Genomic DNA, 57174 nt, shown 5'->3' with positions numbered 1-57174 from the left:
GACGTCGTCTGCGTCGGCGGCTCGGCGGCGGTTATTCGCGGATGATCCGGCCGCGGTCGAACTCGTGCCCGCCCCACACACCGGACTGGCCGGTGTCGGCGGCGAATTCGGCGCAGGTCGCCCGGATCGGGCAGCTCGCGCAGATGCTCCGCGCGTAGTCGAAGTCCTGCGACGGGTACGGGAACCAGGCCTCGTGGTTCGGGTCGCCGCGGCACGCGGCCCGATGCCACCCTCGGGCGTCCGAGAGCGGGAGCAGGTCGGCGAGCGTGAGCTCGGCACCGGTCGGCGATGTTCGGACGGTCATGGATCCTTACTCCTTTCTCGGTTCTCAGGTGCTCGCCAGCTGCTTCCAGATCTGGCGTTGCCGCTTGGCCAGCGGATCGGGCGCCTTCGGCTGCCACAGCAGCCGCATGCCCGCTTCCTCCGGCGTCCGGTCGGCCTTGAGCGTGTTGCACGGCGCGCACGCCGCGATCAAGTTGCTCCAGGTGTTGGGGCCACCGCGGCTGCGGGGACGGATGTGGTCGACGGTGCGTGCCCAGCCCGCGCAGTAACCGCACCGGTGCGCGTCGCGCCGCAGCACGGCCGCCAGGGTGGCGCGGCTCTCGTCATGCACTCGGGCGGTGTGCTCGATGTAGACGTAGCGCAGCAGTCGAATGGTCTCCGGCAGGGCGATCTCCACGTGCCGCGACCGGATCGGGAAGTGCGGCTCCCGGTCGGCGACGGACTCCGCGGCGCCGCTGATCAGCAGCACGACCGCGCGCTCGGCGGCGACCTCGTCGATCGCCTCGTAGGAGGCGTTCAGCACGAGGACGCCGGTGTGTATCCAGTTGTCGGCGGTCAACGCCGCCGGGTCGGCGGCACGTCGAAACGTCATGGGGCTCACCATGTTTCGTGGAGGAAGTGGAAGATTCGGCGGAGCGCGGCGCCGTCTGCGCGGCAGACTGTCGTCCGGTTCGCGGCGCTCGGTTCGTCTGGTTCGCGGCGCTCTCTCGGGCGGTTCCTCGGGGAACCGGGGAGATCAGCGGTCGGCCTGAAGGTGGCTCGCCGCGATGCTGTCGCGCATGGGCTGTCCGCTTTCGACGGTCGAGAACCGCTGTACGGCTTCGCTGTTCGCCGAATACTTGTTCTTCGGATGCACGGGCCACCTCCTCCTTCCAGGTACTAGCCTGATCGCCCCGCCGGTCGGGGCAATCATCGTGGAATCACATGGTGGCACAGGGAACCCGCGTTTGTCGGGTCATTTTTTCGCGGGTGCGGGACGCCTCAGACAGCGCGCAGGGCGGCCGCGCCGAAGGACACGTTGAACCGATCGCACCAGATCGAGACGCTGGTCAGGGCGGCGAGGTCGGCATCGGCCGGAATGGCGTAGTTCTGGCTGCCCTTGTTGCCCTTGAGTCGTCCCAGATCGACGTGGCGGCCGTCGTCGAAGACGCCCCAGCCGGCCCTGCCTTCCAGCACAGGGGCGTCGGTGAGCCAGACGTGCAGGTCCGGTCCGTCGGAGGTGTCCAGGTCTTCGACCCGCAGCACCCGGCTGCCGTCGGGCAGCCGCAGGACGCTCACCGTGCCCGACGTGCCGTGCTCATGGGAAATGAATGTTCCCGTGGCGATTGTGCGCGGCGGCTGCTCCCCGGTATCGGCCGGCGGCATGCCGCCGGGCGGCCCTGCGGTCGGGACCGCCTCGTTCACGGTGGTGTCGGTGACCAGCCGCCAAGGCTGGAACAGTACGAGCGCCGCGCCGAGAGCGACTACGACGAGCGCCGTGAGTACCCAGGCGATCGGGGATCGAGCGATTTTGCGCACGGACACCATGACTTTCCTTCCCGCGGGCGATTCACGCCGCTGTTCCATCATCACCGAACACGGGCGAAACGTTCACGCGGTTCAGCCGAGCGGGGTGTGTCCGAGCAGAACATGGCCGCTGAAGAGAATCTGCTTGGCGCGCGGCAGCGGATGGAACAGGCAGCCGTGTATATCGCGGTAGCGCATCTCGAGTTCGCTGGAGCGCGAGTAGCCGACGCCGCCGACCGTCTCGATGGCGAGTCGCACGGTCTCGATGAGCGCGTCCGCGGCGACCGTTTTGCGGCTGAGGGTGCGCGCCGCGTAGGCGTCGGTGTTGGCGAACTCGAGGTCGGCCGAGCCGGTGAACATGGCTTCGACCAGATCGGCCGCGGTGGTGTGGGCGTTGGCCAGCTCGCCGACCAACTGCACGATGTGCGGGTCGCCGCGACCGGACACCAAGGCCAACGCGGTGTCGACAGCGCCGTCGGCGATGCCGAGGTAGGCGGCGAGGACGAGCGGCATCGCCGCGCCGATCACCACGTTCAGCAGCGGCGGCCAGACGTCGGCGGGCCGGATCAGCGAGATGGCGGCGTCGGAGACGAACACGTTCTCCAGCACCACCGTGTGCGAACCAGTCGCGCGCAAACCCAAAGTGTCCCAAGTCTTTTCGATACGGACGCCGGGCGCGCTCAGCGGTACCGCGCAGTGCAGCACCTGCGGGCCATCGGGACCTTCCTCGTAGCGGACGCTGGTGACCAGGACGGTGCCGACCTCGCAGCCGCTGGCCGGCGCTTTGCGCGCGTGCACCAGGTAGCCGCCGTCGACCCGCTCGGCGCGGCCGTTGGAGCCGACCCAGTCCGAGGCGCCGGTGCTGACCAGCAGCGCGCCGCCGACCACCTTCTGGAACAGCGGCGTGGCGTCGGCGCCGTGCTTGTGCCGCCAGAGCTGGGTGGCGACCAGGTGCGCGTGCATGGCGAAGGCCACCGCGGTGGACGGGTCGTGGCGGCCGAGTTCGCGCAGCACCTCGCCCATGTCGCGGTGCGTCGCGCCGCCGCCGCCGAACTCGGCGGGTACCAGGGCGGCCGACAGGCCGGTGTCGCGCAACAGGTCGAAGGCGGACGCGGAGATCTCGCCGCTGCGGTCGCGGTCGGCGACCTCGGCGCGCAGGGCCTCGCCGACCGAGCGGGCGCGCTCGATCCAGTCGGTGGTGGTCATTGCGGGGATAGCGGTAGTGGTCATGTTTCGAAGCTACGAAGCCCCGCGATAACCGAATAGTGCAGAAAGTGGACCGACCCGGTCCACGCAATGGACCGCGAGAACGCGAGGTGTGGCGTGACGACAGCGACGGCGAGCTACGGCCAGTACTGCCCGATCTCCCGGGCACTCGACCTGTTGGGTGAGCGATGGTCGCTGCTCATCCTGCGCGACCTGCTGGTCGGAACGACCCGCTTCAACGACTTGGCCCGCGGCCTGCCCGGCCTGTCGCGCACCCTGCTCGCCAAGCGGTTGCGCCAGTTCGAGCGGGCCGGGTTGATCGAGAAGATCGGCGGCCGGTATCTGCTCACCGAGGCAGGTCACGAGCTCGAGCCGATCCTGTTCGGCCTCGGCGCCTGGGGCGCGCGCTGGACCTTCGGCGAACCCGACCCGGACGAGCTCGACGCCGACCTGCTCGTCTGGTGGATGCACACCCGCGTGGACACCTCCTCGTTCCCCGGACTGCGGCAGGTGCTCGCGGTGCGGTTCACCGACGATCCGCGCCGCTACTGGATCGTCGTCGAACGCGGGGCGCCGTCGGTGTGCGTCACCGACCCCGGCTATCCGGTGGACGTCACCATTCGCTCCGACGTCGGCTCGCTCTACCAGGTGTGGTTGGGACGCATCCCGGTCCTGCACGCCCTGCGCACCGGCCGCCTCGAATTCACCGGCCCGCCCGCCCTCACCCGCCGCATGCCGACCGTGCTGCGACTGAGTCCCGTTGCGCCGTATTCGGATTCGCGACCCGAGCTGTCGTCGATATCGGCCTGACCGGTGCCGCCGTCATATCCGTTCGGCGCTGCCGAGTGTCGTGCGGACGTCTCGTCCGAGGAGATGGCGCGAACGGGCACGTGACCGCGTATCACGCCGGGGCGCGGCGGTCCTTCCACAGGCCATAGAGCGCGACGATGGGTTTCAGCGGCATCCACTCGCCGAACCGGTACTCCGCTCCCCGGGCGAGACGCCGCGCCAGCGGCGGGCACTGCCGCGCGAGATAGTGCCGCGCCTTTTCGGCATGGCAGGGGAGAGAGACGATTTTGATCCGATCGACGTCCTCGAGGTACGGGATCGCGAAGGCGATGTTCTCCCAGGTGCTCCGGCTCCGCTCCTCCAGGACGAGCTTGCCGCGGTACCCGCACGATTCGGTGGCGTAGCGAGCCATCAGCTCCGCCTCGGTGTGCGGGCCCGCGCACGCCCCTCCGCACAACACGAGCCTGCTGTCGACCACCGACGGGTCGATGGACCGAAGCCCCGCGCGCACCCGCCACCGGTTCATGGCGTTGGCCCGCGCGCCCGCGTTGCGATAACCCAGCACCACGACCGCCTCGGAGGTTCCCGCAACCGACCCCACGAGTCGGCGAGACGCACGCCAGTTCCGCCACTCGCCCCACAGCATGACGAGCACGAGACCGGCGATAGCGACCTGGAGCCGACTCCACATGGGTCCAGCCAAACACACGCGTCAAGCGGTCGTCGGCCGCACCGTGAGCCGATCTGCCGGGCATCCCAGGACGCCGCTAGGGATTCCGGGCGATATCGATGCGGATGGATTCGCTGTCCTCGATGACGAACACCCGGTCGCGTTTGGCCTGCCATTGCTGCGGCAGCAGGTAATAGCGGTCCGACGCGCGTGCGAGCAGCCACAGTCCGCTGTACGCGTATCGATACTTTCCGTTGGGTTCGGTGAGCTCACCGACTTGTGCTCCCGAGCCCTCGATGCCGAGGCGGTCGACACTGAAGACGACGATGGCTGGGCGATCGACGAACCGCACCGCCTCCTGGTGCGCGGCGTCGTCGTGGCCCTTGCGCTCGGCGAAGGCTGCGACCGCCCAGACGTAGCCGATCATGGCGACGGCGACGAGCGCGATGGTCCTGACCTGCATGACGGTGCGAGACGGCCGCCGCACACCCAGCACGGTCGGGTATCGCCACCGCAGCCAGCTCGCGTAGCCGATCATCGCCGCGCCCGCGATCAGCAGGAATGGCGCCTCGACGGCCAGCGGACCGGCGAATCGCGTCGGCACGAACGCCAAAACGGCCACCACGGCCGCGAGCAGCATGCCCGCCACGGTGAACACGAGAACCCACCGCCGCAATATGGTGCGCGGCCGCCCGCTCCGCAGCGCATGCCAGGCGGGAACCCCCCGTACCGCGAGCAAGGCGAGTATTCCGAACAGGGTGGCCAGCAGCGGCAGGAACATCGCGCCGACGCTGAACAGGACATAGTCCTGCGTCGAGAATCCGAGCGTTCCGGCGGGCACCCCGAAGTGTCCGAAGAACGCGCGGCTGTACGCCCAGCCGAAGTAGTAGAGCACCGCGGTCACGAAGGCCACCTGCGAGGCGATGGCTCCGAGCAAGGGGAGCAGCGCGACCGCGCGCGCGTCGATCGGGCTGCTCACCGGGTTGCCGTGGGGGTCGGCATGGGAGTCGTCTCGGCCGAAGTGGTCGTCGGCGCCCTGAGTGTGGTCGGGACCACGTGCGGCGTCGGGCTGACGGTCGAGGGCGGACCGACCGTGGAAACTGTCGATGTCGGCCGAACGACGGGCGGCGCGGTGTTCGGAAGCAGCCCCGTCCGCGTGGGCGAAGCCGAACCCGGGAGCGACGTCGGCGCGGGCGAGGCCGCCGTCGTCACCGGCGTCGATGACGTCCGCGGTTCTTCGGTGACCGGGTCCGCGCAGCTGGCCGCGCCGATCGCGAGCAGCGCTACAGCGATGCAAAAACCATTACGCACGAACGGAATCCCCTCGTCCGAGCCATTGCGGGCATCGGAATTGTGGCACGGGGACCGCCCAGCTCGGGGTCATTCGCCGGGACCGCTGCCGACGGTCCCGGCGGGCATTCGGCTAGAGATTCCCGACGACGTGCTCGAGTCGCCGCGCGACCAACTCCCGCGCCTGCTCCCGCAACGCGGGCCGGTATCCGCTCGGATACACCGGATCGCCGGGCGCGTAGTTCTTCAAGACCTCCTTGGCGAGGGTGATCTTGTGCACCTCGGTGGGGCCGTCGGCGATCGCCATGACCTCGGCGTAGTTCATCATGTCGACGAACGGCAGGTCCTCGCTGACGCCGAGGGCGCCGTGCAGGTGCATGGCGCGCTGGGCGATGTCGTGCATGACCTTGGGCATGGCCACCTTGATGGCGGCGATGTCCTTGCGCACCTTCAGGTAGTCCTGTTCCTTGTCGATGCGCCACGCGGTGCGCAGCACGAGCAGCCGGAACTGCTCCATCTCGATCCAGCTGTCGGCGATGCGTTCCTGGGTCATCTGTAGGCCACCGAGCGGACCCTTGCGCATCTGCCGCGAGACCGCGCGTTCGCACATCATGTCGAAAGCCTTGCGCACCAACGCGACCGTGCGCATTGCGTGGTGCACCCGGCCGCCGCCGAGCCGGGTCTGCGCGACGACGAAACCCTGGCCTTCCGCGCCGAGCAGGTGATCGGCCGGGACCCGCACGTCGGTGAAGCGCAGGTGACCCTCGTGCTCGCTGAAGCCGTGCACGTGGAAGTTCTTGACGATCTCCAGGCCGGGGGCGTCGGCGGGCACGATGAACATCGACATGCCCTGGTACGGGCTGACATCCGGGTTGGTGACCACCATGACGATGTGGAAGCTGGCGAACTGCGCGTTGGAGTTGAACCACTTCTCGCCGTTGATCACCCAGTAGTCGCCGTCGCGTACCGCGCTGGTGCGGAACAGCGTCGGGTCCGAGCCGCCGGTGGGCTCGGTCATCACGTAGCAGGAGCCGATCTCACCGGCCAGCAGCGGCTTTAGATACTTCGCCTTCTGCTCGGGCGTGCCGTAGTGCGCGAGGATCTCGGCGTTGCCGGAATCCGGTGCCTGACAACCGAATACCGAAGGCGCCCAGACCGAGGTGCCGAGCACCTCGTTGAGCAGCGCCAGCATCCCAAGCCATGATCAGCCTTTCGTGTGGTTGTCGGTCACGACACCGTCGAGGACGGTGGCGGCGAGAATGTCGGCGATCGCGGCGGGGGAGTGGCCGCCGTGCGGGCGGTACCAGAGGGTCACGGTGTTCAGCATGCCGAGCACGCCGTTGGTGACAACGTGGTCGGCGGTGCGCAACACACCCGCGGCGTGTCCCGCGTCGAGCGTCTGCTGCCAGTGCAGCTGGATCCGGTCGCGCAGTTCCTGTAGTTGCTCGGCGCGCTCGCCGGTCAGCGAGCCCACGTCGCGCAGCTGGATGGCGACCTCGCGGCGGTGCTCGACGATCCGGCCGATGTGGCTGTGAATCAGCTTGCGCAGCTTGGTGATCGGATCATCGTCGCCGCCGGTGATGCGTTCGGCGTCGGCGAGCATGAGTTGGGTGTAGTCGCGCAGGATCTGCCAGAGCAGTTCCTCCTTGGACCCGATGTGGTAGTACAGCGCGCCGCGCTGGACATCGGCGCGGTCGCCGATCTCGGCGACGCCCGTGCCGTGAAAACCCTTCTCCGCGAACAGTTCCACGGCGGCACGGACGATGCGCTGGCGCGTGTCGCCCGCCGTCGACTCCGCGGCGGGCGGGCGTCCGCGGCGGCGGGCGGGCGCGATGTCGTTCATTGCCACGGATCCAGCACGACTTTGCAGACCTTGTCGTCGCGCGCGGCGAACATGCGGTAGGCGTCGGGTCCTTCCGACATCGGCATCCGATGCGAGACAACCGCTTCCGGGCGCAGCCTGCCCGCGGCGGTCAGCTTCAGCAGCGCCGGCAGTTCGTACTGGACCGAGCACAGCCCGATGTGGAATTCGAGCTCCTTGACCTGCGCGAGCGGCATGTGGAACGGGTAGGCCCGATTCTGGCTGACCCCGACAACGCTGACCCGACCGCGGTGGCCGACCACGCTGGTCGCCAGCTTGATCGTGGCATCCGCGCCGACCGCCTCGAGCGCCACATCGGCTCCGCCGCCGAGCATTTCGCGCACGGCCGTCTTCGGGTCGTCGGACTCGACCGGTTCCGCACCGAGTTCGGCCGCCCTGGCGCGCCGGTCCGCGACCAGGTCGACGCCGAGTACCCGGGCCGCGCCCATGGCGAACGCGGACTGCACCGCCATCAGCCCGACCGGCCCCAATCCGATCACCACCACCGTGTCGCCCGGCGCGATGCGCGCCCGCCGAGCGCCGTACCAGGCGGTCGGCGCGTTGTCGGTCAGCACGATGGCCGCCTCGTCGCCGATCGCGTCGGGCAGCCGCACCAGATTGCCGCCCGCGTGCGGCACCGCGAGCAACTGCGCCTGCGCCCCGGGCAGCGAACCGCCGAGCCCGTAGCACGCGTCGACCGGCAGCGGCTGCCGCTCGCACGCGGCGACGACGCCCGCCCGGCAGTTGCCGCAACGGTCGCAGCCCGCCGACGCGGCCACGAGCACCCGGTCGCCGACCGAGAGTCCGTTGGCCTGGGGGCCGAGCTCGACGATCTCACCGACCGCCTCGTGCCCGACCCCGTAGCCGGTGCCGGGCGTGAATCCGTGGCCCGCGTAGATGTGCAGATCGCTGCCGCAGATCCCGGCCGCGGTGACCCGCACGATCGCGCCGTCCGGCCCCGGCAGCACCGGGTCGTCCAGCTCGCCGAACGAGATCGCTTGCGGCCCAGCGTAGGTGAGCGCCTTCACGAATACCTCCTGTTGATGGCGGTGGTGCCGCCGTTCATCGCCAACCGCCGTCGAGTGCGAGCGTGGCTCCGGTGCAGAACGACGACGCCACGGCTGCCGCCGGTGACAAGAACAACCTTGTCGGTGAGCGACACACACGCGCCTTCCGTCGAAGAAATGTTCCGATCAGTACATTAAATGCGTCGGGCGCTAGGATCAAGAGGTTGTCCGGCCGACCGCCGACATCGTGAGACGCGCCGATCGATCGACCCCGATCAACGGCGTGGCGAAATACTTTGAGCCCCCGAGGCGTTCACCCGACGCCCCCGGCAGGCGCTGGCCCTCCGCAGGGATTGGGCCTACCGACGGGTAACATGAAACCGTCTTTTCCACCCGGCTTTCTCAGAAGTGAGGCAGTAGATGACAGAGCGGATTCAGGTCGGCGGGCTCCAGGTGGCCAGCGTTCTCCACGAGTTCGTCGAGAACGAGGCGCTTCCCGGTACCGGCGTAGATTCCGCCGCGTTCTGGGCAGGCGCCGAGCAGGTGATCAACGATCTCGCTCCGCGCAACCGCGCCCTGCTGGCCGAGCGCGACGAGATCCAGGGCAAGCTCGACGCCTGGCACGCGGAGAACCCGGGCGCGAACTACGACAAGGCCGCCTACAAGAACTTCCTGACCGAGATCGGCTACCTGCGCCCCGAGCCCGCCGGCTTCCAGATCGAGACCCAGAACGTGGACGCCGAGATCGCGTCGACGGCAGGTCCGCAGCTGGTGGTTCCTGTGATGAACGCGCGCTTCGCGATCAACGCGGCCAACGCGCGCTGGGGCTCGCTCTACGACGCGCTCTACGGCACCGACGCCATCTCCGAGGCCAACGGCGCGGAGAAGGGCACCGGCTACAACAAGGTGCGCGGCGACAAGGTCATCGAGTGGGCGCGCAACTTCCTCGACGACGCCGTCACCCTGATCACCGGTTCGCACATCGGCTCCACCTCGTACAAGATCGTCGACGGTGAGCTCGAGGTCGGTCTCGAGGACGGCACCGAGATCGGTCTGGCCGACCCCTCGCAGCTGGTCGGCTACCTCGGTGACCCGGCCTCGCCCACCTCGGTGCTGCTGAAGCACAACGGCCTGCACATCGAGATCCAGATCGACCCGGAGTCGCCGATCGGCAGCACCGACACCGCGGGTGTCAAGGACGTCGTGCTGGAGTCCGCGGTCACCACGATCATGGACTTCGAGGACTCGGTCGCGGCGGTCGACGCCGAGGACAAGGTGCTCTGCTACCACAACTGGCTCGGCCTGATGAAGGGCACGCTGGCCGAGGAGGTCGCCAAGGGCGGCAAGACCTTCACCCGCACCATGAACCCGGACCGCGTCTACACCGCGCTGGACGGTTCCGAACTGGTGCTGCACGGCCGCTCGCTGCTGTTCGTGCGCAACGTCGGCCACCTGATGACCTCCGACGCCATCCTCGACAAGGACGGCAACGAGGTGCCCGAGGGCATCATGGACGGACTGATCACCTCGCTGATCGCCAAGCACTCGCTCAACGGTGACACCGAGCTGAAGAACAGCCGCACCGGCTCGGTCTACATCGTGAAGCCGAAGATGCACGGCCCCGACGAGGTCGCCTTCACCAACGAGCTGTTCGGTCGTATCGAGGACGTGATCGGCCTCGACCGCAACACGCTCAAGGTCGGCATCATGGACGAGGAGCGCCGCACCACGGTGAACCTGAAGGCCTGCATCCAGGCCGCCAAGGAGCGTGTGGTGTTCATCAACACCGGCTTCCTCGACCGCACCGGCGACGAGATCCACACCTCCATGGAGGCCGGGCCGATGGTCCGCAAGGCCGACATGAAGGCCCAGCAGTGGATCCTGTCCTACGAGGACTGGAACGTCGACACCGGTCTGGACGCGGGCCTGCCCGGCAAGGCGCAGATCGGCAAGGGCATGTGGGCCATGCCGGACCTGATGGCCGACATGCTGGTCCAGAAGGTCGGCCACCCGAAGGCGGGCGCCAACACCGCGTGGGTGCCCTCGCCGACCGCCGCCACCCTGCACGCCACCCACTACCACCTGGTGGACGTGTTCAAGCGGCAGGCCGAGATCGCCAAGGGCGGTCGCCGCGCCACCGTCGACCAGATCCTGGAGATCCCGCTCGCCGCGGCGCCGAACTGGACCGCGGAGGAGAAGCAGCAGGAGCTGGACAACAACTCGCAGTCCATCCTCGGCTACGTCGTGCGCTGGATCGACCAGGGCGTCGGCTGCTCCAAGGTGCCCGACATCAAGGACGTCGCGCTGATGGAAGACCGTGCGACCCTGCGCATCTCGAGCCAGCTGATGGCGAACTGGCTGCGCCACGGCATCGTCACCGCCGACGAGGTGGTGGCCAGCCTGGAGCGGATGGCCCCGGTCGTCGACCGGCAGAACGCGGGCGACCCGAACTACCGCCCGATGGCCGCCGACTTCGCGGGCAGCATCGCTTTCCAGGCCGCCAAGGAACTGATCCTGGAGGGCACCAAGCAGCCCAACGGCTACACCGAGCCGATCCTGCACCGCCGCCGCCGCGAGGCCAAGGCGCTGGCTTGCGTGTAATGCGCTGAGCGACAACGAATCCCCCGGCCGATCGAGTCGACCGGGGGATTCGTCTTTTGGCGGGGTGGCGCGAAATCACGCCTTCGTGTCACGGAATGCGGCGTTCGCCGGGCGGTTGTGCCCTCAGCGAGCGCCGACGCCATGGCGGCGACCGAGTCCCGAGTCGCCCATGTCGCCCATCGGTGCGTCGACGCTGCCCCACGCGGCGGCGAAGGCGTCGTTGACGTTGACCGTGCCCGCGTGCAGCCGGGCGGCGACGGCCCGCATTAGAAGGTGTATGTAAGCGCTGCCAACACTTGTTAGGTTGTAGCCATGGCAACGTCGACCACGTCGTATCACCACGGCGATCTACCCAATGCGCTGGTGCGCGCCGCGGTGGAGCTCCTCGAGGAAGGCGGCGCGACCGAGCTGTCGCTCCGCGCGGCAGCCCGGCGAGCCGGTGTGTCCACCGCGGCGCCATATCGTCACTTCGCCGACCGCAATGCCCTGTTGTCCGCCGTCGCGGCGGTGGGCTACCGCGAGCTGGCCGCGCATCTGGCCGCGGCGCATCCCGAACCGGCCACGAAGGAAGGGCTCGCCGCCACCGCGGTCGCCTACGTTCAGTTCGCGCTGACGCGGCCGGGGCTGTTCCGGGTGATGTTCGCCGAGGGCTGTGATCCGACCAGCTCCGAGCGGGTGGCCGCGGTGGATGCGATCAACGAGTACCTCAAAGCCATTGTGCGGCAAGCATTTCCCACTGCCGATACGGAAGGGATGGCCACGGCGGTGTGGGCGCTTGTGCACGGTCTCGCCTTCCTGCACATGGACGGCAAGTTCGAGGCCGCGCCCGCCGAGGCGGTTGCCGATCGGATCCGCACCGCGGTCTACGCGATACTCGGACCCTGGGTCGGGTAATGGCTACCCGAGGTGCGGCGGATCGGGCGGCGTGCCGGGTCAGGGCTCGCGAACCGTGAGCACCACCTTGCCGACGGTCTCGGCGGAGTCCAGCAACGGGTGCGCCTCGGCGACGTCGGCGATGGGGACTTCGGCGGAAACGACCGGCACGACCTTTCCTTGGGAAATCAACGGCCACACATGCTCGCGCAGTTCGGCGATGATCTCGGCCTTCGATCCGGGACCGCGTTCCGGGCGGCGACGCAAGTTCGTCGCGTGGACGGAGCCGCGTTTGAACAGCAGTAGACCGAGATTCAGTTCCGCGGTTGCCCCGTCCTGCAATCCGATGATCGTCAGGTGGCCGTCCTCGGCCAGGGCCTGCACATTCCGCTCTAGATAGCCGGCGCCCATGATGTCGAGAATGACGTCGGCACCGGAATGCTCGGTGGTCATGACATCCGCGAAATCCTGTTCGCGATAGTTGATCAATGTGGTGGCCCCCAGTTCCCTGGCCCGCTCCAGCTTGAATTGCGATCCCGCCGTCACCGCTACATGAGCGCCGAGCGCTCGGCCGACTTGAATCGCGTGCGTGCCGATTCCGCTGCCGCCGCCGTGAATCAGCAGCGCGTGTCCACTGCGCAGACCCGCGGTCATCACCAGATTCGACCAGACGGTAGCGGCGGCCTCGGGCAGCGCCGCCGCGGTGGTCGTGCTCACGCCCTCGGGTACCGGAAGTAGTTGCGTGGCGGGTACGTTCACCCGTTCGGCGTAGCCGCCGCCTGCCAACAGCGCGCACACGGTGTCGCCGGGCTGCCAATCCGCCACGCCCGCACCGACTTCGGCGACGAAACCGGAAACCTCCAGGCCAAGGATTTCGCTCGCGCCGGGCGGCGGCGGGTAGAGGCCGTAGCGTTGCATGACGTCGGCGCGATTCACCCCCGCGGCCACCACGTCGATGGCCACTTCGCCAGGGCCAGGGGCGGGCAGGTCGTCCACCCGGGCCCATTTCATGACCTCCGGTCCACCGAAGCTGTCGAGCGTCACCGCGTACATCCCAGTTTTCCCTTTCGACGGGCGTAATGTGTGCAGCGCTTACACTACCTTAGTGTAAGCGGCGTCAACATATTGGTTATCGATATCACTGCCCCAGCGGTCGGCGCCGCGAAATCACGGTTGCCGACGGATGCCGTCGAATTACCGTGGCACCTCGGCCCACGTGGAATACTTCGGCTGACTGGCAGCTCCGCGTTCCCCAATCGGTAACCGAATGGAGGACCGATGAGTGATCTCGGTCAAATCTTCTACTGGGTCAAGCCCGACGGACGCTTGCAGTGGGCTCGTCACGACGGAGTATCGGACGGCACGAACGCCTGGACGGGGCTCGGTGGAGGGGTGACCGTCGGTTCCGGCTGGGATGCCTACAGCTCCGCTTTCTGCGGCGGAGCGCGGGGGATTATCTACGCGGTCACGCCGGCGGGGGATATGTACTGGTATAGCCACGAGGGGTTCGAGGACGGTACCGCGACCTGGACGGCGGGGGATGGCGGCCGTCTCGTAGGGAGCGGCTGGAATGCGTATGCCCAGTTGTTCGCTGGTGGTACCCGGGTGGTGGCGGGGCAGCCCAACGGTTTCGTCATCTACGGGATCACGCCCGAGGGTGATCTGCGTTGGCATCGCCACGACGGGTGGACCGACGGGTCGCCGTGGTGGACCGGGGGTGCGGGCGGTCGGCACGTCGGCGCCGGGTGGGGCGTGTATCCGAAAGTGTTCTCGGTCGGCCGCGGCATCATCTACGGGATCACGGCCGACGGTGAGATGGACTGGTACCGCCACGACGGCTGGATCGACGGATCGCCCACCTGGACCGCGAGTGCGGGCGGTCGACGGGTCGGCAGCGGCTGGGATGCGTACCGCAGGGTGTTCGGCTCCTACGACGGCAGCGGCCAGATCTACCGCATCGACGGAAACGACGACCTGGAGTGGTACCGACACGACGGTTGGCAGACGGGGGAGCCGAGCTGGACCGCGGGAGGCGGAGGCGGGAAAGTCGGCGGCGGTTTTCGTGACGCCGTCTTCCCCGGAGCGATGATCGGGCCGTCCTGAGACTTCGTCGCTCCAACCACGAGCCTGTCAGCGGCGGGTGGGATTGGGTGGGGTTGCCGAGGGTATGCGGGCGGTGTGATCCCTGGGGTGATCGACGAATCGTTCTGGATGGATTCCACCGACGCGACCGCGTACCCGCCTCTGGCCGCGGATACGACCGTGGATGTGGCCGTCGTCGGCGGCGGGATCGCCGGGTTGTGCACGGCGTGGGAGTTGGTGCTGACCGGCCGTTCGGTGGCGGTGCTCGAGGCCGACCGCATCGCGGCCGGGGTCACCGGCTACACCACCGCGAAGCTGACGGCCCTGCACACGTTGGTCTACAGCGAGTTCGCCTCGTCGTTCGGCGCGGAGGCGGCGCGGTTGTATGCCGCATCGCAGCAGGACGCCGTCGATCACGTCGAACGGACCGCCGCAACGTTGGGTATCGATTGCCAATACGAGCGGTGCCCGGCTTACACGTATGTCCACAGCGAGGACCTGGTAGACCGGGTCCGCGCCGAGGCCGCGGCCGCCGCGGAGGCCGGACTGCGAGCGTCGGTGGTGACCGAGACCGAGCTGCCGTTCCCGGTCGCGGCGGCGGTTCGGGTGGAGGATCAGGCGCAGTTCCATCCGCGCCGCTACCTGTTGGGGCTGGCCGAGGCGATCACCGCGCGCACCGGCGTGATCTATGAACGCACTCGCATCGTCGATCTTGACGAGGTCCGACCCCACACGCTGACCACCGAGTCCGGTGCCCGCGTTCGCGCGGATTCGGTCGTGGTGGCGACGCACTATCCGGTGTTCGACCGGGCGTTGCTGTTCGCGCGGCTGGTCCCGCAGCGCCATCTCGTCGTCGCCGCGTCGATCCCGGCCGAGCAGGATCCGCACGGCACCTACATCACGCCCGAAGACAACACGCGCTCGGTGCGCACCGCCCCCTTCACGGATGGTCGGCGGTTGCTGATCGTCACCGGCGAGATGTTCACCCCCGGGGCAGGGGAGGTGACCGGACGCTTCGAGACGCTGATGGACTGGGCCGCCGACCGGTTCCCTGCCGCCCAGATCCGCTATCGCTGGGCAGCGCAAGACAATTCGACACCCGACAAGATGCCCTACATCGGGGTGATGCACGCCGGCGCGGAGAGTGTCTACGTGGCCACCGGATTCAACGGGTGGGGAATGAGCAACGGCGTGCTCGCCTCCCGGCTGCTGACCGGCTTGGTCACCGGCGATCCGCCGCCGTGGACCGATCTGTACGACCCGCGGCGGTTGCACCTGATGGCCGAAGCCGGTCCCTTGCTGAAAGCTCAGTCCAAGGTCGCGAAACACTTCATCGGCGACCGGCTTCGCAGCTCACACGTCGACTCGGTAGCGGACATCGCACCCGGGACCGGTGCGGTCGTACGGGTGGCCGGGCAGCGGTGCGCGGTGTTTCGTGACGACGCCGGAACGCCGCACGCGGTCTCGGCGACCTGCACGCATCTCGGTTGCCTCGTCGCGTTCAACGACGCCGAACGGGCCTGGGAGTGCCCGTGCCACGGCTCACGCTTCGGCATCGACGGCACTGTCATCCATGGCCCGGCGACCCGGCCGCTCGAAACTCGCCGCCTGCCCGACCAGCCGGACGAGCATCGGTGAGCCGGTGTCTCGATCCCGCGCCGTTTCCTAACGGATCGGGGTGAAGCCGGCGCCGACGCCACCCTGGGCCGCGAGGTCCGCCAGCACGCCGCTGATTCCGGTGAACTGGATGGGCGCCCAGATACGCATCAGGTTGATCGAGGAGGCGATGCCCACCAGCGCCGAGCCCGCGTAGGCCGGACCACCGGAATCGCCAGGAAAGACCAGCTGCCAGGACCGCACCGCGTTGCCGTCGCGTTCGAGCATGTTGCCGCAGGTGTGCTCGGTGACCTGGCCGTACTTGCACAGCAGCTGTTTGGGATCGAGCTGAGTCGTGATGCGGTCGACGCGCCTGCCCGCCGGGGTGAGGTTGGTGGGCTTGACGATCTTGGGGTCCAGCTGGATCACCGCGTAGTCGAGCTGGGCGTCCTCCAGGAAGGGCGCCGAAGGCCACTTGCTCGACCACGCCGCGAAGTACCCGACGTCTCGGCCGCCGACGCTCACGCGCTGGTTCGGAACGCGCATGCAGTGCCCGGCGGTCAGCGCGACCAGGTTGCCGTGGCGGTCGTTGCCGACGGAGGCGATGGTGCAGAGCCCGATGGAGGTTCCAGGGCCGACGATGACGCGATCGTCGGCGTGGGCCTCGACAGCGGGGAGGATGGCAAGGCCGAGCGCGCAGAGTGCAGCGGAGACGGTGGTCTCGAGCTTCACGAATATCCCCTTTCTCGACAATGCTCAGAGTGTGGTGTCGGCCCGGCACCCAGGTCGGTGGCCTGGATCCGCAGGGTCATCTGGGGAGGCTTGTCCGGTCGTCGAGCAAACCGGTATCGACCAGCGCGAACGTCAGCGACTGCCGCGGACGGCTGGAACTCACCCGCACATCCCAACACGGCCGACCGCGCAGACGATCGACGACACGCTCGGAGAAATTCTGCCGGACTCGAGGCCCTCGGTGGCGGGGAACGGGTAATCGCGTGATTCGCCGTTGACCGGCTGCGATGCGGCTCAGCCGGGGAACCCATGCAGGCACCGCACCGGTCGCCCCCCGCTTGCCTGGACTGCGGATCGCGTGGTCCGCCGATCCTAGGAGACGATCCTCGGCGAGGCGGCGGCTGGCGCAGCGTGGGTGGCGGCCTCGGCGGCTTTGTAGAAGTGACCGCCGCGATGAATCGAGAAGATTCGCGCACCGGCAAGTTGCGGTCGACCGGCCGGTGGCACGGGGCCCGCGCCACCTGCTCGGTCGATGGGTCAGCGCACCAGCTTCGCTCGAAGTTCGGTTATCGTGTCCGCGCCGAGTCCCCGGCCGTCGGCGAGATAGTTCTCGACCGAGCCGCAGCGCAGTGCCGATAGCCTGCGCGCTGGTCTGCAAGTTGCGGCGAACCGTACCAAGCCGTGGCCACCCTCAGCGGTGGTCTTACACAGCGACGGCGTAGACCTGACCGTCACCGCCGTAAACGTAGGCGGTGCGGTCGACGATCGTCACTGTGCTCTCGACGGAGCCGATCTCGCATTGCCCGCGGAGTGCGCCGGTGGCGGCGTCGAGCGCTTGCAGCATTCTTGCCGATACCACGTACACCTGCCCGTCCGCGACCACCGGGGGCGCTGGCGTAGCCGAGCACTTCCATCGGGTGCGCCCGGTGCGTCGATCGAGGGCGTGCACGGCGGTGGGGGAGCCGACGACGCCGCTGCGTTTGGAGTTGCCGCCGAGGAAGACCGAGTCCCCCGTTGCTGTCGCGAAGTCGCCTTGGATGTCGTCGCGTGCCCAGAGCCGGGCGCCGGTGGCGAGATCGAACGCCTCGGCGTCGCTGTAGCCGAGCGCGATGACGAGATCGCCGCAGACGTGCACGTTCAGCGGGACTGCCTTGGTCTCGGCGCGCCATCGCGGGGTCCCGGTCACCGCATCGACCACTACTAGCGCGCGTGCTTCGATCGCCGCCACGACCCCGGCGCCGGCGGCGAAAGCCTCGGCGCGCAACGGGACCGTCCACCGCACGGAGCCGGTGGCGGCATCGAGGGCAGCGAGATGATCCGACAGCCCTCGTGCGGTGTAAACGGTCGCCGGTTCGGCGGTGACAGCCAGGCCCGCGAGCCCCGAGATGTCGTCGGTGTGCCAGCGCGGTGTCCCGGTTGTGCTGTCGAAGGCGGTGAGATGGCGGCCGAGACCGATGACGTTGTCGCCGACGACCAAGGGCCCCAGTGGTCTCAGCGTCGGGCCGAGTTCTTCGAGCGGCGCGCTCCACACCTGCGCACCGCTCGCGGCGTCCAGCGCGCGAAGCCGGTCATCGGATCCGGTGACGAACACACGCCCACCCGCGACTGCCAGCGGGCTCCAGTACCTATCGCTGCGCGCAAAGGCGGAGGCCGTCCAGATCACCTTCCACGAACCCTTTTCGCGGGACCAGCCACCCCCGACACCGGATCCTCGCGCACCAGACCGGGTATCGTGAACGCGCCGACCGAGGTCAGCGCACCCACACCGATCCCGCCAAGTCCCGCCGCGATCAGGATTCGACGGCGCGTTCGGCGCGGTGACAGCGGGCCACCGCCTTGCGCAGGTGCGGCATGCCCGCTGTGGCCATCGACGCCGGACTGCTCCTGATCCATCCCATATCCTCCCCGCTGGGCGACCTGTGAAGCCCAATGTGCTCTGCGGATCGTATGTGCTGGCCTCTCGTCGCGGCATCGGTTGTGGCCGAGCACATCTGGTCGTCTTCGTGGGAGACGACCATCGGCGGATCGCCGGTCGTCGAGCCGAAGATGGCGCTGGCGCGTGATGTTGTGGTGAACGTGTCGCTGGAATCAGTGAGCCAACGATCAGGTCAGTCGACTGAGGCAGCGACTTGCGACAAACGACAACGCTCTCGCGAGCGGGAATAGGTGATCGCAGTGGCTGCGAAGGAATATCGGGACACGGTGTAGGCGATCACGGCAGTGGAAGCCAGCCGCGACCGTGAAACCGCGCAGTTGCGGGAGCAAATCGAACGTGTGCAAGCCAGTGCTGCGGAACGGATCGGCGAAATCGCGCAGATCAGGCTGCGGCGATCGTGCTGATCCGCCAGCACGAACCCGACGACAACGCGATCGCAGAACTTCTCGAAACGACGCCGCGGTGGTTGCGGCAACTCGTCGCGACGGTTGCCAAGGAGCGCACTCAGGGATCGAAAAGTTGCCCGGCTCAGCCTCGGTCGACAGTCCGACCGAGCACGGCACCGGGCAACAACCCGATCGTGGGAACCAGATCAACAATGACCGTTGAGGGTGGCTGGTGCTCGCTGACGGCCCGTCGCTGTTCGGCATGATGGCGGCGGCCTCATGGCTACGGTGCGAGTACCCGTCCTGTCGCGAACACTGCGTCGTCAGTAATACCGCAGCTCCGCGTTGAACAGCGCTGAGGTCCTAGCGCATCGCTAGGAAACCGGACAGGCTTGGGCAGCTCAGCGGATAGAGTCGAGTCTCACCCCCAACGACCGAGGAAGTAGATGTCCAGCATCGCGTTGCGCAAGGGCGAGAACACTGCACTCACGGGACAACATGTGACCTTCTCCGTCAAGTCGGATGGCACTCCCATCGATGTATCGGCTTTGCTACTTGACTCCAGCGGGAAGGTGCGCAGCGACAGCGATCTCGTCTTCTACAACAACCCGACGCGTGACGGTGTCGAGATTGCAGGGACCACGGTTTCGGTCGACTTCAGGCGGGTTCCAAGTGACATCGCCAGGATCGTTGTGGTCGCCAGTATCGACCCTTTGAGCCCGGGCACGGTCTTCAGTCGCGCGCCCCAGCTGGTGGTCACTCAGAACGCCGGGCAGTCAATCGAATTCACCGCCCCCGACTTCGCCAATCGGGAGACGGTCATCGTGATCAGCGAAGCCTACCGTCGTAACGATTCTTGGAAGTTGCGTGGGGTGGGACAAGGCTACGCCTCCGGTCTTGGGGGCCTTGCCATCGATTATGGAGTCGACGTCGAGACCGATGAGCCCGCGGGGCAGGTCGGTTCGGTTTCGACAACAGGCCTGGGTGCGCCGACTGACCTCGCCAAGGTCGGCGACTTGGCGCCTGCTCTCTTGCCGGTCGCGACCGAAGCAAGCAGGGCCCTGGTAGGTGCTGGCATCGGAACGCGCCGCGCTGCAGTCTATTTGGTTCTCGACCATAGCTACGATATGCGGGATCTGTACGAGTCCTTCACCGTTCAGGCATTTGCCGAGCGGATTCTCGCTCTCTCGGTGAACCTCGATGACGACGGTACGGTGCCTGTGGTTTTCTCAGGCCGGAGGGAGCCATTTGTCGAGGATCTCAGTCTGGAGAACTATCGCTGCAGGATAGGGCAATTGCACACCCAGGTTGACTGGGGCTGGTCGCAGGTGGACGAAGCGATGCGTTGCGTGATCAATCACTACCAGGAGTCCGGCGCAGTCGACCCCGCATTGGTCGTAGTCCAAGTCGGCGACGAGCCGGACGACAAATCAGCGGTTCGAACGCTGCTGCAGAACTCCGCAACACTCGGTGTCTTCTGGATCTTTGTCGGTTTCGGTCGCGGCAAGATGGCGTTCTACAAGAACTTGAATTCCTCCAACACCGCGACATTCAGCAATGTCGCCTTCTACAACGTCGGTAAGAACCCAGGCGCGGTGCCCGGTGAACAGTTCTACACCGAGCTGGTCCGCGGGTTCAGTACCTGGTCTCACACCCCCCGGTGATCGGCCACCGGCACGATGCTGGTCGATGTGCTGACTGCGATGCCACCGAGGCCAAGTCGGCGGGCACCCGCCGTGTCGGCAACTAGACGGCGTTGGAGGCTATCGAAGACCGGCTGGGACTCTGGACCCCGCAGCTGGTGCGGTGCGTGAGTATGCGCGTAACAAGGGGAATCACGGACCGAGGCGCGGGCGAGTGCTGACGGATGTCGTGGCGGCTTACGGGTAAGGCCGCGTCGGTACGAGAAGGGTGATGGGTAGTAGGACCGTCCTTCTCGATGTAAGGACAGGCCTAGCACCGCACGGTTGTCGGGCACGGTCTCGGGAGCGTCGTTGTGCCCGGATTCCGCGTAAGCGCTGAGTACTGCAGTCGGCTGCCGTCGGCTCGTCGCGGGTCGAGCGATCTCGGTGGCAGAGGTCGCCATCGATCCGAGGCGTGAGTCGGGAATCGACACCGGTCGCGTCGAGCGCCGACGCGACAGGGGAGGGGGCGGCTTCCCGTGCGTTGGCGCACTGTTGGCACACTGGCAGTGCTCGGCGCTCAGCGTGGAGCGTGAAAACTGCTTCTGACCTGGCTCGAAAGATCCAGGCAGCAAGTGTTTACTTATGTGAGAGGTAAGGAAAGTATGGGAAGCACCGTTCTCGACATTGTCGCCCTGATCACCAACCGTGCGGCGGCCTTCTGGAATTGGCTGGCCACGGGTTCGGCGGGTTTTCCTCCGCTGTGATTTCGCGCTGATCGAGCACGCGGACCCCTGGCCTGACGGCCGGGGGTTCTTCCTTTTCCGGCGCCGTCCAGCCCGGTGGGCGCGCGGCTCGATCGCCTACAGCTCGCGCGGCTCGATCCAGAGCGCCTCGGAGACCGCGCACAGCTCGCCCGCCGCGGTCGACAGGGCGACGCCAACGGTGTACTTGCGACCGTCCTGTGCGATCGGCCAGGCGTGCGCGATGTGCGGCTCGCCCGCCCGGATCGGCCGCAGCAGGGTCGCGGTGAGGGCGGCGGTGACCGCGCCTCGGCGCATGCCGGAGAGCAGGAATGCGGCGTGGCCGCCTGGGCAGTCGAGCGCCGACCACACGTTTTCGATGGCGACGGCGCCGTCCGCCGCGCCGAGCGCCGGGTCCGGCACCCATGCGGCGGCGGCGAGATCACGGCCGGGCAGCACCCCGGGGAACAGGCGCAGCCCACGGCCCGGCTCGCACGCCGAGCCACAGCCGTAACAGTGGGTGACGGGACGTTCGCCCGACGCGAGGACGCTCGTCGTGAGAGCCTCGGCCTCGGACCAGCTCGGCGCGGGCGGAATATCGAGGGACAAAGTCGCGCTGCCGATCTCGGCGAGAACTTTGCCCTCGGCGTCGGTGAGCGCGGTGCGGTTCACGGCGGTGGAAGTCAGCGCCAGCGGTGTGCCGACCGGCACCTTGGCGCGGAAGTCGACGCGCGCGGTCGGCGCCGGGCAGCGGGTCGCGAGCACACCGGCGACGAAACCGCCGAAGGCGACGTCCGGATATCCGTGGATGTGTTCGGGAATGGTGATCTCGTCCACCTGAATCATCTACCCGCACCAACCCTCTCCCGGCCGCGGCCGTCCATCGGCACCGACGATACCGAGGGGTTCCGGCAGTGCCGACAGCGGCCGGGAGTCACCGGGGGAGCAGCTCGCCGCCGAGCTGGGTCAGCAACAGGCTCATCACCCCCACCTCTTGGCCTTGGGACTGGATCATCGCGCGGGCCGCCTCCTTGACCGGCCCGTCGGTCAGCTGCCGGTCCGCCGCCTGCGCCATCGCGATGCCGCCTTGGTGGTGGCGAATCATGAGTCGCAGGAACAGGACTTCCGCGTCGCGCCCGCGCGCCGCGGCGAGCGCGTCGAGTTCGGCCGTTGTGGCCATGCCGGGCATCGGCGCATCCGGTTCATGCGTTGAATGCCGGTGCGACGCAGCGACATCGGTCATCCACGCCATCGGTCGCGGCGACAGCGGCGACGCGTCGGCGAGACGCAGCCAGCCGAGCATGGTGCCGATCTCGACTTGCTGGGTGTCGGCGAGTTGCTCGGCGACGCGGCGGACGGTCGGCGCCGACGCCGGATCGAGGCGCTGGGTCATGAGCAGCGCTTGCTGGTGGTGCGCGGTCATGTCCTGTGCGAAGCCGATCTCGATGGTGTCGAGTATCGGTGCGGCCGTGTGCCTTTCGGGTAGCGCCAGCGGTCGCAGTGCGGCCCCGAGCGCCAGCAGGAGCAGCGCGACCGAGGCGAACGCGGCGATCCGAACCCCGCGCGGCATCGTCACGACTCCACCTCCCAGCGGCTCGGCTCCGTCGCCGTCGTTCACGAGCCGACGATCGAACGCTGGTCGGCGGGCGGGCTGTACACCGCCTCGTCGAGCCGCAACACCATGAACCCGTTGTCCGAGCACGCGACATACAAGTCGTTGCCGCGCCATTCGGGCGGGGAGAAGCACCAGTCGGTGGAGACGTCGCCGAAGGCGAGCCGTCCGGTGCGGGGTGTGAGGGCGTCGGCCGGGTTGAACTGCCCCTCCAGCACGGCGCGCGCGGCGGGCGGTGCGCTCATCAGCGGGACGCCGATGATCGAGGCCAAGGCGTGCGGGGAGTTCCACAACTCGAGATTGCGTCCGGTGCGCGCGGGCGGGTTGAAGTAGGCGATCTCGCGCACCGCGAACGGATCGCGCACGTCGAAGACCCGGATTCCGGAGGAGATCCACCCGCAGGCCAGCGCCGTCGGATTCTCCTGGCGGTCGGCGGCGCAGTAGTGCGATTCGTAGGCGAACGCCGAACCGCCCATGGAGGAGCCGATATTGGCGTCGAGATGCTGCGGCAGGTTGATCTCGAGCTTCAGTTTGTTGGCGACCTTGGGCGCGGTGTCGTCGGAGACATCGATGAGTTTCACACCGCCGGAACCCCCTTCGTCGACGGTGAACAGATAGGGCTTGCCGTCATAGCTGACGGGGATGCTGTGCTGGGTCGCCCAGCCGTCGGTCCAGAACGTGCGGCCGATGTGGTGCACCTGCGGGTTCGGGTCACGCCGCTGCACGGCGCTGATGTCGAGCACGGTGAAACCGCCCAGCGCGGACAGATACATGCGGTTGCCGTCGGGGCTGATGCCGAAGCCATGCGCTTCGATGCCGGTCAAGCCCTGCCAGATGACGCGCGGGTTGGCCGGATCGGTGAGATCGACGGCGCTGACGAAGCCGGGCGCGATGCCGGAGGCCCAGTAGGTGCGTCCGTCGGGGGAGAAGCCGCCCTCGTGGGTCGTAATCGGCAGGGGCATCGCCAGATTGGTGCCGGGGCCGGGATTGAGCAGGCGTGGGTGCGCGCAATCGGAGATGTCGTAGACAGACAGATAGCCGACGCCGATGCCGACCGGGACGCCGGTTCCCACCAGCAGTTTGCGCTCGGCATTGACCTTCAGGCTCTCCCAGGTGCCCGCCAGCATGGCGGGTTCGGTGAGCGTGACCGTCGGGCGCGGGTCGGCCGGATCCGAGACGTCGAGCACCTGGACGCCGCGGCCTTCGCTGATCAGATCACCGGGAAAGAACGAGCCCATATAGGCGCAGTGTTCGAAGCTGGTGGAGGTGATACCCGCTCCGCGCCCGGCGAATTGGCCGACCATCGACATGTTGCACCGATAGCCCAGCGTGCTGCGCCCGCTGTCGCGATCGGCGGCGGGCACGTCGCCCTGGAGACCGGGTTCGGGCATCGAATCCGGTCCGCAGTCCGCGCGCGGCACCGACTTTCGGCCGACATCGAGGAATTCCTGGACGGCCGTGGCGATGTCGGACTGCAGATCGGCCGAGGCGCTGCCGGGCACCGTCATCGCGGCGATCACCGCCGCGGTGACCAGGGCGAGCGGTCTGATTCGGCGCATGCGCACCAGAGAGTGCATCGTCGCAACCCCCTACTTCCTTGTTCGCGGTCGTGCCGCACCATCTGGCTGGGACAGTGGCGCGATCTGACTGCATGGTAGTAACGGGCAGTAACTTCTGGAACCGGTTCGGGAGAAGTCCCAAATGTTCGGTTTGTTGCTCGCGTGTGGGTGTTGTGGGTTATGTGGCTGATTCCCAGGACGGTTCGTGCCGGGAAGCATGCCGGGCTTGTGCGGTGATCGGCCGAGTTTCCGACGCTCTAGAACATGTTCGAGGAGTCAGAACGTACTGAACGACAGTTCGCACGGTCGGCGTCGGCTCCTGGTCTGGAAGCTGTGACCGTCACCAGTTGGCGCGTCGACGGGGACAGGTCCAGCGTTCAGGGGTCTATCGCTTTGATCGCTTCGACGCGGGAGGGGACGGTGTTCTTGTCGGTGGGAACAAGATCCGTTGCCGAACTCGCGGCACGACCCGAGTGACTTCGCTTGTTCTGCACGGAAGGGCCCGCCGGGGGTGGTCCTTTCTACCCCGGCGGGCGCTTGACGAGATGACACCGCGAACAGAAGACCTGCCCGATGTGGCCTAGTTGTCGCTCCACACCAGACTTATGGGCTGGTCACCTCCGTGGCGTGCAGGTTGCGCAGTGTGCCGTCGCCGGCCTCGTGCTGGGTCGGATAGAGGACCTGCACGGCCACAGTCAGGGGCGTGCCGGGCTCGATGGTGTGGGTGTCGTCGGGCGTTGCGATGACGACGGATCCGTCGGTGCCGTCCTTGACCACCTTGTACCACTGACTCTGCTGGGGATTGATGCGGGTTCGTGCCGGTACGTCGAAGCGGATCTCCCACCACACCACCCGCTGCTCGCGAGCGGCCAGAGCGAGTTCGTAGCTGATGACCCATCCCTTCGCGTCCTCGGGCCACGTCTGGGCCCACTGCCCGACAATCTTGGGAGTGACCGTCACGGGAGGCTGCTCGACGTCGGTGGTGACCGAGCCGGAATGCTGCTTGGCGGTGTTCGCGCGTGTCGGCGAGGTGATCATGCTTGTGCAGGTGAGGCGGCCCTCGTACTGCGGGTCGATGGTGCCGGACAGGCTGACGGTCGCCTTGCTGCCTTTGGGGAGATCGATCGGCAGGTGCAAGCCGTTCCGGACCGAACCGGTGCCGCAGACGGCTCCGTTCTCGGCGTGGCAGGTGAGCTCCAGGTCGGTCAGTTCCGTCGGAATCGCACCTTCCAGCACGGCGTCAGGGCTGTCGTTGGGGCCGAGATTCTGCACGTCGATGGTGTAGGTGATCCGGTGTCCCGACTCCGCCTGCTGCGGCCCGCTCATCTCCAGCGGCATGTCCGCGGGCAGGGTAACCGTGAGGTTCCTGATCCGGTGGGACGCAGTCGCGGCGCCCGTTCCTGCGGCCAAACCCAGCTTGAAGGTCTCAGGCACCGGTGCCCTGCCGTTGGTGCTGGCGAGATCGAAGTTGTCGATCAGCAGGGTGCCGTTCGGGTTGGCTTTGTCAGCGTGACGCACGGTCAATCGGCCGCCGATGATGGAGATCTGGATGTGCGCACCGCGCTCCCATGCCGCGCGAAATCCGCCCGGCACTTGCACGCCTGTCAGCCAGCGGAACCCCTCTCGCAGACTGCCGGGTCCGCGTACCCCGACGGTGTTTGGCCGTTGTGCGCCGCCTCCTGTACCGGCGAGCGGCGTAGCGAAGTTTCCGTAATTGTCGAAGCCGACGCCCACGAATCCGGCTGTGACTCCCGGCGCGACGATTTGTTCTTGCGACGATTTCGTGACGGAGTAGCCAAGTGCGGCGCCGATGCCGCCGGGCTGCGTTGTGTGCTCACCGTCGATCACGTAGACGCTGAAGCCGTCGCCGAGCGTGGACCCTCCCTCGCACGAGTAGTCGAAGTCGATGGTGACGCCGAGCTTGGACGAGAACGCCTGATCGAGAAACGCCGTCCCGGCCTGGGAATTGGCGTTGGGCGTGAGCTCGAGGCTGCCGCCGTTGAGCCGAGCGCTGCCGAGCAGTTGCCAGTGCGGGTTGGTCACAGTGTCCTGGGTGAACGATTCAACGATCGGGAACTGCGCCTGCTGGATGGTGACTGGTGCGAACGTCGTCATAGTCGAATCCTCCTCGGGCCGGATGTGCCATGAGATGAGAGATTGCGCCATGTGGATCTTGACCAGTACTCCGCAAACAAAGATAGCGCATCCGATCTCACCGGAACTACGGTCCGTGGCCACAATGGCAAAGCACTGGCGACGTTTCGCGCCAGGTGTCTAATTCGCGACAGGACTTGTCGTCGCGTATCGGGGAGCCATCGGCCTGCACGGGTTCGGGAGTGCCGACAGCGTGGCGAGGTCGCAGATGCCGCCGGTCAGCATCTGGAAGGGGGTGACGCCGAGGAGGACGATGATTCCGATGATGTCGCCGTGCTGGAGGAAGTCCACGGCCGAGCGGGCCGCCGCCGATCCGGAGTCGACGGCCGACGAGCCGGTTCCGGGTTGGGGGGCCGCGACCGGCGATGGGCTGGGTTCGGCTGTCGCGGCGGTCGCGGTGCCGACGAGGCTCGCCGCCGCGACCGAGGCGGCGGCAAGGCGAAGGGTAGTACGCATTATCGCGCTCCTTGAATAGGTGAGGGCACACCCTGCTGGGAATGCGTTGTGGCACAAGGTGATAGACGACCATTTCGGCGGACCAGCAGGAAACGGGCGCCGAAGGTCCCGCCATGGGACCGTGTGTCGTTCGATCACGGGTTCGAGGCGATGTCATCGGCTAGCGAGGACACCGCGGCAAGGATTTGAGCAACCAGTTCCGGCGGCACTCCCGCGGCGATCAGCGCATCGGTGAGATGGCCTGCCACGAGGGCGAAATGATGCCGGGTGATGCCGCGGCCTTGGTGTACCTGTTTCATCGGGGGGCCGATGTAGGGATCGGGTCCGCCGAGGGTGGCGGCGAAGAACTCGACCTGTCGACCTTTCATGCGGGACATGTTGGTGCCGGCGAAGAATGGGCGCAGTTCCTCGTCGGCGAGGACGCGCGCGTAGAAGTCTTCGACGACCGTCTCCAGGGCTTGGCGGCCGCCGATCCGTTCGAAGATCGGCGCGGCCTCGCCCGGTAGCGACGTGGGCTCGAAAGAGAAAGCAGCAGACATCGTTTCAACACCCGACCGTGATTCAGCGCGGTGGCACGCTCATGTCGCGGTTCATCATCGGGAGTTCGATGCTGATCGGCATGCGCAGTTCGGCCAGATAGACCAGGACGGCTTTGCGGAGGAATTCGTCGAGGAGCCAGTAGGCGTCCGCCGCGGGCGGGACGGCGGTGAGCAGGCCCTCGCGCACGGCGATGAAAGGGCCCCAGCTGAATCGGAGCAGCGGGTCCCAGACCGGTTCCCTCGGGATGGACAGCCCGTCGGCGATCTTGTCGCCGAGCAGGAAGCGGGTGAACGACCCGAGGACCGGCTTGCTCAGGATCGCGAAGTCGAGATTGGCGCCAAGTCCCAAGAGTCGGTCGGCCAGCCTCGCGCCCTCGGGCGTCGCCGCGATGATGGGATCGAGGACCTGCGCCGCTTGGGAATTGGCTTCGGCCCACGAATTGGGGATGTATTCGTCGCGGACGCCGAGCATGTGCGCGGCCACCTGCCAGGAGTGCAGGAATGCCTCGGATTCGTGCGGCGGGATCGGCACTTTCCAGGCGGTCAGGTGCCTCATGACGGTCGTCGGCAGGCTGTGCCAGGTGACCATGATGTCGTTCTGGCTGATCGGAATGTCTTCCTCGGCGGAGTGCACCCAGTGCGGTGACTGCGGCAGCAGATGCCGCACCGCCGCGTGGACCAGCCGGGTTTTCACGCAGGTGACGACCATTTCCCCGTCGGGGCCGTAGGCATTGTTGCTGCCGATGTCGTACCCGAGTTTGGCGGTTTTGGAGATGCGGTCCTTGAGGTCTTGCCCGCCTTTGGAGTAGTAGACCGCACGCGCCTCCTTGGGAATGACGGTGCTCATCATGCCGCTGGCGAAACCATAGAGCACGCCGAGATAGAGTCCGCGCTTCTTGTTGAACTCGATCGCGGTGCCCAGCTTTGCCCGATCGGTCCACTGCGGCAGCTGACGCGCGTACTCCATGAAATCGCGCAACTCCGAAGGCAAACCGTCCGGCAGGGGTTGGCCGTTCCTGGTCCAGGTCCGCAACAACTCGTTGACCCGGGGGACTTCGCCCCTTTCGATCAACCTGGCGACCAACTCGTCGGCCTCGGGATCCCACACCGTCATCGGGTCGGCGCCGGATCCGGATCCGGCCACCGAGCCCTGCGGTGACCAGGTCCACGGCTCCGCCCGCGCGGGCGAAACGATCGCCAGAGCGCCGAGCGCCCCGAGAATCCCGCTGGCCTTCAACGCATCACGTCTGTTGAGTCCATCCATGACGTCACTCCTCATTGAGTACGAGCAGACCCCGACCCTGCGGCGACAGGCCATGCCTGTCGCCGAGCGGTCGAGGAATTGCTATTAACTTAGCAGCTCGTTGGAGGGCTGTCCGCGTTTTGCTCGATGTGAGGTTCCGGCGTTCTCCGCGACTTTGCGGTGGGTTGCGTCGTCGTGCTCGGTCGGCTGTTGTTCGATGGTTTGGCGCATCTTTCATGACTTGGCTGCGCCTCGCAGCGGCGCAAGGGTGTCGTGAGTCGACGAACTGGCGAGGGTGCGCCCTAGGGGACGCCATTGGATAATCTCTGGTAACTTAGGGTGCGGTAGCCGCAGGGGAGGGTGTGCGGCAGTCGGCTCGCGGCGTCGTGGCCTCGCGCATGCGGTATTGCGCTGGCCCGCAAAGCAATTCGCTAGTTGCAGCGTCGGCGTCTTGTGTAGGTCCCCGGTAGCCTGCGGGCGACCGGCTGGTGGCCGGAGTTCGCGCCAGGTGGGCATCGCCGATGCCCCGATTGCAGTTGCCGTACGGCGCTTCCCTGCCCGAGCAGCGGGCGCGCGCCGCTCGGGCAGAATCGCGGCGGTTGTCGTCAGACGGTGATGACGACTTTCGCGCGCGCGTGCTCGGTTTCCAGATAGTGGATGGCCGAGGCGGCCTCGCTCAGCGGGTAGGTCCGCTCGATCACCGGTGTGAGCTTCCCGGCTTCGGCAAGCTCGGCGAGCGCCTTCAGATTGGCGGCGCGCTGCTCTGCCTGGAGAACGTCCACCCAGCGGGCGAAGCGCGCCAACACCATGCCCTTCACCATGAGCGCCATCGGCCCGACGATCGAGCCGCCGCGGTACACGCCGCCGCCGGACAGGACGAGCTTTCCGGTGGATGTCAGCACTCGCCGGGATTCGGTCAGCGAGCGGTTGCCGACGAGATCGAAGATCAGGTCGTATCGCGTTGTGCCGGTGGTGAAGTCGTCGCTCGTGTAGTCGACGACGCGGTCCGCCCCGAGCGCCAGCGTCTGGTCGACGTTCCTGGTGCTGCACACGCCGGTCACGTCCGCGCCGAAGGCTTTGGCGATCTGCACGGCGAATGTGCCGACGCCGCCGGAGGCGCCATTGATCAGAACTCGATGACCCGGCTGGACCTGCCCGAGATCCCGCAGTCCCATGAGTGCGGTGTTGCCCGCCAAGGGAATCGCGGCCGCCTGCTCGAAGGTCAGGCGAGCGGGTTTGTGCGCCACGACGCCTTCCGGCGCGGCCAGGTACTCGGCGAAGGCGCCATCGGCCTCGCCGAACACCTCGTCGCCGGCCTTCAGTCGCGTCACGTTTCGCCCAACGGATTCGACCCGGCCCGCGAAATCGCGGCCGCGGATCTTCGCCCTCGGCCCACGCAGTCCCATCATCGGTCGGGCCAGATACGGATCTCCGCGCATCACATGCCAGTCCAGGGCGTTGACCGCGGCGGCGTGCACCCGGACGAGCACCTCGTCGTCGCCGGGCGCAGGTGGGTCGACGTCCCCGAACTCGAGGGCCTCCGGTGCTCCGTACCGATCCTGCATGATCGCCTTCATCGGGTTCTCCATTCGCGCTACCCGTTATCACCGAAACCGTAGATCGGTGCGCGGGGCACGGACATCGGGGAAGCCCCTGAAAGCGGCACTGATTCGGGTGTCGCGGGTAGACCCTCCGGTCGGCGTACTGGGTCTACCGAGGCCGGCCCACGTTCTCGGGGAACTGACCGAGAACGTTCCCCGCTGGGGTATAGCGGGCAACGATGAACATGGTTGGTTGCGGAAGGATGGTGCCTGCCGCGCAGACGACGGCGGCCGCGCCGACTTGCTTCGTGGACATCCACACCACCTGGGTGAAGTGGCCGGTCGCGGCGGAGAAATTCGGCCGGTTGTAGTCGTACATCGATGATTCGGCCATCCACGCCGCGACCGCGTCTTCGATGCCTGCGTTCAAATCTGTGCTCACATACAGGTTCTCGCCATAGTTGCCTTGGGCGTCCGAATGCCGGAACTCGCAGCGTTGGGCGTACTCCATCGCGGCCGAATACGTGTCGGTACTCCACGAAAGCGGTGGCGCACCGAACTTCGCCCGCGCCGCGTCGTGCTCGGCCAGAACCTGATTGCTCCACGTATCCGACTGTGCCGGAACGGCATTCACAGCCGAACCGCCCACGGTGGCGGCCGCGATCAGAGCGACTACGGCGCACGATTTGCTCGACATCGAAATTCCTTGTCGGTAGAGACCACGGGCGCCCAGTCGCACCCGTGTGGGATGTGTGGTGCTCGCGTCGACCGAACCCGATGCGGGTGTCGTCGAGCGTTTTCCCGGCACCGGCCGCGGAGTTGTCGAGGACGCAGCCGCCCCGCAGTTTCCGCACCAGTGCGCGGCCTGCCTCGGTCAGGTAGGGGTCAAGGTTCGGCTCGGGGTAGGCCGCATCGTGGCCGATCGCTACCATCAGCGCCGCGGCGGAGTTGCCTTCGTTGCCCTGCTTGTCGAGTGCGTCCTTCAGCGCGTCGGCGGGCACGCCACCGCTTGTGGGCCCCTCCATCTGCAGCTCGGGAGCATATTCGGGCGCCAGCTCGGCTGCCCACGCGCTTGTCTGGCCCCGTTGGGAGTAGCCGACGACGAAGGCCACCTGCACCACGTGGGAGCGCACTTGGTCGGCGTCGGCAGGCCGCCGAGCACCGTGAACGCGTACTGCTGGGCGCTGACCAGATCACCGCGAGCGCCACCGGAGGGCGGTTCCTCGGCGTCGACCACGCCTGCTCCGGCGGCCGGGCTCGCTGCCGGGGCGACAACGGCGGTGACCATCGCCAGCCGACGGGCGAGCGAAGGCTGTGATCGGCGGCAAGTGCGATTCATCAGTGCGTCCTCGAAATGTCGATGTGCGTGCGGGCCCACGTTCTCGTCGCCGACCCCGGACGCGTGCCGTGTCGCCGTGCGGAAGATTCGACCGCCCTGGAGACATGAAACAGTTCACTCGTTCGTTTCGCAATACTTGACTATTGATGATCCGACGCGTAAAAGCGCTCGATCGCCGACTGCGCGGTCTTGACTCGCCGGGGATGCGCGGCTATAGATTGTGAAGTTGACGTCAGATTCATATCGACTCGGGCATCCTGACGTGGGTTCTTCGACCGTGCCCGAGTGCCAGCACGTTTCGAACCGAAGGGACCTCGCATGAAGGTCAACGGCAAAACCGCCATCGTCACCGGAGCGGGTCGCGGAATCGGCGCTGCGATCAGTCAACGCTTGGTGCGGGACGGCGCGCGAGTCGTCGTCGCCGACCGTGACGGTGAGGCCGCCGAGGGCGTCGCGCATTCGCTCCGGGCCACGCATCCGGCTGCCGCGGTCGCCCTGGCGGGCGACGTCACCGATGAAGCGTATCTACGCAGGCTGATCGCCACGGCAAAGGACGAGTTCGGTGGTGTGGACTTGTATTTCGCCAACGCGGGCGTTCCGGGTACGCCCGGTCTGGGAATGCGCGACGACTGGATCACCGCCTTCGAGATCCATGTTCACGCACACGTCCGCGCCGCCCGGCTGCTGGTGGACGAATGGGTCGAGCGGGGCGAAGGGTACTTCGTCTCCACCGCCTCGGCGGCCGGCTTGTTGACCCAGATCGGTACCGCCGACTACTCGGTGACCAAACACGCCGCTGTCGCGTTCGCCGAGTGGCTCAGTGTGACATACGGCGACAAGGGGATTCGGGTGAGCTGCCTGTGCCCGATGGGGGTGGAAACCGCGATGTTGCAGGCGGGAGTCGAAGCCGACGACAGCTGGGCCGCCGCCGCGGCGCGGGCGGTCACTGCCGCCGGAGCCGTTCTGCCACCCGAACAAGTCGCCGACGAGGTGCTCGCCGCCATCGATGACGAACGGTTCCTTATCCTTCCGCACCGCGAAGTCGCGAAGCTGCACCGGCAGAAGACCGCCGACTACGACCGGTGGCTGCGCGGTATGCGCCGCTATCAAGCGGCCCTCTTGGCCGTGGAGGGTCAGGTCGAGGCGCTGTGATCGCCCATGATCAGGCGGTGTGAAACAGATTCCAAATTAGTTTCAGATTTCTATCGCAATAGCGGTCCTTCGGGGTATAAGCTCCTGCACATCCCGTAAGCCCGTGGCGCGAACCGGCCCTCGCGTCTCCGGGTAGTTGAACATGGCGTCAGGCTCAGGTTTGTGCGAAGGCTCGACCGGACAAGTCCGTCTCCTCGTACCCGCCGACCACGTCGCCGTCTTCCTCTCCACCTCAACCACATTCGGCTTTCGGCCGGAACCTCGAAGAAAGAACACAAGCTATGCGCGCCATGAGGAATGCCCTGATCGTCTCCGTCACGGCCGCGGCTGTCGGTGTCGCCGCTGCCACCGCCTCCGCGGACACCGGAACGGGGAGCGGAACCGAACCGTTGAGTGTCGCTCTCGCCCCGCGCGTCGACTACACCGCGTCGGTGGACGGCAATGCCGCGGTGATCACCGTCGACGACGCCGGGAGGCTGGCTGTCGACAACGGGCGCTTCGAGATCCGTTCGGCCGACGGTCGGATCCTCGCGGGAGTGCCGCTGGAATTCAACGTCGACGACATCGCCTTCCCGATCGATGCCGAGATCGCGGGGAACACCGCACGGCTCGTCCCGGTGCTGGATCCCGCTCGGGCGCAGTACAAGCCGGCCGCGCTGCCGTTCCAGGAGCACGCGCCATGGAAGACGCCCTACGAGCGCGAGCAGGCCGCCTTCTCTCGCCTGGCCGCCACGGTCACGATGGGCGTCGGCGCGCCGGTCGCCACGGCCGCCTTCATCCAATACTTCTCGACCATCAACGAACCGATGCCGGCCCGCTGAGGTCCGCTCGGAATCTGGAAGCGGTTGGTTGTCCCGATGACCCCCAAGGATTTTCGGCTTCCGCGAGAAGTCGCACGGCGCAGGGCGATCCTCGTCGACTTCGGCGGCGTGCTCACCACGAGCGTGTTCGCCGGCTTCCGAGCCTTCGGCAGAAGCATCGGCGTGGATCCGGATCTGCCGATCTGCCTCATCGCCTCCGACGCCGTGGTCAATTCCGCCTTCGTCGAATTCGAAGCGGGCCGACGCAGCGACGAACACTTCGAAGAGGTGCTCGCCGAGGCGCTGACCGAACACGGTGGCACCGTCGAAGCGGACGGCCTGCTGCGCCGTCTACGGTCCGAGATCGGACCAGACCCCGAGATGATCGAGTTGATCGCGGGCGTGCGAGCCGCGGGGCATCCGGTCGCGCTGGTGTCCAATTCCTTGGGCCGCGACTGCTACGACGACGTCGACATCGCCGCCCTTGTCGATGTCGCCGTGGTGTCGGCCGAGGTCGGGCTGCGCAAACCGGATCGGGCGATCTACGAATTGGCCTGCGCCCGACTGGAAGTCGAGCCCGGCGAAGCCGTCATGATCGATGACCTGACGCACAACGTCGACGGCGCGCGGCGCGCGGGTATCGACGGCATCGTGCATGGCAACGCGAGTACGACAGCCGAGGAGCTCGCCGTCCGATTCGGCGTGTTTCCGCTGCTACCGCCCACTCCCGTGGAGACGAACAGGTGCTGGCGAAGCCCGGGCTCGCGCTCCTGGCTGCACTGACGAACCGAAGAGGCGCGCCGTCGCGCCGATCTCGACCGATCGATCTGTCCCCCAACGTAATAGAAGGAAATCACCGAATGACCAACCCTTCCACGCCCACCGCGATCGTCACCGGCGCCGCCCGAGGGATCGGCGCCGCCACGGCGATCAGGCTGGCCGCCGACGGCATGGCTGTCGCCGTGCTCGACCTCGATGCGGACACCTGCGCCTCGACGGTGGACACGATCAACGCCGCCGGAGGTCGCGCCGCGGCCTTCGAAGCCGACGTCACCGACGCCGAGCAGGTGGACAAGGTCGTCCAACGCGTCTCCGATCAGCTCGGCGCGCCGACCGTGCTGGTGAACAATGCCGGCGTCACGCGAGACAACCTGCTGTTCAAGATGACCGACGACGACTGGGACACGGTCGTGAACGTGCATCTGCGTGGCGCGTTCCTGATGTCGCGAGCGGTGCAGGCTCATATCACGGCCGTGGGCTGGGGCCGGATCGTCAACCTGTCGAGCACCTCGGCGCTTGGCAACCGCGGCCAAGCCAACTACGCCGCGGCCAAAGCCGGTCTGCAAGGGTTCACCAAAACACTCGCCATCGAACTCGGCCGATTCGGCGCGACCGTCAACGCCGTCGCACCGGGATTCACCGTCACCGACATGACCGCGGCTGCGGCGGCTCGCGCGGGCGTCGACTTCGACGAACTCAAATCGACGATGGCCGCGCAGATCGCGGTCAGGCGTGTTGGCAAACCCGAGGACATCGCCAACGTCATCGCCTTCCTCGCCAGCAACGGCGCCGCTTTCGTCTCCGGTCAGGTGCTCTACGTCGCGGGCGGACCGGCGGCATGAACTATCCCGCCACCGCACAGCATCTCGAGGACGGCAAGCGATGACAGCCACCGACCACCGTTCGACCGGCAGCGACGAACACACCGGCGCGGCCGAACAACTCGACGACCGTGTCCGGCGATTCCTCGCCGAGCACGACCCGCGCGACACCGAACCGCTGACCTTCCTGCGAGCGAGATTCGACGCCGGACTCGCGTGGATCGACTACCCGCCCGGCTTGGGCGGCCTCGGCGCTCCCCGGTCGCTGCAGCCGCGGGTCGACGCGCTGTTCTCGGCGGCTCAGGCGCCGACTCACGATCTCGGACGCATCGGCGTCGGCGTCGGGATGGCGGCTCCCACGATCCTCGCCCACGGCACAGACGAGCAGCAGAAGCGATGGTTGCGTCCGCTGTGGACCGGCGAAGAGGTGTGGTGCCAGCTGTTCAGCGAGCCCGGCGCGGGCTCGGATCTGGCGGCGGTGTCGACCCGGGCGGTCCGTGATGGCGACAGCTGGGTCGTCAACGGACAGAAGGTCTGGACGTCCATGGCGCACGTGGCACGCTGGGCGATCCTCGTCGCCAGGACCGATCCGGCCGCCACCAAACACCGAGGGCTGACCTACTTCGCCTGCGACATGTCCCAGCCGGGCGTCGATGTGCGTCCGCTGCGGCAGGCGACCGGAGAAGCCGAGTTCAACGAAGTCTTCCTCACCGATGTGCGGATTCCGGACGCGGACCGAATCGGTGACCTCGGCGCAGGCTGGAGCGTGGCGATGACCACGCTGCAGAACGAACGGGTCTTCATCGGAGGCGCCGCGCCGCGGGAGGACGGATTGATCGGCATCGTCGCCGATCTCTGGCGCCGCAGGCCAGAATTGCGGACCGCGGGGCTGCGGGAGCGCCTCATCACACTGTGGATCGACGCCGAGGCGGCTCGATTGGCGGGGGAGCGGGCACGAGCCCTGCAAGCGACCGGCCGGCCCGGTAACGAGGGCGCGGGAGCGAAGATCGCTTACGCGCGCCTGAACCAAGCGGCGTCCTCGCTCGAGCTGGATCTGCTCGGCGAGGAGGGGTTGCACTACGAGCACTGGGCGATGCGCAGGCCCGAGTCGGTCGACTTCCGGGTACGGAGCGCGGGCTACCGGTTCCTGCGCGCCAAAGGCAACTCGATCGAGGGCGGGACCACGGAGATCTTACGCAACATCATCGCCGAACGGGTCCTCGGCCTACCGCCGGAAGCACGCAACGACACCTCGGTCGCTTGGAAGGACCTGCCTCGATGAGCACTCTCACCACGTCCGCCGAGCACCTGCTCTACAGCGCGGACGAAGACGATCTGCGGCCCGCGGTGCGCGAATTCCTCACCGCCGCCGTGCCGGTGCCCGCGATTCTGGCACGGATCGAAACCGAAGAGCCTTACGACATTTCGGCGTGGTCGACACTGGCCTACGAGATCGGCGCCGCGGGCCTGCCCATCGCGGAGACCTGGTCCGGAGCGGGTGCGAGCTGGCGCGAAGCCGGCGTCGTCGCCGAAGAGATCGGCCGCGCCGCAGCGCCCTTGCCTTACCTCGGCTCCGCCGTACTCGCCACCGCGGCGCTGCTCGCGCTGACCAATCATCGCGCGGTCCCGCAACTGCTCACCGACCTCGCCGTGGGACGGCTCACCGCGACGCTGGCCGTCCCCGTGTCCACAGCGCCCGCTTCGCTCGAAGCCGTCACGGTGACGGCGCGCCGCCTGGAGCTGACGGGCAACATCACGTCCGTCGCCGATCTCCTCACCGCCGACCTGATCCTCGTGCCGAGCACGGAGATCGACGGAACTCTCAGTCTCTACGCCGTCGACTCGAGCGCCGCCGGGGTGGTCGTCACCCGGGGAAGCTCCCTCGATCTCACCAGGCCGCTGAGCAGTCTGCGGTTGGACTCCGCGCCGGGCACACTCGTCGCGCACGGCCACGATGTGCAATCCGCGCTCGACCGGGCCCTCACCGTCGCCGCCGCGATGCTGGCCTGCGAGCAAGTGGGAATCACCGAGTATTGCTTGGAATCCACTGTCTCCTATGCGAAGACGCGCTACCAGTTCGGTCGGCAGATCGGCTCCTACCAGGCGATCAAGCATCGTCTGGCCGACATGCACCTTGATCTCGTCCAGGCGCGAGCTGTCGCGCGATACGCCACCTCGTGTGTGGCGGTCGAGGACCCGGATACCGCGATCGCGGTGTCGGTCGCGCAAGCGTTCTGCTCCCGAGTCGCGCTGCGCGCCGCGGAGGAGGCACTGCAACTACACGGCGGAATCGGTTTCACCTGGGAGCATCCCGCCCACCTGTATCTCAAGCGTGCCAAAGCCGACCAGCTCGCGCTGGGCACTGTCGACGCCCACCAGAGCAGGCTGGCCGACCTGGTGGGTTTGTCGTCCACCGCCTGACCCGCGCCGGCATCACGAGCCGGAGATGAGGAGTTCCAGATGAGTTTCAACCTCGCCACGATCCTGCGCGAGTCGCGCGATGCGGCTCCGCACGCACCGTGTCTGATCTCGCGTGACCGAAGGCTGAGCTATGCCGAGGTCGATGAAGAGTCGAGCCGCTTCGCGCGCGGGCTGCGCGCCAACGGTCTCGGCGCCGGGGACGTGCTCGCGGTGTCGCTGCCGAACAGCGCCGAGTTCGTCATCGCCTACTTCGGGGCTCTCAAAGCAGGCGCTATTTTCATGCCGCTCAACCCGATGCTCAAGGCACGGGAAGTCACTCACTGTCTCGCCGACTCCGGAGCACGGACGATCCTCGCCCACCACGATTCGGTCGACGAGATCCGGCATGCGACTCGTTCGGTCGACGGTGCGAATCTGTTCGTCGTCGACGCCGGTGCACCGATTCCGTTTGGGGCGCGGCACTATTCGGATCTGCTGATCGCGGATGCGGACGAGATCGAGCAGCCGAGCGACGACATCGCACACACGGCCGCCACGGATACCGCCGTGCTGCTCTACACCAGCGGAACGACGGGAAGTCCGAAAGGCGTGCCGCTGAACCACTTTCAGCTCTACATGAACTGCACCGTCTCGGCCGAAGCCGTCGGGGTACGCGGCGACGACGTCGCCTTGGCGGCATTACCGATGTTCCACGTCTTCGGACTGTCGGCGATGCTGAACGTCGCGATCCGGGCGGGGGCGTCGCTGTCGGTCATGGAAAGGTTCGACGCCGACGCGGCGCTGGCAGCGATGGAACGCGACGGCGTGAGCATCGTGCTCGGAGTCCCGACGATGTACTTCGCGCTGCTGGCCGCCGACGCCTCCGGTCGCGACCTGCGCCGGTTGCGGATCGCCTGCTCCGGTGGTGCGTCACTGCCCGCGGAGATCCTCACCGAGTTCGAAAAGCGTTTCGGTGTCACGGTCGTCGAAGGGTACGGGCTGTCGGAGACCGCCAGCTCGGCCACGGCCAACAAGCCGGGTGATCGCCGGTTCGGCTCGGTCGGCAAACCGATTTGGGGAGTTCGGCTGCGGATCGTCGACGACCGAGACAGGCCACTGCCCGCCGGGCCGGACCACATCGGCGAGATCCTGCTCGCAGGCCACAACGTCATCGACGGCTACTACCGGCAGCCGGCCGCGACGCGGGCCGCCTTCAGCGACGGCTGGTTCCGCACCGGCGACCTCGGCTACCGCGATGCCGACGGTTTCGTCTTCATCGTGGACCGCAAGAAGGACCTGGTCATTCGCGGCGGCTACAACGTCTATCCGCGCGAAGTCGAAGAAGTGCTCTACACGCATCCGGCGATCGCCGAGGCCGCGGTCGTGGGCGTCCCCGACGAGCGCTTGGGGGAGGAGGTGCACGCGGTGGTCGCCTTGAAGATCGGCGGCAAGGCCGAACCGCAGGAGATCATCGACTTCTGCAAGCAGCGGCTGGCGGCCTACAAATACCCACGAGCGGTCAGGATCGTGGACGAACTTCCCAAAGGGCCGTCCGGAAAGATCCTCAAACGAGAATTGCGGTCGCTATGAGCGGCCGGACCGTGCCCAGCGCGCTCGGCGAGATCAGCACCGCCGATCTCGGCATCACTCTGATGCACGAACATCTCTTCGTCCTCAGCCCCGACAGCCGGACCAACTGGGTACGCGACTGGGACGAACGACAGCAGATCGAGGACGCGGTGACGCGCCTGAAACGGTTGTACGCCAGCGGGGTTCGCACGATCGTCGATCCCACCGTCGACGGGCTCGGCCGCGACATCCACCGCACGCTGACCGTCGCCGAACAGGTGCCGGAGCTCAACATCCTGGTCGCCACCGGCGTCTACACCTACACCGACGTCCCGTCGTACTTCTCCTACCGCGGTCCGACACCGTACGGGGACCACCCCGAACCGATGATCGACCTGTTCGTCCGCGACATCCGGGAAGGCATTCAGGGCACAGACGTCAAGGCGTGCCTGCTCAAATGCGCGATCGACCGGCCCGGTATGACCGCGGGCGTCGAACGCGTGCTGCGCGCCGTCGCGGCGGCGCACCGCGAGACCGGGACACCGATCATGGTGCACACGCATCCGGAGACCCGTTCCGGATCGGCGGTGCAGCGCGTCCTCGACAGCGAGGGTGTGCCACCGGCGGCGGTGCAGCTCGCCCACAGTGGCGACACCACCGACGTCGATCATCTCAGCGCACTCGCCGACGCCGGATACCTGCTTGGCATGGACCGTTTCGGAGTCGACGTGATTCTCGGCTTCGACGACCGCGTCGCCACCGTCGCCGAGATGTGCCGTCGCGGCTATGCCCGCAGCATGGTGCTGTCCCAGGACGCGGCGTGCCACATCGACTGGATCGCACCGGAATTGCTCGAGCTCCTGCCGAACTGGCATTACCAACATGTTCTCGACGACGTCGTCCCCGCGCTCGAACAGCAGGGAGTCGAGCGAGGCGATATCACCGCCATGCTGGTCGACAACCCACGCCGGTGGTTCGAGCGATCCTGAGCCCACCCGCAGCCGGTCATCCGCACAGACATCGGCACACGCCTCCGCGAACGCCCGCCGAGGCGCGCGGTCTCCGGTGGCCGGGCATGCTCTCTGAATTTCCCTTCGCGACAAGAAAGTACAGATCCACATGAGAGAAGCAGTAATCGTTTCCACCGCCCGCACGCCGATCGCCAAGGCGTATCGCGGCGCGTTCAACGACACTCAGGCGCAGGAGTTGGCCGCGCACGTCGTCACGCATGCCGTGCGACGGGCGGGGGTGGACGGCGCGGAAATCGACGACGTGGTGCTCGGATGCGCACTGCAGCAGGGTTCTTCCGCACCGAACATCGCCCGGCAGGCCGTGCTGCGCGCCGGATTGCCCGACAGCGTGGCGGGAATGACGATCGACCGGCAGTGTTCTTCGGGACTGATGGCCATCGCGACCGCGGCCAAACAGATCATCGGCGACGGTATGCGGGTCACCGTGGCGGGCGGGGTGGAATCCATCTCGCTGGTGCAGAACGACCACCTCAACTTGCATCGGGCCGCGGACCCCTGGCTCGTCGAACACCAACCGGCCATCTACATGCCGATGCTGCATACGGCCGAGATCGTCGCCGAGCGGTACGGCGTCAGCCGCGAGGCCCAGGACGAGTTCGCCCTGGTCTCGCAACAGCGAACCGCGGCGGCACAGGCGGCAGGGCGCTTCGACGCCGAGATCGTGCCCCTTCCCACGGTGAAGTCGGTTGTCGATCGGGAAACCGGTGCTGTCACAGCACATCCGGTCACGCTGACCCAGGATGAAGGCAATAGGCCCGCCACGACCATCGCCGATCTCACCGGCCTGCGCACTGTCCTCGAGGACGGGAAGGTCACCGACCGAGCGACCGTGACCGCCGGGAATTCCTCGCAGCTCTCCGATGGGGCATCGGCGTGTGTCCTGATGGAACGCGGCGAATGCGAACGCCGCGACCTCACCCCGCTGGGTGTCTACCGTGGCATCGCGGTGACCGGATGCGCCCCCGACGAAATGGGCATCGGCCCGGTGCTGGCGATCCCCAAGCTGCTTCAGCAGCACCACCTTTCGGTCGATGACATCGGACTGTGGGAGCTCAACGAGGCTTTCGCATCGCAAGCCGTCTACTGCCGCGACAAGCTCGGCATCGATCCCGATCGGCTCAACGTCGACGGCGGCGCGATCGCCGTCGGCCACCCCTACGGGATGACGGGCGCGCGGTTGGTCGGCCACGCGCTGATCGAAGGCAAGCGGCGCGGTGTGCGCTACGTCGTCGTCACGATGTGCGTCGGCGGCGGAATGGGCGCGGCAGGCCTCTTCGAGGTCGTCTGAGCGCGACGATTCGGGCGGGTTCCTCCGGGTAGACGAGCGGCCGCCGTCCGCTCGGTTCGGGCGAATTGCCAGTAGCGAGTTGGGGGAGGGCCGAGCTTGTCGAGTGCACCGGCGAGTCACATCGGTGCACTGCGACGGCCGCGAATGCCGTGCGCTTACGGTAGGGACTATGCCGGTGGAAAGCGAAGACATCATCCGTTGCGCGGCGGCCGCGATCGTGGAGGGCAGGCGCCTCGACCTCGGTGCGCTGGCAAGCGAATTGCACATCTCGCGGGTGACGTTGTTCCGGCGGGCGGGCAACCGTGATCAGCTCCTGAGCGAGGCGCTGTGGTGGTTGAGCCGACGTAACCTGGACTACTCCATCCGTCGCTGGCAGCGTGCGAACGGCAACGTCGTGCGCAACAAAAGCGGAGCATTGCGCAGCATGTGGATCGTCACCGATCACGGCGTGCGGACCGGCCGTGACATCGGCTTCCAGAAACTGTTGGAGGAGGAGCCGATTCCGGCGATCAGGGCTTTGACCGATCCGGCGGGCGCGGTCCAACCCCGGATGATCGCCGCCATCCGGGACCTGCTGGAACGCGACGTCCGAGAGGGCGGCCTGCGACCTTCGGTGGACCTGGACACCGTCGCCTTCGCCGTGGTGCGACTCGGTGAATCCATCTTGTACGCCGACCGTTTGACGGGTCGGCAATCGAGCGTCGCCACGGCGTCGACACTCGTCACCGCCTTGGTCGAAGGGGTGCTTCAGGCGGAGTGAGCGCGCGGAGCGTGCTTCTCGCCTCCTGAACGACGGGCAAGGTTCGCCGGCACGGGTAAGTCAGGGCCGAATACTTGAAGTTGACGTCAGATTCATATACAAACGAAGGGCGGCCCCTGCGCAGCGCAGGTTCTGGGTCCGCTTTCTCTAGGAGTCTTCATGCAGCTCTTCGAAATGTCCGAGCGTGCCGAGCGGTACCGGGCGGATCTGCTCGCGTTCATGGACGAACACGTCTATCCGGCGGAATCCGTCTACGAGGAACAGATGCACAAGTCCGGTGATCCGCACTTCCAGCCGCCGATCATCGATGAACTCAAAACCGAAGCGCGCCGCCGCGGATTGTGGAATCTGTTCCACCCGCACCCCGAATGGGGACCTGGGCTGACCAACCTCGAATACGCGCCGCTGGCCGAGATCATGGGCCGCAGCCTGCATCTCGCGTCGGAAGCGACCAACTGCGCGGCGCCGGACACCGGCAACATGGAGGTCCTCACTCTCTTCGGTACCGAAGCCCACAAGGAGAAGTACCTCCGGCCACTGCTGGACGGCACGATTCGCTCGGCCTTCGCGATGACCGAACCCGCGGTCGCCAGCTCGGACGCCACCAACATCGAGCTCAGCATGACCCGCGATGGCGACGACTACGTGTTGAACGGCCGAAAGTGGTTCGCCTCCAACGCCATGCACAAGAACTGCACGGTGCTGATCGTGATGGGCAAGACCGATCCGAGCGCGCCGGCGCACCGCCAGCAGTCGATGATGGTCGTGCCGATCGACGCGCCGGGCATCACCATCCTGCGTAGCCTGCCGGTCTTCGGCTACATGGATCGCGAGGGCCACGCCGAAATCGACTTCGACAACGTGCGAGTGCCCGCGGCCGACGTCCTCGCCGGCGAAGGGGAGGGGTTCGCGATCAGTCAGGCTCGGCTGGGGCCGGGCCGAATCCACCACTGCATGCGCGCGATCGGCGTCGCCGAGCGGGCACTGGAGCTGCTGTGCCGTCGCGCCGAATCCCGCACCACCTTCGGGTCGCCGCTCAGTGAGCGGGCCAATATCCAGGACTGGATCGCCGAGGCGCGAATCGAGATCGAACAAACCCGGCTGCTCACCTTGAAGGCCGCGTGGATGATGGACACCGTCGGCAACAAGGCCGCGCGCACGGAGATCGCCGCCATCAAGGTGGCCGCGCCGACTATGGCGCTGAAGGTTCTCGATCGAGCCATCCAGGTGCACGGCGGCGCCGGTGTCACCGACGATTTCCCGCTGGCCCGTGCGTGGGCCGACGTTCGAACCCTGCGCCTCGCGGACGGACCGGACGAAGTCCACAAGCGCGCCATCGCCCAGCAGGAACTGCGCAAGTATCGCTGAACCGCGCCGAACTGAATTACCTTGCGCAGCAATGCCTCTGAACCGATGAAAGGAATCCGATGATCGAGCGGAGCCCGGCGGCCGAGTGCCGAGAGCCGGTCCTCGCCGAGCGGCGCGGTCCGGTCCTGGTACTCACGTTGAACCGACCCGAACGCCTCAACGCCTGGACCGACGAACTCGAGCGGCGATACTTCGAGCTCCTGGACGAGGCCGAGGCCGATCCCGACGTGCGGGCCATCGTCGTCACCGGCGCCGGGCGCGGCTTCTGTGCCGGAGCCGACATGGACGACCTGCACGAGGCCAGCACCGCCGACGATCTGCGGCCGGTGCAACGGCCGCGGCCCCGCGCCTTCCCGCTGACGGTGCGCAAACCGATGATCGCCGCCATCAACGGCGCCGCGGCTGGACTCGGTCTGGTCGAGGCGCTGTACTGCGACCTCAGATTCAGCACCCCCGAGGCCAAGCTCACCACGGCTTTCGTCCGGCGCGGGTTGATCGCCGAATACGGCATCGCGTGGTTGCTACCACGGCTCATCGGTCCGAGCCGCGCCCTCGACCTCCTGCTCTCCGGGCGCGTGATCACCGGCGAAGAAGCGCAGCGGATCGGTCTGGTCGACCGTGTCGTCGATTCAGCGAACCTGCTGACGGCGGCGATCGACTATGCCACCGAGCTGGCGCAGTTCAGTTCGCCCACCTCGATGAGCGTCATCAAGGAGCAGGTGTACCAGGGGCTGGACATCGACTTCGACACCGCCGTCCGCGTCGCCGACCGGCTGATGGTCGAATCCTTCCGCCACCCCGACGCGGCCGAAGGGGTGCGCAGCTACCTGGAGAAGCGCGCTCCGGCCTTCCAGGCATTGGACGTCAAGTGATTCGCCGACGAGCTCAGAGGAGCTTGCCCGGGATCGCGGCGACCAAGCCGCCGTCGATGACCAGATCCTGGCCGTTGACGTAGGACGCCTCCGCGGAGGCGAGGAACGCGACGGCGTCGGCGACGTCCTCGGCGGTGCCGATCCGTCCGGCGACCACCTCGCCGACGACGGCGGTCCGCGCCTCCGCCGACACTTCGGCGTGGAACATCGGGGTCTCGATGTAGCCGGGGCTCACCGAGTTGACGCGGATGCGCCGCGGGCCGAGTTCCGCGGCGAGGGTGTGCGCGAGGTTGTGGACCGCCGCCTTGGTCGCCGCGTAGAGCGAGGCGCCCGGCATGCCGCGGTGCAGGGTCCACGAGGCGTTGACGACGATCGCCGCGCCGTCGGACAGCAGCGGCAGCGTCTTCTGCAGCGTGAAGAACACGCCCTTGAAGTTGATGTCGACCACGCGGTCGAACTCGGCCTCGGTCACGTCGGCGTGCGGCTGGAAGGAGGCGACACCGGCATTGGCGAAGACCACGTCGAGGCGGCCGAAGCGTTCCCGGATCGCGTCGGTCAGCGCGTCGAGATCGGTGAGGCTGGACGCGTCACCGGGCATCGCGAGGAGGCGGTCGCCGCCGCCGAGTTCCTGGACCGCGGCATCGAGCCGGGCCTTGTCCCGGCCGGTGATCACCACGGCGGCGCCCTCGGCGAGCAGTCGCCGCGCGGTCGCCAGACCCATCCCGCTGGATCCGCCGGTGACGAGGGCGATCTTGTCCTGGAATCGGAAGGTGCCGGAAGTGTTGTGCGTCATGGCATTCAGCCTGCCGAGCCCGGCGCGTGGCAAACAGTGTGTGATCAACGTGGGTCTGGCAACACCACCCTGATCAGACCGACGCGGCCACCGGGGCGCGCAAGAGCTGGGCGATCCGCTCCTCGGTCGCGGTCCCCGGCCGCGGGTGGTACAGCTCCAGGTGCAGATCGGGGCGGTCGGCGACCACCAAGGTCGTCACATCGAAGAACAGCTCGCCTGCCTCCGGATGGCGCACCGCCTTCACGCCCTGCCCGGGGACGCCGACGTCGTGGCGGGTCCACAGCTCGGCGAATTCGCTACTGGCCGAGGTGAGTTCGTCGATGACGCGGCGGAACTCCGGATCGTCGGGGGCTTGGTCGGCATCGGCGCGGAAGGCGGCGACGACCGCGGGCGCGATGGACGCCCACGGGTCGTGCATGCCGCGGTAGCGGGCATTGGTGAAGAACGAGACGATGCAGTTGCGGTCGGCGTCGTCGTAGCCGAACACGGCGCGCGTCGCCTCGTTGATCGCGAGCAGGTTCCAATAACGGTCGCGCAGGATCGCCGGACGCGGCGCCCACGCGTCGACCACCTGCCGAAGCTGTGGCGAGACCTCGGTGTCGCGCGCCGCGCCCGTACGGGGCGGATTGAGACCGGCGAGCACATAGAGGTGCGCGCGTTCGGGCTCGGTCAGGCGTAGCGCGCGGCCGACCGCGTCGAGGACCTCCGCCGACACCTTGATGCCGCGCCCCTGCTCGAGCCACGTGTACCAGGAGACGCCGACCCCGGCCAGCATCGCGACCTCCTCCCTGCGCAGCCCCGGCGTGCGCCGCTTGCCCGCCGCGATCAGGCCGACGTCACCGGGGGTGAGCCGGGCGCGGCGGGTGCGCAGGAAATCGCGGAGCTGCTCGCGGCGCAGGGTCGCCGCCACGGGGGATTCGCTGGGCATAGTCCACGCTAACAATTCGGCGTGCGGCTGCGGTGTGTCGTCCTGGCGAATCGCGATTCTGTGCTGTCGGGTCGGTGCCGGGCGACGCGTCGTGCGCTGAGCCGTCGCGCTCCTACCTGCGGCGTGTTCCGGACGGGGACGACTTGCGGGTGATCGAACGCACCATCCGCGGGACTGAAACTGATGTTGAAAGTGCTTCGTGCCGAACAGGATTCGTTGACTGGCGCGCAAGCTCTCGCTTCGCTGGCCGATATCGGGTGCACGCCGGATGAATTGCGTAGGGCGTGGGAGCGAATAGAACGACATGAGGCCGTCGATGTCCTTCGATCGTTGCGCCTCTGCACGGTCCTCCAGAAACGCCCTGATCTGGGATTCAATCGAGGTCATGTTGTCTCCGTTCGACTTTCTGGGCCGCGATCCGCTACCCGGCGGCCCACTCTGCGCTTCGAGAACTCCGACGACGCAGCAACAGCAAATGTGAGGTGCATGCGACATCGCCTGCGAATCTGGTTGTTGTCCTGGTCAGCCTTCGACGACACCCGTCAAGCGTGCCGTCAGGATTCACCGACCAGCGATGTGTTCGAAGAAGCTCTGTGGTCAGAGACCAGTAGCGGTCAATCCCGCGCGGACCGTCGGCAGCGGTTCCACCACTGCCTAACCGATCCATCCGGATTCGTGCTCTCGCCGCGCCGAATCACGGGGCTGTTGGGGAGGTGACATCGTCGTCTCCCTTGCGCAAGCGGCCGTTAGAGGAGTGCGTAACCAACATGTCACCAGCTGACGTGTCCATCACAATCTCCCTGTGCTGCGGTGTTGCGACGATCCTTAAACCCAAGGGGACTGACGCCGGGGGTTTGGGTTGCCGCGTTCATGGCGAGGGTCGGGTGTGCGGGAAGTCCTTTCCAGGTTGTTTATCAGTGGGCTACGGCCATGACGAGATCGCGGTAGGGCAGGCCGACGACCGGGTAATCGGCTATGCCGAGTTCGGTTTCGACCTCTTCGAGATGGATGGTTGCAGCGTAGGTGTCTGGGGCGGTGACCTCGGTTTCGACGAAGGTTCCGGCATGGGTGACGGCGTCGATAGCGACGATGACGTCGTCGTGTTCGGGATGCTCGTAGATGGTGCGAGCCTTCTCAACGCGAACGAGTTCGACCATGCCGATTGCGGCGAGTAGTTGGTTGGCCGCTGAGGCTTGGTCGGGACTACTGAGAGCCACGTTGGTTTCGCGTTTGGCGATCACGTCGGCGTCGCTGTGGGTGCTGGCATTCGACGGTGGCTTGTAAGTGATTTCGGCGAACCCGTCTCGCTGCCGAATGCGGAGGCACTCAACAGTTTTCATGTAGTCGACATCGGGGCGGCTGTAGTAGGTGTCGACCTCAGTGAGGTGTCCGGCCTCGCGGTATCCGAGTTCGGTGAGCCGCTGGCGGAGGGAACTGGGGTCGGGGAGTTCGCGTTTACGCTCGACCTCGATCAGGTGCATGGGTTGAATCATCCTCTCGTGTGGATGGCGGTGTGAACGCGGGCAAGGCTGGGTTTGGAGCAATGTTGGCGGATCGTTCCGAGTGCCTGCTGTAGGGCATCGGAGTCGGTGACAGGGATGTTCTGGAACAACACCATCTGCTTGGCGTCGCTGAGTGGGTTGGCGAGATTCTTGCCGAGGAACCGGTTGTAGTAATGCCGTTCTCGGACGAAGACATCGGCGGGTCGTACCGGCATGAGGACAGACGGAATACCCGTGTCGGTCTCGGCGGAGTGCACGGCGAATGCCGTCAGTAGCTCGTCGGCGGTGAGGTAGGCGTAGGTTTCTCGGCCTTCGCGCTCGAGCCAGCTACTCCAGATCTGTCCGCAGTCGTCGTTACCGCGTTCGATGGCTGCGAGGAACAGGTTCAGCGCGACATCGGTGACGGCGTCGAAGATGTCACCGTCGATCACGTGATGGTCGCCGTAGGTTTCGCTGACTGCCTGGATGTTGGCGCGGTCGTTGGTCGACATCCACGCGCTATCGGTGAAGGCGAAGTGCACGCGCTTGTGACCGGTGCGGAAATCTATCCAGTCCCCCGAGAGTTGCCCGTCGAGGATCGGCGTGAATCCCAGTATGCCCGAACGCCATACGTGATCACGCAGAGTGATGTAGTGGCGTTGCGCTTCGCGGAACAGTCCGATCGGGGCGTGGATGAGGGCGCAAATGTGCGGGTCGAGTTCCGGGGCGGCGACGATGCGGGAGTTCTGGCGGATGATGACCTCGTCGTCGTGGTGGTGGTAGGGGTGGGTGCCGTGGTGTAGGTAGTGCGGCAGGAACAGACGCAGGAACTGCAACCATGACGGGGCACTGTAGGACTGGACGGCGGGCTCGTGCAGCGATGGCGCGTCGACGGCGTACACGTCGCGGTATACGAAGAAACCATAGGGTTTCAGCACACTCGGGAAGGTCCGGATCATCGTGTGTAGACCGCTGTAGGCACCGCCGTAGGAGTAGACCTCATGCAGCAGAGCCGACGCGCTGATGACATCGACGGGTTCGCTGACCAACGTCGCGATGTCTTGCGCCCACCCGCGTACCAGCGCGCACGTACCTACCGTATTGAAACGGTCAATGGCCTGGGTGAGAGTGTGGGACGTTATGCCAGGTGCCTCGATGAGGGTGAGACGAACATCGCGGGGCTCGGCCTCCAGTTGGGATGCCAGGAACACGACGGCGGCGCCGCCACCGGGGCCGATCTCGACGATGTGCGGGTCGGCATCGGCAACCCGCGCAAGGGCACGTTGAACGAGTAGCCCCTTCTCCTGGCCGTGGTCGTTGGCGGCCACGTCGAGGTAGGTTGCCTCGGATTTCTGATGGTGGGCAAAGGAGTTCGATGTACCGATCATCGCGCGCCGCTGGCCTTTGGTCGGGGAGTGTGGTCGGTCGAGGTGAAGGCGGCTACGGCTCGAGATAGAGGCGTCATTGGGCAACCTAGTTATTCAGCGGTTTCGCCGGGGATGACCTGCACCGCATCTGGGTAGTGGTGGGCGCGGAAGTCCTGAATGAACAGAAGTGCGGCGGTGAGGCAGGCGGCGAAGTCGAACCGTGCACCATGCAGGTACACGCTCAAATGAACGTCCGGCTCGTCCGGCAGCGGGGAAGCCTGTTCACTCATGACGTCTCCCGTAATCGGTCGGTGCTGGTACAGGCCACGAATTTGGTTGGCGTGATCAGGTCACACGCCAGAGCGATGGCCCGGACGCGGCAGCTGAAGTGGGCGATGCCGGGCGCGATGACCGCTGCTGCTCCCTTGCCGCGTGCCGTCCCGACAATGAGGGTTGTCGGCATGAACGTGTCGTCACCGATGGTGACCAATCCAGCCAGGGTGTAGCCGCGTCGCTGTGCCAACTCGGCAATCACTCGTTCGTCCCGCAACAGGTGCGGGCCACTGACTTCAAGCGATAAAACACCAATTGCTCTGGGAGCGAGAGTATTTGCGTTCATGGCTGCTGCTCCCGAATCGGCGGCGCGCACCTACGCTCACACATGAGCCGTCCGCCTCCGCACGGGCCGGTACCGACCTGAGCAAGCACGTATCGTGTCGACCACCGCAGGTCCGGATGGCCGAAACGTGCAGCAGGGCGGTTCGATCCAGCGCCGGAACTGCGCGCCTTTGTCGGCTGGCGACGGCAAAGCGACGGTGCCACCGGTTCGCACTACCGAGACGTCGAGGCGATACATCTCGGCGAACAGTCGGTCGTCATCGGGGATGTCCGGCCGTATCAAGAATGTCCACCTGTTCCGGCGCGGATGAGATACCACCGGGCCGAGGTTCGAACCCTGCTGCTGCCTACGGACTTTCACGGATTGGCCAAGGTGTGCGGGCATGGTCAACGCCCCGACATGTTCGACCTTCATTACGATTTGGCCGAGTTGAGGTGGGTCGATGTTCGCGGGCAGATCGCACACCCGCCGGTAGAAGTGACAGCGGGACAACGGGGTGTCCCCGAACGGTATGTGCTCCATTGAGTTCAATCCCTCGAGTCGCGTTGCTGCGTGGAGGTTGGCTCGGTGGGTGTCCACCCGCGTAGGGCGTTCCTGCAGCGCTCGATCACATCGGCACGGCGGTCAACCGGCCATGGGATAGGCGGACCAACGAACCGTGTCCGGTCCGGCAGATCTGGGTTCGACATCGTGCCCCCTCAGTGCTGCGAATGTTGTAGGTAGGAGTCGGAATCGGCCCGCATCGGACGCAGGTTCAGTCTGTGACCAGCCGCACGGAGGTCGGTATATGTTTGATGCGGACAGAAAATCTGTCCGCATCCGAGGCTGCACCGAAACCGGTCCCAAACGACCAGGTCAAAGAGGATGAAGCGATGGCCCAACCACCGCGCGAGCTGGCCGCTATGGAGTCGGCGCAACAGTTCTTCGGCGCGGAACTGCGGCACTGGCGACTGTTACGGAAGATGTCGCTGAACCGGCTCGGCGCTATCAGTCACGACAGTGGTTCGCTGATCTGCAAGATAGAGAAGGCTCAACGGCGTCCAACACGAGATTTCGCACAGCGAATGGACGAAGCGCTGGAGACCGGCGGTGTCCTCGAACGCATGTGGGTCGACATTAATTCACAAGCGCCACAAAAGGATTCGACCATTTCGTTGGTAGCGGACGAGCCTAACGCGCCATGGGTCGGCTGTGACGTGTTCGATCCTGTGCGCGAATGGTTGGACGAGACTGTTCCGGTCTTTGCCACAGGCGAAAGCCATCGGCGTGTTGGCACCGCCGACATCGAGGTCATGTGGTCGATGTGCGACGTGTTCTCCAGTGCGGACCACCACCTCGGCGGGGGCTACGCACGCGCGACTCTTGCGCGGTTTGTCGATGACGTAGTCGGACCGGCGCTGCGTGGCTCTTACGACAGTCGTACCGCGTCCGAGCTGTATGCAGTCGCGGCGCGGCTGTGCGACCTGAGCGGCTTTATGTGTTTCGATTCAGCTCGACAGGGGTTGGGGCAGAAGTACTTTCGGCAGGCTCTGCGGCTTGCGAAAGCAGGCGGCAATGCCGCGCTGGGGGCGCATATCCTCACGGACATGTCGATGCAGGCGCACTACCTTAGCCATAGGAAGGAGGCGCTGTGGTTCGGCGCGGCGGCTGTACGCGCGGCAGAGCAATCGGGTTCGCCGAGCAGTACCGCGCGGTGCAATGCAGTGTTAGCGCGTGCGCATGCGCTGAATGGCGATATGACCGCTGGCGCACAAGCGATGCTGGAGGCAGAGCGGCGGTTGAACCGTGCACGTCCGGATGACGAGCCGGATTGGATCCGGTTCTTCACTGACCGGCAGTTGTCGGCCGAGTTCATGTATGTGGCGCACGATGGGCGACGTGCTGTGGATGTACAGCGACGCGCACCTGTGGTTCTGGCGGATTCTGCGGGGATGGAACGTCGGCAAGTGTTAGCAGCGGCGACGCTGGCGGCGTCGTACGTACCCGATTCCGGCGAGGCCGCAACAGGCCAAAGTGTGGAGGTCGAGCAAGCGTGTCGGGTGCTCCTGGACGCAATGCGTGTTGCTCGCGGCCTGACCAGCGCTCGCGGTATCGAGTTGATCAACATTGTCCGTCGTCGTCTGGCACCGTACGCTGATCTGGCTATCGTTCAGCAGGTCGAAGACGAGTTTCGATCCACAGTCGCACTAGTCGGGTAGGGCTGGCATGTCGTTGGAGGAGTACGCGGCGCTATCCGCCGCGTGCCAAGTCTCCGGGCTCGATCCCGCCGGGGCGGAGCTGATCCACCATTCGAGCAACGCTGTCTATGTCCTGCCACGTCACGGAGTTGTTGCCCGGGTCGGCGCCAACGAGGCGGACCTTGACAGGCCGAGACGGATCTACGCAGTAACCGAATGGTTGACCGCGCAGCACCAATTCGGCGCGACGGCTCCGCTCTCCGGCGTCGAACCGGTGCGAGTCAACGGGTACACGGTTGGATTCTGGCAGTACTACCGACAAGTGGCCGATACCCCGGAACTGACCTCGAGGGAGCTTGGCCGTCTTCTCCGATCGCTGCATGACTTGCCCACGCCGACAATCGAACTTCAACCGTGGACGCCGTTGGAATCGTTGCACGGAGCGCTTCTCGTGGACAGCACGGTGAGCGTCATCATCGAGGACGAGCGTGCATGGTTACTGAGGCGAATCGACCAGGTTCGCACGCAACTGACCGAACTAGATTGGCCATTAGGCGTCGGACTGATCCATGGCGACGCCTGGGCAGGAAACCTTCTGTGGGACAACAGAATCAATCCACCTCGGCCGATCCTCGGAGATTGGGACTGGGTCAGCATCGGCCCACGAGAAGTGGACTTGATTCCGACATGGCATGCCGCGGTGCGGTACGGACGTGACGAGACTTGGGTTCGGAACTTCATCGAGGAGTACGGGTACGACTTGTCGCAGTGGTCTGGGTACCAGGTGCTGCTGGACATGCGTGACCTTGTTCAGGTAACCGGCCCACTCCGACGAGCGACAACTTCGGTTGAGCACGCCCACCGGTTGCGGCAACGAATCGATGACCTCCGTGCAGGCAACCGGCAATCGTCGTGGAGCCATTACATTCCGGGCAGACTTTAGACCAGCGCAACTGTGTTAGCGGTCTTGTTGCTACGAGGGTGGGGTGTTGGTTTCGGGTCGTGGTCAATACGTGGGGAAATACGTGGGGTCATCAAAAGGCCCCACTCTATCCAGGGATATCCGCGATCGGAGATGCATTCGAGGTCATGTTGTCTCCGTTCGACCTTCTGGGCCGCGATCCGCTACCCGGCGGCCCACCCCGCGCTTCCAGTACTCCGACGACGCAGCAACAGCAAATGTGAGGTGCATCCGACATCGCCAGCGAATCTGGTTGCTGTGTCCTGGTCAGTCTTCGACGACACCCGTCGAGCGTGCCGTCAGGATTCACCGATCAGCGACGCCGCGGTTCACCGATGTAGCCAACAGCACCCGAACATGGTGTGGGCCAACGACTTCCAGTTCGACTCCACCACCGACGGTCGGCCACCCCTTCACCGGTACCCACTAATCGGCTCTCAGGCGTCTGGTGTCGTATGCCCACATCGCGATCTCGACGCGGTTGCGGGCGCCGAGCTTGGTCATCAACGATGCGACGTGGGTCTTGACCGTGCTCAGGCCGACGAAGAGCTCGGTGGCGATCTCGGCGTTGGTCCGGCCCCGTGCCACCAGCGCGAGCACCTCCTTCTCGCGCTCGGTGAGCGGGTCGATGGGCTGGACCGGTACCGCCGGCGCCTGGTCGGCGAAGGTCGCCAGCAGCCGGCGGGTGACGTTGGGGGCGATCAGCGCGTCCCCGTTGGCCGCCGCGTGGACAGCTTGCACGAGGAGCTCCGGCCCGGCGTCCTTGAGCAGGAAGCCGCGGGCGCCTGCGCGTAGGGCGCCGAGGACGTACTCATCGAGGTCGAAGGTGGTGATCACGACGACCGCCATCGGGTCCGCCACGTTCGGCCCGGCCAGGCGCCGCGTCACCTCGACGCCGTCGAGCCCGGGCATCCGGATGTCGACGAGGAGGACGTCGGGACGCAGCCGGGTCGCCAGGTCGAGCGCTGCGAGCCCGTCTGCTGCCTCGCCCACGACCTCGAGGTCGGGTTGCGCGCCGAGGATCATCACCAGCCCGGTCCGGACCAAGTCCTGGTCGTCGGCTACGACAACACGGATGCTCACGCCATCGCCTCCACCGGCAGCACGGCTTCGACCACCCAGCCACCCTCGGGCCCCGGCCCCGCGGAGAGCGATCCGCCGAGGAGCTGGGCGCGTTCGGCCATGCCCAGCAGGCCGAACCCAGGCTCCGGGGCCGGCCCCGGCTCGGTCTGTCCATCGTCGATGACACGCAGTCTGACGGCGTCGCCCTCCCGGCGTACGTCGATCCCGACGCGGGTCGCGCTCCTGGCATGCCGTACGGCGTTGGTCAGCGACTCCTGCGCGAGCCGGTAGAGCGCGGCATCCACGGGTCGTGCCAGCCGGGTCAACGAACCGGCCAGCGAGACCTCGACGGTGGGCGTCGCGTCGGCGCGCGCCAGAGCAGGCAGGTCCGCGACACCCAGTTGCGGTGAGTAGGCGACGGTTTCCTCCTCACGCAGCACCCGCACCATTGCTCTCATCTCCGCCAGGGTTCGCGACGCTTCGGACTCGATCGCGGCCAGGATCTCGGCAGCCTTCTCAGGCTCGATGCCGGCAACCACGCCACCGGCCTGCGCCTGCACCGCGATGGCCGAGACGTGGTGGGCCACGGTGTCGTGCAGCTCGCGAGCCAGTCTCACCCGCTCCTGATTGCGGATCTCGCGCTGTTGGCGATGCCAGAGGTCCGCGCGGTAGCGGAACATCGCCGCGAGGGCGACGAACAACAGCAAGAGGACGCTCCCGCCGAAGACGTCGGCCCAGCCCGCGGAGGAGACGTACATCCCCAGCGCGACGACGACCGTCACGAACGCCGTCCCCAAGACCATCTCCCGGCCCGAGCCCCACCGCACCAGGGAGTAGAGCAGGATGAGGACGGCCATCATGGAGTAGAGGCCGAGGTCCCCGGCGTGCGCAGTCAGCTGGAGGACCGAGAGCAGCCCGGCGACGCCCCACCCGACCAGGGCGGCCATCAGGGGGCGACCCCGCCGCCAGAGCAGGGCAGGTATCAGCGCCAGGGCGAGCGCCGTCACAAGGGGTCGCAAGGCCAAGCCCGGCCGAGCGATGCCCTCGACCAAGGCGGCAGCCGCGAACACGCCCACCAGCAGCCAGTCGAGCCGACCGATGGGTGGGGCGTCAGCAGGCCGCGGCTCATGCCAGATGGAGCGCCGGACAGTGACCACGGCTCCAGCCTAGGGGTCGGCGCGCCTCGGGGTACCCGCCGAAAGTACGAGAGAGAGACCATGCCATCGGCCAAGCGAACCCCAGCCTCCGGGCCGAGGCGCCCGCCGCCGGGCTCAGCGATCGTGGATCTACCGATCCTCACCACAACAACGGAGTCCATGATGAGAACAGGTCAAACCACCACCGCCACACTGGAAGACCAGCCGATCCCGGTGAGAGCCAAGCTCGCCGCGACGTGGACAAGCTTCATGTTCCTCTACGCCTACGTGGACATTCTCAACTTCTTCACGCCCGGCGTCATCGAAGAAATCCTCGACGGCAAGGTCTTCGAGTTCGACGTCTCCCAGACCTTTTCGACCACGGCCCTGACCCTCATGGCCATCCCGATCCTCATGGTCCTGCTGTCGATGACGCTGCCCGCCCGGGCGAACCGCATCACGAACCTCATCGTGGCCTCGCTCTACGTCCCCGTCACGGTATTCAACGCGGTGGGCGAGTCCTGGCTGTACTTCTACGGCCTCGGCATCGTGCTGGAATTGATCCTTCTCGCCGTCATCGTGCGGTACGCCTGGACCTGGCCCCGCACCGCACCGTCGGCGACCAGCCAGGACCGTGAAACCGTTCGCGCCCAACAGCAAGCGTGAACCCGAGAGCAGTCCCCGTCCTGCTCGGAGCCATCTGCCTCGGTGCCGCGGTGTGGGCCTCCTGGCGGCTACGTCATCTGCCGTCTGACGAGGACTCTCCGGTGGAGAATCCCGCGTTGCTCATGTCCGGGGCGTGCATCCGACCTTGGACGTCGCAGTCCTAGAAGTGGAACCACCAGACCTATCGTCGCCGCAGAGGGTCGGGTGATCGGCCTCATGGTGGAAGACTCGGCTGACTCGGCCTCGACCGAGGGCGCGCCGAGTTCAGCGCCGTTCTTCCGCGGTCTCTCATCCTCGGAAGTTCTGCGCGCGTCGAACGATCTCGGTTTCGGCGACCTGGCCGAGTTCGAGCTACCGCTATACAGCGACGACGACGGACCTGAGCGCCGACCGAATCGCTTGACGCAAAACGCCTTACACTGATTACTCAGCGCTTCTAGGCATGTGAAGCCCGAACGCTGGAAGCGAGGGTTTGTGAACACCATTCTGGAAGCCATCATCATTGTCATGATGCTTGCCGGGGCGGTCGTTTTCGTCGCGGCGGGGGTCTCCGCCGGAAAAAGGGATGGGGGTCGAGCATTCGTGCGTAGTATGGCTCGGCCCGTCCTGGTCTCTGTGAGCGTTTCTATTGTGTTGGCGGTTCTCCTGGCTGTAGGAGTGGGCTTCTCCCTACCTCTGATCTTTCTCCTTTAGTGGAATCGCTTGACACAAAACGTCTGCACGAAGCTGTGCTGTCGGGTCGGTGCACAGCGTCGCGTCGTGCGCTGAGCCGTCGCGCTCCTACCTGGCGGCGTATTCCGCGCTCGCTGCGAGCAGGTTCTCGCAGGCGTCGAGGAGAGCGGTGCGCAGGGTGGCGGACCGCTCGGCGATCTCGGCCTGGCGGCGGACGTACTCCGCGCGCCCGGACGGTGTTTCGATGCGGATCGGCGCGTAGCCGTAGTCCGTGAGGTCGTAGGGGCTGGCGCGCATGTCGAGTTCGCGTGCGTCGCAGGCCAATTCGAAGCAGTCCAAGACCAGCTGGGAGGCGACAAGCGGGACGAGCTTGAAACTCCACTTGTAGAGATCCATGTTGGCGTGCAGACAGCCGGGTTGTTCGCGCGCCACCTGATCGGCGCGGGTGAGCGGCTGCGCGTTGCGGCCGACGGCCTCGGGGGTGAAGAAGCGGAACGCGTCGAAGTGGGTGCAGCGCAACGACATCGCTTCGACCACCGCGTCGGTGCCCTCGGACCCCAGCCGCAGTGGCACCTGCCGGTGGCGGACGTCGTCGGTGCGGTAGACCATCGCCCACTCGTGCAGCCCGAAACAGGACAGCTGGGCGGGCCGGGATGCGGTGGCGCGCAACAGGTTCGCGACGAATTCGAGGGTGTCGCGGCGGCGTGCGAGATAGGCGGGATCCGCCGTGAACACCACCGCCGCCGCCCGCTCTCGGCCAGCCGCCCGCTCTGGACCGGCCGCGCCCTCGCCGGTCGACTCGTGCGCCACGGCCCGGTCAGGTCGGCCCTTCGTCGCGGTCGAGCT

General features: G+C 66.7%; 50 protein-coding genes and 3 pseudogenes. 21 read left to right on the top strand and 32 right to left on the bottom strand.

Annotation, left to right across the window (positions count from 1 at the left end; all coding sequences use genetic code 11):
- Positions 1–31: 31 nt before the first annotated feature.
- The 4 genes from NAM01S_RS02495 to NAM01S_RS02480 form a co-directional block, all read right to left on the bottom strand.
- On the bottom strand, positions 32–304 hold the full coding sequence (locus tag NAM01S_RS02495) for a WhiB family transcriptional regulator (protein WP_067778548.1): 273 nt from the start codon (positions 302–304) through the stop codon (positions 32–34).
- 24 nt (positions 305–328) lie between these two features.
- Positions 329–874, bottom strand: a complete 546-nt coding sequence (locus NAM01S_RS02490) for an HNH endonuclease (protein WP_067778547.1) — start codon at positions 872–874, stop codon at positions 329–331.
- A gap of 389 nt (positions 875–1263) precedes the next feature.
- Positions 1264–1809, bottom strand: coding sequence for a DM13 domain-containing protein (locus NAM01S_RS02485; protein ID WP_067778545.1), 546 nt, complete (start codon positions 1807–1809; stop codon positions 1264–1266).
- A gap of 72 nt (positions 1810–1881) precedes the next feature.
- Positions 1882–3018, bottom strand: a complete 1137-nt coding sequence (locus tag NAM01S_RS02480) for an acyl-CoA dehydrogenase family protein (protein WP_067778542.1) — start codon at positions 3016–3018, stop codon at positions 1882–1884.
- 93 nt (positions 3019–3111) lie between these two features.
- Here NAM01S_RS02480 and NAM01S_RS02475 point away from each other — a divergent pair, with 93 nt between their 5' ends.
- Positions 3112–3804, top strand: coding sequence for a winged helix-turn-helix transcriptional regulator (locus tag NAM01S_RS02475; RefSeq protein ID WP_218018321.1), 693 nt, complete (start codon positions 3112–3114; stop codon positions 3802–3804).
- A gap of 91 nt (positions 3805–3895) precedes the next feature.
- Here the strand turns inward: NAM01S_RS02475 and NAM01S_RS02470 are convergent, their stop codons facing one another.
- The 5 genes and pseudogenes from NAM01S_RS02470 to NAM01S_RS02450 form a co-directional block, all read right to left on the bottom strand.
- Complete coding sequence (locus NAM01S_RS02470; protein ID WP_067778536.1) at positions 3896–4474, bottom strand: YdcF family protein; 579 nt, start codon at positions 4472–4474, stop codon at positions 3896–3898.
- A 76-nt stretch (positions 4475–4550) separates the two neighbouring features.
- Positions 4551–5750: a hypothetical protein gene (locus NAM01S_RS02465; RefSeq protein ID WP_067778534.1), complete on the bottom strand. Its 1200-nt coding sequence runs from the start codon at positions 5748–5750 to the stop codon at positions 4551–4553.
- A gap of 126 nt (positions 5751–5876) precedes the next feature.
- Positions 5877–6932 (bottom strand): annotated as a pseudogene (locus NAM01S_RS02460) (acyl-CoA dehydrogenase family protein); the annotation flags it as partial.
- Between the two features lie 15 nt (positions 6933–6947).
- A complete protein-coding gene (locus tag NAM01S_RS02455; protein WP_067778532.1) occupies positions 6948–7586 on the bottom strand; it encodes a TetR/AcrR family transcriptional regulator in 639 nt (212 codons plus the stop codon).
- Complete coding sequence (locus NAM01S_RS02450) at positions 7583–8632, bottom strand: zinc-binding dehydrogenase (protein WP_067778531.1); 1050 nt, start codon at positions 8630–8632, stop codon at positions 7583–7585. Before NAM01S_RS02450 ends, NAM01S_RS02455 begins: the two co-directional genes overlap by 4 nt.
- Before the next feature lie 399 nt (positions 8633–9031).
- Here NAM01S_RS02450 and NAM01S_RS02445 point away from each other — a divergent pair, with 399 nt between their 5' ends.
- A complete protein-coding gene (locus tag NAM01S_RS02445; protein WP_067778529.1) occupies positions 9032–11212 on the top strand; it encodes a malate synthase G in 2181 nt (726 codons plus the stop codon).
- Here NAM01S_RS02445 and NAM01S_RS37135 read toward each other — a convergent pair.
- Positions 11152–11473: pseudogene (locus NAM01S_RS37135) on the bottom strand (hypothetical protein); the annotation flags it as partial. The gene NAM01S_RS02445 and the pseudogene NAM01S_RS37135 sit on opposite strands and share 61 nt — an antisense overlap.
- 51 nt (positions 11474–11524) lie before the next feature.
- Here NAM01S_RS37135 and NAM01S_RS02440 point away from each other — a divergent pair.
- A complete protein-coding gene (locus tag NAM01S_RS02440; RefSeq protein WP_067778526.1) occupies positions 11525–12106 on the top strand; it encodes a TetR/AcrR family transcriptional regulator in 582 nt (193 codons plus the stop codon).
- 39 nt (positions 12107–12145) lie between these two features.
- Here the strand turns inward: NAM01S_RS02440 and NAM01S_RS02435 are convergent, their stop codons facing one another.
- Positions 12146–13138 carry an NAD(P)H-quinone oxidoreductase gene (locus NAM01S_RS02435; RefSeq protein ID WP_067778523.1) on the bottom strand — a complete coding sequence of 331 codons (993 nt, stop codon included), beginning with the start codon at positions 13136–13138 and terminating at the stop codon, positions 12146–12148.
- A gap of 225 nt (positions 13139–13363) precedes the next feature.
- On the opposite strand from NAM01S_RS02435, the gene NAM01S_RS34685 reads away from it, so the two are divergent.
- Positions 13364–14188, top strand: a complete 825-nt coding sequence (locus NAM01S_RS34685) for a tachylectin-related carbohydrate-binding protein (RefSeq protein WP_157107560.1) — start codon at positions 13364–13366, stop codon at positions 14186–14188.
- Positions 14189–14275: 87 nt separating this feature from the next.
- Positions 14276–15805, top strand: coding sequence for an FAD-dependent oxidoreductase (locus NAM01S_RS02425; protein WP_253798119.1), 1530 nt, complete (start codon positions 14276–14278; stop codon positions 15803–15805).
- A gap of 27 nt (positions 15806–15832) precedes the next feature.
- On the opposite strand, the gene NAM01S_RS02420 is transcribed toward NAM01S_RS02425, so the two are convergent.
- On the bottom strand, positions 15833–16495 hold the full coding sequence (locus tag NAM01S_RS02420; protein WP_067778517.1) for a chymotrypsin family serine protease: 663 nt from the start codon (positions 16493–16495) through the stop codon (positions 15833–15835).
- Between the two features lie 703 nt (positions 16496–17198).
- A complete protein-coding gene (locus NAM01S_RS02415; protein WP_169810796.1) occupies positions 17199–18158 on the bottom strand; it encodes an outer membrane protein assembly factor BamB family protein in 960 nt (319 codons plus the stop codon).
- A gap of 1105 nt (positions 18159–19263) precedes the next feature.
- Between NAM01S_RS02415 and NAM01S_RS02405 the strand changes: the two genes are divergently transcribed.
- Positions 19264–20481 carry a VWA domain-containing protein gene (locus tag NAM01S_RS02405; protein WP_067778507.1) on the top strand — a complete coding sequence of 406 codons (1218 nt, stop codon included), beginning with the start codon at positions 19264–19266 and terminating at the stop codon, positions 20479–20481.
- 821 nt (positions 20482–21302) lie between these two features.
- On the opposite strand, the gene NAM01S_RS02400 is transcribed toward NAM01S_RS02405, so the two are convergent.
- The 10 genes and pseudogenes from NAM01S_RS02400 to NAM01S_RS37130 all read right to left on the bottom strand — a co-directional run.
- Complete coding sequence (locus NAM01S_RS02400) at positions 21303–22028, bottom strand: PaaI family thioesterase (protein WP_067778504.1); 726 nt, start codon at positions 22026–22028, stop codon at positions 21303–21305.
- An 88-nt stretch (positions 22029–22116) separates the two neighbouring features.
- Positions 22117–22752 carry a DUF305 domain-containing protein gene (locus NAM01S_RS02395; RefSeq protein WP_174554765.1) on the bottom strand — a complete coding sequence of 212 codons (636 nt, stop codon included), beginning with the start codon at positions 22750–22752 and terminating at the stop codon, positions 22117–22119.
- Between the two features lie 44 nt (positions 22753–22796).
- Entirely contained in the window at positions 22797–24371 is a 1575-nt protein-coding gene (locus NAM01S_RS02390) for an LVIVD repeat-containing protein (protein WP_067778501.1), read from the bottom strand.
- 585 nt (positions 24372–24956) lie between these two features.
- Positions 24957–26591, bottom strand: a complete 1635-nt coding sequence (locus tag NAM01S_RS02385) for an L-type lectin family protein (protein WP_157107559.1) — start codon at positions 26589–26591, stop codon at positions 24957–24959.
- A 36-nt stretch (positions 26592–26627) separates the two neighbouring features.
- Positions 26628–26963: a hypothetical protein gene (locus tag NAM01S_RS02380; RefSeq protein WP_067778497.1), complete on the bottom strand. Its 336-nt coding sequence runs from the start codon at positions 26961–26963 to the stop codon at positions 26628–26630.
- Positions 26964–27097: 134 nt separating this feature from the next.
- Positions 27098–27502: a group I truncated hemoglobin gene (locus NAM01S_RS02375; RefSeq protein WP_067778495.1), complete on the bottom strand. Its 405-nt coding sequence runs from the start codon at positions 27500–27502 to the stop codon at positions 27098–27100.
- Positions 27503–27524: 22 nt separating this feature from the next.
- Positions 27525–28766 carry an oxygenase MpaB family protein gene (locus NAM01S_RS02370; RefSeq protein WP_067778493.1) on the bottom strand — a complete coding sequence of 414 codons (1242 nt, stop codon included), beginning with the start codon at positions 28764–28766 and terminating at the stop codon, positions 27525–27527.
- Between the two features lie 584 nt (positions 28767–29350).
- Positions 29351–30322, bottom strand: a complete 972-nt coding sequence (locus NAM01S_RS02365; RefSeq protein WP_067778973.1) for an NAD(P)-dependent alcohol dehydrogenase — start codon at positions 30320–30322, stop codon at positions 29351–29353.
- A 133-nt stretch (positions 30323–30455) separates the two neighbouring features.
- Positions 30456–30983, bottom strand: a complete 528-nt coding sequence (locus tag NAM01S_RS02360; RefSeq protein ID WP_067778489.1) for a CAP domain-containing protein — start codon at positions 30981–30983, stop codon at positions 30456–30458.
- Positions 30984–31101: 118 nt separating this feature from the next.
- Positions 31102–31398 (bottom strand): annotated as a pseudogene (locus NAM01S_RS37130) (lipase family protein); the annotation flags it as partial.
- Between the two features lie 545 nt (positions 31399–31943).
- Between NAM01S_RS37130 and NAM01S_RS02355 the strand changes: the two are divergent.
- From NAM01S_RS02355 to NAM01S_RS02300, 12 genes are all read left to right on the top strand, one after another.
- On the top strand, positions 31944–32777 hold the full coding sequence (locus tag NAM01S_RS02355) for an SDR family oxidoreductase (RefSeq protein WP_067778484.1): 834 nt from the start codon (positions 31944–31946) through the stop codon (positions 32775–32777).
- A 290-nt stretch (positions 32778–33067) separates the two neighbouring features.
- Entirely contained in the window at positions 33068–33598 is a 531-nt protein-coding gene (locus NAM01S_RS02350) for a DUF8020 domain-containing protein (RefSeq protein WP_253798115.1), read from the top strand.
- A 36-nt stretch (positions 33599–33634) separates the two neighbouring features.
- Positions 33635–34360: an HAD family hydrolase gene (locus tag NAM01S_RS02345; protein WP_067778478.1), complete on the top strand. Its 726-nt coding sequence runs from the start codon at positions 33635–33637 to the stop codon at positions 34358–34360.
- 77 nt (positions 34361–34437) lie between these two features.
- Positions 34438–35199: a 3-oxoacyl-ACP reductase FabG gene (gene fabG, locus NAM01S_RS02340; protein ID WP_067778476.1), complete on the top strand. Its 762-nt coding sequence runs from the start codon at positions 34438–34440 to the stop codon at positions 35197–35199.
- Between the two features lie 40 nt (positions 35200–35239).
- Positions 35240–36460 (top strand): acyl-CoA dehydrogenase family protein, encoded by a 1221-nt coding sequence (locus NAM01S_RS02335; RefSeq protein WP_067778473.1) that lies wholly within the window; start codon positions 35240–35242, stop codon positions 36458–36460.
- Entirely contained in the window at positions 36457–37599 is a 1143-nt protein-coding gene (locus NAM01S_RS02330) for an acyl-CoA dehydrogenase family protein (protein ID WP_067778470.1), read from the top strand. Before NAM01S_RS02335 ends, NAM01S_RS02330 begins: the two co-directional genes overlap by 4 nt.
- A 39-nt stretch (positions 37600–37638) precedes the next feature.
- On the top strand, positions 37639–39168 hold the full coding sequence (locus tag NAM01S_RS02325; protein WP_067778467.1) for a long-chain-fatty-acid--CoA ligase: 1530 nt from the start codon (positions 37639–37641) through the stop codon (positions 39166–39168).
- The gene (locus tag NAM01S_RS02320; protein ID WP_067778465.1) at positions 39165–40136 is read left to right on the top strand and encodes a phosphotriesterase family protein; all 972 of its coding nucleotides are present in this window, start codon (positions 39165–39167) and stop codon (positions 40134–40136) included. Before NAM01S_RS02325 ends, NAM01S_RS02320 begins: the two co-directional genes overlap by 4 nt.
- A gap of 130 nt (positions 40137–40266) precedes the next feature.
- Complete coding sequence (locus NAM01S_RS02315) at positions 40267–41466, top strand: acetyl-CoA C-acyltransferase (protein ID WP_067778463.1); 1200 nt, start codon at positions 40267–40269, stop codon at positions 41464–41466.
- Positions 41467–41635: 169 nt separating this feature from the next.
- Positions 41636–42226 carry a QsdR family transcriptional regulator gene (locus NAM01S_RS02310; RefSeq protein ID WP_067778460.1) on the top strand — a complete coding sequence of 197 codons (591 nt, stop codon included), beginning with the start codon at positions 41636–41638 and terminating at the stop codon, positions 42224–42226.
- Between the two features lie 159 nt (positions 42227–42385).
- Entirely contained in the window at positions 42386–43594 is a 1209-nt protein-coding gene (locus NAM01S_RS02305) for an acyl-CoA dehydrogenase family protein (protein WP_067778457.1), read from the top strand.
- Positions 43595–43653: 59 nt separating this feature from the next.
- Positions 43654–44466, top strand: a complete 813-nt coding sequence (locus tag NAM01S_RS02300; RefSeq protein WP_067778455.1) for an enoyl-CoA hydratase-related protein — start codon at positions 43654–43656, stop codon at positions 44464–44466.
- Positions 44467–44479: 13 nt separating this feature from the next.
- Here the strand turns inward: NAM01S_RS02300 and NAM01S_RS02295 are convergent, their stop codons facing one another.
- From NAM01S_RS02295 to NAM01S_RS02270, 6 genes are all read right to left on the bottom strand, one after another.
- Positions 44480–45259 (bottom strand): glucose 1-dehydrogenase, encoded by a 780-nt coding sequence (locus tag NAM01S_RS02295; protein ID WP_067778449.1) that lies wholly within the window; start codon positions 45257–45259, stop codon positions 44480–44482.
- Positions 45260–45332: 73 nt separating this feature from the next.
- Positions 45333–46187, bottom strand: coding sequence for a helix-turn-helix transcriptional regulator (locus NAM01S_RS02290; RefSeq protein WP_067778447.1), 855 nt, complete (start codon positions 46185–46187; stop codon positions 45333–45335).
- Positions 46188–47101: 914 nt separating this feature from the next.
- Entirely contained in the window at positions 47102–47668 is a 567-nt protein-coding gene (gene cyaB / locus NAM01S_RS02285) for a class IV adenylate cyclase (RefSeq protein ID WP_157107558.1), read from the bottom strand.
- An 8-nt stretch (positions 47669–47676) separates the two neighbouring features.
- Positions 47677–49056 (bottom strand): hypothetical protein, encoded by a 1380-nt coding sequence (locus NAM01S_RS02280; protein WP_067778444.1) that lies wholly within the window; start codon positions 49054–49056, stop codon positions 47677–47679.
- 89 nt (positions 49057–49145) lie between these two features.
- Positions 49146–49325, bottom strand: a complete 180-nt coding sequence (locus NAM01S_RS02275) for a hypothetical protein (protein WP_067778442.1) — start codon at positions 49323–49325, stop codon at positions 49146–49148.
- Entirely contained in the window at positions 49322–49654 is a 333-nt protein-coding gene (locus tag NAM01S_RS02270) for a hypothetical protein (protein ID WP_157107557.1), read from the bottom strand. The genes NAM01S_RS02275 and NAM01S_RS02270 overlap by 4 nt, the downstream gene beginning before the upstream one ends.
- Positions 49655–50415: 761 nt before the next feature.
- Here NAM01S_RS02270 and NAM01S_RS02265 point away from each other — a divergent pair.
- Both NAM01S_RS02265 and NAM01S_RS02260 read left to right on the top strand, forming a co-directional pair.
- Complete coding sequence (locus NAM01S_RS02265) at positions 50416–51852, top strand: helix-turn-helix domain-containing protein (RefSeq protein ID WP_157107556.1); 1437 nt, start codon at positions 50416–50418, stop codon at positions 51850–51852.
- Between the two features lie 7 nt (positions 51853–51859).
- Positions 51860–52774, top strand: coding sequence for a phosphotransferase family protein (locus tag NAM01S_RS02260; RefSeq protein ID WP_067778433.1), 915 nt, complete (start codon positions 51860–51862; stop codon positions 52772–52774).
- 444 nt (positions 52775–53218) lie between these two features.
- Here the strand turns inward: NAM01S_RS02260 and NAM01S_RS02255 are convergent, their stop codons facing one another.
- Together NAM01S_RS02255 and NAM01S_RS02250 are read right to left on the bottom strand one after the other, a co-directional pair.
- Positions 53219–53875, bottom strand: coding sequence for a response regulator (locus tag NAM01S_RS02255; RefSeq protein WP_067778429.1), 657 nt, complete (start codon positions 53873–53875; stop codon positions 53219–53221).
- Positions 53872–55011 carry a sensor histidine kinase gene (locus tag NAM01S_RS02250; protein ID WP_067778426.1) on the bottom strand — a complete coding sequence of 380 codons (1140 nt, stop codon included), beginning with the start codon at positions 55009–55011 and terminating at the stop codon, positions 53872–53874. Before NAM01S_RS02250 ends, NAM01S_RS02255 begins: the two co-directional genes overlap by 4 nt.
- A gap of 162 nt (positions 55012–55173) precedes the next feature.
- Between NAM01S_RS02250 and NAM01S_RS02245 the strand changes: the two genes are divergently transcribed.
- Positions 55174–55656, top strand: a complete 483-nt coding sequence (locus NAM01S_RS02245; protein WP_067778970.1) for a DUF6326 family protein — start codon at positions 55174–55176, stop codon at positions 55654–55656.
- A gap of 780 nt (positions 55657–56436) precedes the next feature.
- On the opposite strand, the gene NAM01S_RS02230 is transcribed toward NAM01S_RS02245, so the two are convergent.
- The coding region (locus NAM01S_RS02230; RefSeq protein ID WP_255284284.1) for a 3-methyladenine DNA glycosylase at positions 56437–57174 on the bottom strand (738 nt) is incomplete at its 5' end.

The sequence above is a fragment of the Nocardia amikacinitolerans NBRC 108937 genome (assembly GCF_001612615.1).
Lineage (GTDB): Bacteria > Actinomycetota > Actinomycetes > Mycobacteriales > Mycobacteriaceae > Nocardia > Nocardia amikacinitolerans.
This window is presented reverse-complemented; position numbering and strand designations above follow the sequence as displayed.

What these genes read in the sequence shown, in the direction of transcription:
- NAM01S_RS02455 (WP_067778532.1), bottom strand. Translation starts at nt 7,586, where the DNA reads ATGAACGACATCGCGCCCGCCCGCCGCCGCGGACGCCCGCCCGCCGCG.
- NAM01S_RS02370 (WP_067778493.1), bottom strand. Translation starts at nt 28,766, where the DNA reads ATGGATGGACTCAACAGACGTGATGCGTTGAAGGCCAGCGGGATTCTC.
- NAM01S_RS02350 (WP_253798115.1), top strand. Translation starts at nt 33,068, where the DNA reads ATGAGGAATGCCCTGATCGTCTCCGTCACGGCCGCGGCTGTCGGTGTC.
- NAM01S_RS02390 (WP_067778501.1), bottom strand. Translation starts at nt 24,371, where the DNA reads ATGCACTCTCTGGTGCGCATGCGCCGAATCAGACCGCTCGCCCTGGTC.
- NAM01S_RS02280 (WP_067778444.1), bottom strand. Translation starts at nt 49,056, where the DNA reads ATGATCGGTACATCGAACTCCTTTGCCCACCATCAGAAATCCGAGGCA.
- NAM01S_RS02365 (WP_067778973.1), bottom strand. Translation starts at nt 30,322, where the DNA reads ATGAAGGCGATCATGCAGGATCGGTACGGAGCACCGGAGGCCCTCGAG.
- NAM01S_RS02345 (WP_067778478.1), top strand. Translation starts at nt 33,635, where the DNA reads ATGACCCCCAAGGATTTTCGGCTTCCGCGAGAAGTCGCACGGCGCAGG.
- NAM01S_RS02405 (WP_067778507.1), top strand. Translation starts at nt 19,264, where the DNA reads ATGTCCAGCATCGCGTTGCGCAAGGGCGAGAACACTGCACTCACGGGA.
- NAM01S_RS02325 (WP_067778467.1), top strand. Translation starts at nt 37,639, where the DNA reads ATGAGTTTCAACCTCGCCACGATCCTGCGCGAGTCGCGCGATGCGGCT.
- NAM01S_RS02440 (WP_067778526.1), top strand. Translation starts at nt 11,525, where the DNA reads ATGGCAACGTCGACCACGTCGTATCACCACGGCGATCTACCCAATGCG.
- NAM01S_RS02375 (WP_067778495.1), bottom strand. Translation starts at nt 27,502, where the DNA reads ATGTCTGCTGCTTTCTCTTTCGAGCCCACGTCGCTACCGGGCGAGGCC.
- NAM01S_RS02245 (WP_067778970.1), top strand. Translation starts at nt 55,174, where the DNA reads ATGAGAACAGGTCAAACCACCACCGCCACACTGGAAGACCAGCCGATC.
- NAM01S_RS02275 (WP_067778442.1), bottom strand. Translation starts at nt 49,325, where the DNA reads ATGAGTGAACAGGCTTCCCCGCTGCCGGACGAGCCGGACGTTCATTTG.
- NAM01S_RS02305 (WP_067778457.1), top strand. Translation starts at nt 42,386, where the DNA reads ATGCAGCTCTTCGAAATGTCCGAGCGTGCCGAGCGGTACCGGGCGGAT.
- NAM01S_RS02355 (WP_067778484.1), top strand. Translation starts at nt 31,944, where the DNA reads ATGAAGGTCAACGGCAAAACCGCCATCGTCACCGGAGCGGGTCGCGGA.
- NAM01S_RS02295 (WP_067778449.1), bottom strand. Translation starts at nt 45,259, where the DNA reads ATGACGCACAACACTTCCGGCACCTTCCGATTCCAGGACAAGATCGCC.
- NAM01S_RS02395 (WP_174554765.1), bottom strand. Translation starts at nt 22,752, where the DNA reads ATGCCGCGCGGGGTTCGGATCGCCGCGTTCGCCTCGGTCGCGCTGCTC.
- cyaB (WP_157107558.1), bottom strand. Translation starts at nt 47,668, where the DNA reads ATGCACCTGATCGAGGTCGAGCGTAAACGCGAACTCCCCGACCCCAGT.
- NAM01S_RS02485 (WP_067778545.1), bottom strand. Translation starts at nt 1,809, where the DNA reads ATGGTGTCCGTGCGCAAAATCGCTCGATCCCCGATCGCCTGGGTACTC.
- NAM01S_RS02360 (WP_067778489.1), bottom strand. Translation starts at nt 30,983, where the DNA reads ATGTCGAGCAAATCGTGCGCCGTAGTCGCTCTGATCGCGGCCGCCACC.
- NAM01S_RS02445 (WP_067778529.1), top strand. Translation starts at nt 9,032, where the DNA reads ATGACAGAGCGGATTCAGGTCGGCGGGCTCCAGGTGGCCAGCGTTCTC.
- NAM01S_RS02335 (WP_067778473.1), top strand. Translation starts at nt 35,240, where the DNA reads ATGACAGCCACCGACCACCGTTCGACCGGCAGCGACGAACACACCGGC.
- NAM01S_RS02290 (WP_067778447.1), bottom strand. Translation starts at nt 46,187, where the DNA reads ATGCCCAGCGAATCCCCCGTGGCGGCGACCCTGCGCCGCGAGCAGCTC.
- NAM01S_RS02400 (WP_067778504.1), bottom strand. Translation starts at nt 22,028, where the DNA reads ATGATTCAGGTGGACGAGATCACCATTCCCGAACACATCCACGGATAT.
- NAM01S_RS02260 (WP_067778433.1), top strand. Translation starts at nt 51,860, where the DNA reads ATGTCGTTGGAGGAGTACGCGGCGCTATCCGCCGCGTGCCAAGTCTCC.
- NAM01S_RS02300 (WP_067778455.1), top strand. Translation starts at nt 43,654, where the DNA reads ATGATCGAGCGGAGCCCGGCGGCCGAGTGCCGAGAGCCGGTCCTCGCC.
- NAM01S_RS02270 (WP_157107557.1), bottom strand. Translation starts at nt 49,654, where the DNA reads ATGAACGCAAATACTCTCGCTCCCAGAGCAATTGGTGTTTTATCGCTT.
- NAM01S_RS02315 (WP_067778463.1), top strand. Translation starts at nt 40,267, where the DNA reads ATGAGAGAAGCAGTAATCGTTTCCACCGCCCGCACGCCGATCGCCAAG.
- fabG (WP_067778476.1), top strand. Translation starts at nt 34,438, where the DNA reads ATGACCAACCCTTCCACGCCCACCGCGATCGTCACCGGCGCCGCCCGA.
- NAM01S_RS02330 (WP_067778470.1), top strand. Translation starts at nt 36,457, where the DNA reads ATGAGCACTCTCACCACGTCCGCCGAGCACCTGCTCTACAGCGCGGAC.
- NAM01S_RS02435 (WP_067778523.1), bottom strand. Translation starts at nt 13,138, where the DNA reads ATGTACGCGGTGACGCTCGACAGCTTCGGTGGACCGGAGGTCATGAAA.
- NAM01S_RS02320 (WP_067778465.1), top strand. Translation starts at nt 39,165, where the DNA reads ATGAGCGGCCGGACCGTGCCCAGCGCGCTCGGCGAGATCAGCACCGCC.
- NAM01S_RS02480 (WP_067778542.1), bottom strand. Translation starts at nt 3,018, where the DNA reads ATGACCACTACCGCTATCCCCGCAATGACCACCACCGACTGGATCGAG.
- NAM01S_RS02310 (WP_067778460.1), top strand. Translation starts at nt 41,636, where the DNA reads ATGCCGGTGGAAAGCGAAGACATCATCCGTTGCGCGGCGGCCGCGATC.
- NAM01S_RS34685 (WP_157107560.1), top strand. Translation starts at nt 13,364, where the DNA reads ATGAGTGATCTCGGTCAAATCTTCTACTGGGTCAAGCCCGACGGACGC.
- NAM01S_RS02470 (WP_067778536.1), bottom strand. Translation starts at nt 4,474, where the DNA reads ATGTGGAGTCGGCTCCAGGTCGCTATCGCCGGTCTCGTGCTCGTCATG.
- NAM01S_RS02380 (WP_067778497.1), bottom strand. Translation starts at nt 26,963, where the DNA reads ATGCGTACTACCCTTCGCCTTGCCGCCGCCTCGGTCGCGGCGGCGAGC.
- NAM01S_RS02490 (WP_067778547.1), bottom strand. Translation starts at nt 874, where the DNA reads ATGACGTTTCGACGTGCCGCCGACCCGGCGGCGTTGACCGCCGACAAC.
- NAM01S_RS02495 (WP_067778548.1), bottom strand. Translation starts at nt 304, where the DNA reads ATGACCGTCCGAACATCGCCGACCGGTGCCGAGCTCACGCTCGCCGAC.